This is a genomic window from Streptomyces sp. NPDC056169 (assembly GCF_042268445.1).
Taxonomy (GTDB): Bacteria; Actinomycetota; Actinomycetes; order Streptomycetales; family Streptomycetaceae; genus Streptomyces.
The window spans coordinates 1-57353 of sequence record NZ_JBHJUO010000005.1 but is presented as its reverse complement, the minus strand read 5'-3'; the positions used below and the strand labels follow the sequence as shown (position 1 = coordinate 57353).

Here is a 57353-nt window from a genome sequence, read left to right as displayed (position 1 = left end):
GTGTCCCAGGCGATCCCCTGCACATTGCGGTGCCCGTACGAATAGACCACCGAGCCGGCGAAGGGATTGCCCGGCGCCGGTCTGCCCTCCGGCGTCATCCGCAGGATCTTCCCGCCGAGCGAGCCCCGGTCCTGCGCCAGGCCCGTCCGGCCCGTCTCGCCGGTCCCCGCGTACAGCATCCCGTCCGGGCCGAACGCGATCCGCCCGCCGTTGTGCACGACGCCCTTCGGGATGCCGGTCAGCACCGGCTCCGGCGCCCCGAGCCGGTCGCCGTCCCCGCCGCCGTACCGCATGCGCACGATGCGGTTGTCCGAGGCGGCCGTCAGATACGCGTACACCCAGCCGTCGTGGACGGCGAGCCCCATGAGCCCGCCCTCGCCCTCCGGGACCACCCCCGGCACCTCGCCGAGCGGGGTCTTCGCGCCGCTCTTCCCGTCGACCCGGGTGATCGTCCGCTCGTCCCGCGAGGAGACCAGCAGGTCGCCCCCCGGCAGCTCGGCGAGGCCCCAGGGAGACTTCAGCCCCTCGGTGAGCGTGCCCGCCACCGACACCCGCCCGCCGCCCGGAGACGCGGTCCCGGACGCGGACCCCGAGGCCGGCACCGACGCGGAGGCCGTCGCCGACGTCGGCGGAGCCGTACCCGGACGGTCCTCCGTACCGCCCGAGGAGCAGCCCGCCACGAGCGCCAGCACGGCGGCGCCCCACAGGGCCTTCAGCACAACTGGACGGCTCATGGTCCGGTCCCCTTCGACGAGTCGAGCGGCATCCTCACACCCTTGATACACCGCTCGCCCCGATCGGGTTCCCGCCCACCGACGCCGGTTTCCGCGCGGCGCTCAGTCCCACGACCCCCGGGGCGCCGGCAGCGCCGCGATCTCCGCGAGGTCCCCGGCCGTCAGCCGCAGCCCGGCCGCCCGCGCGTTCTCCACCACCCACCGCTCCCGCTTCGCGCCCGGCACCGGCACGACGTGCTGCCCGCGGCCGAGCACCCACGCCAGCGCCACCTGCGCCGGGGTGACCTCGGTCCCGTGGCGCGCGGCGACCCGCCGCAACCCCGCCACCAGCGGCTGGTTCGCCGCCATCATCTCGGCCGTGAACCGGGGGTGCCGGGCCCGCGGGTCGTCCGGCTCGAAGCCGCCGCCCGGGGTCAGCGTGCCCGTGAGGAAACCGTTCCCCAGCGGCATCGCCGCCAGGAAGCCGACCCCGCGGGCCGCGCACCACGGCAGCAGCCGGACCAGCGCCTCCTGCGACCACACCGACAGCTCGGCCTCGACGGCCGCCACCGGGAACACCTGCTGGATCCGCTCCAGTTGGCGAATCGTTCCCTCGTATCCGTCGCGGCTGACGCCCGTCGCGCCCCTGCGGGCCGACCGCGTGCCGACCGCACAGAGCCCGAGCGCCCGCACCTTGCCCGCCGACACCAGCTCGGCCATCGCGCCCCAGGTCTCCTCGACGGGCACCTCGGGGTCCGCGCGATGGAGCTGGTAGAGGTCGATCACATCGGTCTGGAGGCGCCGCAGCGAGGCGTCGCAGGCCCGACGCACGTACCCCGGCCTGCCGTTGGCGACCACGTGCCGCCGCCCGCCGCCGTCGCCGACGAGCAGTCCGCACTTCGTCGAGACGAAGGCCTCCGCCCGCCGCTCCTTCAACACCCGCCCCAGCAGCAGCTCGTTGGTGAACGGCCCGTACATGTCGGCGGTGTCGAGCAGGGTCACCCCGGCGTCCAGTGCCGTGTGCACGGTCCGCAGCGAGCGGTCCCCCCGTTGTTGCGAACGGCTGTACGCCCAGTTCATCGGCATGCACCCCAGGCCGATCGCACCCACGCCGAGCGCCGTCGCCCCGATAGTCCTGCGCTCCACCTGCCGGTACCCCTCCCTGTGCCGTCCCCCAAAGTAACCAATGGCCCACGGGATTCTTCGCATAGCCTCCCGGTCATGACATTCGAAGACAGCACCGCCGACGTGTGGCTTCCGGTTCCCGCGGACGAGATCGAAGGACTCCCCGCACCGGGCGAGTCGGGCCTGAACTACCGCTTCTGGGACGGCGGACCGACCTTCCCGGCCGATCCCGCGCGCTGCGCCTTCTACGTGGTCCCGTACATGAAGGGCTCGGAGATCGCCGTACGGCCGCTGGCGGCGATGACCTCGGTCCGGGCCGTGCAGACCCTGTCCGCGGGCATCGACCACGTCACGCCCGGCATCGGCTCGCTGCGGCCCGGGGTCGCCGTCTGCAACGCGAAGGGCGTGCACGAGGCCAGCACCGCCGAGCTCACGCTCGCGCTGATCCTGGCCTCGCTGCGCGGCATCCCCGGGTTCGTGCGGGGCCAGGACGCCGAGGAGTGGCGGGCCGGCTTCTACCCCGCGCTCGCCGACAAGTCCGTGCTGATCGTGGGGTACGGGTCGATCGGCGCCGCCATCGAGGACCGGCTCGCGCCGTTCGAGTGCGCGCGGGTGGCGCGCGTCGCGCGCTCCGCGCGCGCCACCGAGCGCGGCCCGGTCCACGCGCTCGCGGAGCTGCCCGCCCTGCTCCCGGAGGCCGACGTGGTCGTGCTGTCCACTCCGCTCACGCCCGCGACCCACCATCTCGCCGACGCCGGCTTCCTCGCCAGGATGAAGGACGGCGCGCTGCTCGTGAACGTCGCCCGCGGCCCGGTCGTGGACACGGCCGCGCTGCTCAAGGAGGTCGAGAGCGGACGGATCACGGCGACGCTCGACGTCACCGACCCGGAACCGCTGCCGGCCGGGCATCCTTTGTGGCACGCTCCCGGTGTCCTGATCAGTCCCCATGTGGGCGGTTCCACTTCGGCGTTCATGCCGCGCGCGAAGCGGCTGATCGCGGGGCAGCTGCGGCGGTTCGCGGCGGGGGAGGAGCTGGCGAACGTCCTCCTCACCACCGGCTGAGCCCCAGGGGCCCGGCCGGTCCGGGGCGGGCGGAGTGCGCCCCCGACGCGCGCCGCTCACAAGCCCCCAGGTAGTCACGGAGAGTACTCCACCCCTGTCCCTGAGTGACGGTCCTGGTGTATCGTCCCGGAGTGGGGGGCTGCGTCGATGACGGGCTGACGCTGGGGAGCGAAGTGACGGGTCATCAGATTTCGAGGGGGGCGACGGGTGAAGCACGGCCGGAGGACCGACGATCCGGCCCGGCGGCGACGCCGCCGGCCGGCCTCCCGCACCCCGCAGCCGATCTCGCGCGCTCGGTGCCGGGCCAGGCCACGCCGCTCCGCGCACCCCGCTCCGCCGGACCGCACGACTGCGACGGGCACGCCCCCGGGGGTGCCGAGGAGCCGCCCGCGCGTCCGCACGAGCCGTCCGGGTGCGGTGGCGCGACGCCGGAGGGACCGGTGAGCGCGCCCGGGGCCGTCATCGTGCGCGGCCCCGTCGGCGGCGACTCCAAGAACCCCGGCCGCGACCGCTCCGGAATCGGCTCGATCGTCTCCCAGGTCGCCCTGGTGCTCATCTGCGCGGGCTACACGACCGGCGCGTCGCTCGGCTGGGGATCGCCGGAACTCGCCCTCTTCATGGGTGACTTCGGGCTCAGCATCGCCGCGCTCACCGCCGCGGTCTCCTGCTTCCTCTACGCCCGCGCCCACCGCGGCAGCGACCGCCCCGCGTGGCTGCTCTTCGCCTTCTCCTCCTTCATGGCCGCCGCGGGGAACGCGGTGTGGGGGTGGTACGAGGTCGTCCTGCGGACGCAGGTGCCCGACTCCTCCGTCGCCGACCTCTTCTTCTTACTCTTCGCGCCGCCCGCCATCGTCGGACTCCTCGTCCTGGCCAAGAAGCCCGTCACCCGGGCCGGCTGGGTCTGCCTCGGGCTCGACGCCTGGCTCATCGGCGGCTCCCTGCTCACGCTCTCCTGGAGCCTCGCCCTCGCGCGTACCGCGCACTTCGACGGCGAGTCCGTCGCCCAGGCCGCCCTGTCGCTCGCGTACCCGCTGCTCGACATCGTCCTGGTCAGCATGGTCCTGGCCCTGCACTTCCGGCGCTCCCAGGCGAACCGCTCGGCGACCAACACCGCGATCGCCGCGCTCGCCCTGACCGTCCTGTGCGACGCCCTGTTCACCTCGCCGCTGCTCCGCGAGAACTACGCCTCGGGCCAGCTCCTCGACGCCGGCTGGTTCGCCGGCTCCCTGCTCCTGGCGTACGCGCCCTGGGGCGTGCGGCGCCTGCCCGACAGCGCCGCCCCCGCCCGCGGTCCGTGGCTGCACAGCCGCCCGGTCGCGGGCTCGCTCGCCGCCCTCACCCCGTACCTCGCCGCCGCGGTCTGCACCCTCGGCATCCTGTACAACGTCGTCGAGGGCCGCAGGGTCGACCGGGTCGTCGTCCTCACCGGCTGCACGGTCGTGCTCGCCCTCGTCGTACGGCAGGGCATCATGCTCCTCGACAACATCGCACTGACCCACGAACTGGCCCAGAAGGAGAACCACTTCCGGTCCCTCGTGCAGGGTTCGAGCGACGTCATCATGATCGCCGCGCCGACCGGGATACTGCGCTACGTCAGCCCGGCCGCCACCGGCGTGTACGGACGCGAGGCCGAGGAGCTCATCGGCTCCGAGCTCGCCTCCCTCATCCATCCCGAGGACCTCGGCGCCGTCGTCCACGAGGTGCGCCGGTTCCTCGCGGCCTCGCCCGCCGAGGAGCCCACCACCCGCATCGAGTGCCGCTTCCGCTCGGGCCGCGGCGACTGGCTCAACGTCGAGTCGACGGTCAACCGCCACCAGGGCGGCCTCATCTTCAACAGCCGGGACGTGACCGAACGGGTCCGCCTCCAGGCCCAGTTGCAGCACAACGCCGAGCATGACCCGCTCACCGACCTGCCCAACAGGGCGCTCTTCACCCGGCGGGTCCGGCAGGCGCTCAGCGGCCGCAGGGCCTCCGACCCCGGCACCGCCGTGCTCTTCATCGACCTCGACGGCTTCAAGGGGGTCAACGACCGCCTCGGCCACCAGGCCGGCGACGACCTCCTCGTCCAGGCCGCCCGCCGCCTCCAGGAGTCCGTCCGGGCCGGCGACACCGCCGCCCGGCTCGGCGGGGACGAGTTCGCCGCCCTCATCCTCGGCGACGGCGGCCGCGAACAGGACGCCCGGGAGACCCAGGTCCAGGAGATCGCCGACCGGCTCCGGCTCACGCTCTCCCGGCCGTACCGCGTCGACGGCGGCAACGAGGTGCGGGTCGCCGCCTCCATCGGCGTCGCCTTCGCCGAGCCCGGCATGGAGGCGGGCGACCTCCTGCGCAACGCCGACCTCGCGATGTACCGCGCCAAGGCCGCGGGCAAGGACCGGGTCGAGCTGTACGCGCCGCAGATGCAGGCCGAGGTCGTCCGGCGGACCGAGCTGGCCGCCCGGCTGCGCACCGCCCTCCACGACGGCGAGTTCGCCCTGCTCCACCAGCCCGTCGTCGACCTCGGCACCGGCCGGATCTCCGCCGTCAGCGCCCAGGCGCGCTGGCGCTCGACCCAGGGCATCCTCTTCACTCCCGCCGAGTACCTCCGCGTCACCGACGACGGCGAGCGCACCGCCGAACTCGGCCGCTGGCTGCTCGAAGAGGCGGTGGAGCAGGCCGCCGAGCGGGCGGGAATCGGCCACCGCGCGCCCGTGTCCATCCGGCTCTCCGCCCGCCGCCTCCTCGACCGCTCGCTCCCGCTCGGCTCGATCGAGTCGCTGCTCACCCGGCACGGGCTGCCGTCCGGCTCGCTGATCATCGAGCTCGCCGACAGCGACCCCCGGACCTCGCTCGACGAACTCGAACAGCGCCTCGTGACCCTGCGCCGTCTGGGCGTGCGGATCGCCCTCGACGGATTCGGCAGCGGACATGTCGCGATCGACGCCCTCCGGCGGCTCCCCGTCGACATACTGAAGCTGGACCGAGGGCTCGTCGAGGGCGTGGTCGAGTCCGCCAGGCTCCGCAAGATCACCAGAGGGGTGCTCCGCATCGCCGGCGAACTGGGGATGCAGACCGTCGCCGAGGGCGTCGACGTACCGGAGCAGGTGCTCGCGCTGCGCGCGATGGGCTGCAGTCACGCCCAGGGCATGGCCTTCTCGGGCCCGCTCGACGAGTACCGCCTGCGCAGGGCCCTCGTACGGGACGAGTACCCGCTCCCCGGAGGGGTCCCCGTACGGGCCGGAAACCGTCCCCCGTTCCGCTCAAATACTGAGACGCCCGTCCCACCCACTTGACAGTCGTGAGGTGGGAGAGGGAGGGTCAGTGCCATGCGCACCCGAATTCTCGTACTTGGAAAGCGCGTCGGCTGAAGCGGGGCCACCACAGGCCCAGCTGAGAAAGCACCCGACGCGCTCCCCTCGCTTGCCTCACGGCACGAGGGGTTTTTTGTTGCACTGGATCACCCCCAGAGCAACGCAAACCCTCGCAAAACGCCTCGCAAACACCCTCTGCTTCGAGAAGAGATGCTGATGACCGACCAGGCCACCGGGCACCATCCGCAGCCGCGGCCCCGTAACGGCGCGCAGCCCGCCTCCGCCGTCGAGCACGTCACGGGCGCGCAGGCCCTCATCCGCTCTCTCGAGGAAGTCGGGGCCGACACCGTCTTCGGCATCCCGGGCGGCTGCATCCTCCCCGCCTACGACCCGATGATGGACTCGAAGAAGGTGCGCCACATCCTGGTCCGTCACGAGCAGGGCGCGGGCCACGCCGCCACCGGCTACGCGCAGGCCACCGGCAAGGTCGGCGTCTGTATGGCGACCTCCGGCCCCGGCGCGACCAACCTCGTCACCCCGATCGCCGACGCGCACATGGACTCCGTCCCGCTCGTCGCGATCACCGGCCAGGTCGCCTCCAAGGCCATCGGCACGGACGCCTTCCAGGAGGCGGACATCTGCGGCATCACGATGCCGATCACCAAGCACAACTTCCTGGTCACCAAGGCCGAGGACATCCCGCGGACGATCGCCGAGGCCTTCCACATCGCCTCCACCGGCCGCCCCGGCCCGGTCCTGGTCGACATCGCGAAGGACGCCCTCCAGGCGAAGACCACCTTCAGCTGGCCGCCGCAGACCGACCTGCCCGGCTACCGCCCGGTGACCAAGCCGCACGCCAAGCAGATCCGCGAGGCCGCGAAGCTGATCTCCGCCGCCAAGCGGCCCGTGCTGTACGTCGGCGGCGGCGTCATCAAGGCCGGCGCCACCGCCGAGCTGAAGATCCTCGCCGAGCTGACCGGCGCCCCGGTCACCACCACCCTGATGGCCCTCGGCGCCTTCCCCGACAGCCACCCGCAGCACGTCGGCATGCCGGGCATGCACGGCTCGGTCACCGCCGTCACCGCGCTCCAGAAGGCCGACCTGATCGTCGCCCTCGGCGCCCGCTTCGACGACCGCGTCACCGGCAAGCTCGACAGCTTCGCCCCGTACGCCAAGATCGTCCACGCGGACATCGACCCGGCCGAGATCGGCAAGAACCGCGCCGCCGACGTCCCGATCGTCGGTGACGCCCGCGAGGTCATCGCCGACCTGGTCCAGGCCGTCCAGGCCGAGCACAGCGAGGGCAACAAGGGCGACTACACCGCCTGGTGGAGCGACCTGGGCCGCTGGCGCGAGACCTACCCGCTCGGCTACGACATGCCGGAGGACGGCAGCCTCTCGCCGCAGCAGGTCATCCAGCGCATCGGCGCGCTCGCCCCCGAGGGCACGATCTTCACCGCGGGCGTCGGCCAGCACCAGATGTGGGCCGCCCACTTCATCGACTACGAGCAGCCGGCCACCTGGCTGAACTCCGGCGGCCTCGGGACGATGGGGTACGCGGTCCCCGCCGCGATGGGCGCCAAGGCCGGCATGCCGGACCGCACGGTCTGGGCGGTCGACGGCGACGGCTGCTTCCAGATGACCAATCAGGAGCTCACCACCTGCGCGCTGAACAACATCCCGATCAAGGTCGCCATCATCAACAACGGCGCCCTCGGCATGGTCCGCCAGTGGCAGACGCTGTTCTACAACCAGCGCTACTCCAACACCGTCCTGCACTCCGGCCCGGACGACGTCCAGGCGAACAAGGGCACCCGCGTCCCCGACTTCGTCAAGCTCTCCGAGGCCATGGGCTGTGTCGCCCTGCGCTGTGAGGACCCGGCCGACCTGGACAAGGTCATCGCCGAGGCGAACGCCATCAACGACCGTCCGGTCGTCATCGACTTCATCGTCCACGAGGACGCCCAGGTCTGGCCGATGGTCGCCGCGGGCACCTCGAACGACGAGGTCATGGCCGCGCGGGGCGTGCGCCCCGACTTCGGCGACGGCGAAGACGACTGACAGCGAAGAGCGACAAGGAAGAGACCCAGACATGTCCACCAAGCACACGCTCTCCGTTCTCGTCGAGAACACGCCCGGCATCCTCGCCCGGATCGCCGCGCTCTTCTCCCGCCGCGGCTTCAACATCGACTCCCTCGCGGTCGGTGTCACCGAACACCCCGACATCTCCCGCATCACCATCGTGGTCAATGTCGAGGACCTGCCCCTGGAGCAGGTGACCAAGCAGCTCAACAAGCTGGTCAACGTCCTGAAGATCGTCGAACTCGAGCCCAGCGCCGCGATCCAGCGCGAGCTCGTCCTGGTGAAGGTCCGCGCCGACAACGAGACCCGCTCCCAGATCGTCGAGATCGTGCAGCTGTTCCGCGCCAAGACCGTGGACGTCTCGCCCGAGGCGGTCACCATCGAGGCCACCGGTTCGAGTGACAAGCTCGACGCGATGCTCAAGATGCTGGAGCAGTTCGGCGTCAAGGAGCTCGTCCAGTCCGGCACGATCGCCATAGGGCGCGGCTCCCGGTCCATCACGGACCGGTCGCTGCGCGCCCTCGACCGCAGCGCCTGAGAGTCATCGGAGGTCAACCGCCGGTCCATCCGGCGGTCCGACTGCCGAGACCCCAAAGCTTCCCTCAAGCGCTCCCCCGTACGGTGGGACGCAACACCAGCACCTCAAGGAGATTTCCAGTGGCCGAGCTCTTCTACGACGCCGACGCCGACCTGTCCATCATCCAGGGCCGCAAGGTCGCGGTGATCGGCTACGGCAGCCAGGGCCACGCCCACGCGCTGTCGCTCCGTGACTCCGGTGTCGACGTCCGCGTCGGTCTCCAGGAGGGCTCGAAGTCCAAGGCCAAGGCCGAGGAGCAGGGCCTGCGCGTCGTCTCCGTCGCCGAGGCCGCGGCCGAGGCCGACCTCATCATGATCCTGACCCCGGACCCGATCCAGGCCAAGGTCTACGAGGAGTCCATCAAGGACAACCTGAAGGCGGGCGACGCCCTCTTCTTCGGCCACGGCCTGAACGTCCGCTACGGCTTCATCGAGGTCCCCGAGGGCATCGACGTCGCCCTGGTCGCCCCGAAGGGCCCGGGCCACCTGGTCCGTCGTCAGTACGAGGAAGGCCGCGGCGTTCCGTGCATCGCCGCCGTCGAGCAGGACGCGACCGGCAACGCCTTCGCGCTGGCGCTCTCGTACGCCAAGGGCATCGGCGGCACCCGCGCGGGCGTCATCAAGACGACCTTCAAGGAAGAGACCGAGACCGACCTGTTCGGTGAGCAGGCCGTCCTCTGCGGTGGTACCGCGGCGCTGGTCAAGGCGGGCTTCGAGACGCTGACCGAGGCCGGCTACCAGCCGGAGATCGCGTACTTCGAGTGCCTCCACGAGCTGAAGCTCATCGTCGACCTCATGTACGAGGGCGGCCTGGAGAAGATGCGCTGGTCGGTCTCCGAGACCGCCGAGTGGGGCGACTACGTCACCGGCCCGCGGATCATCACCGACGCCACCAAGGCCGAGATGAAGAAGGTCCTCGCGGAGATCCAGGACGGCACCTTCGCCAAGGAGTGGATGGCCGAGTACCACGGCGGCCTGAAGAAGTACAACGAGTACAAGACCCAGGACGCCAACCACCTCCTGGAGACCACCGGCAAGGAGCTGCGGAAGCTCATGAGCTGGGTGAACGACGAGGAGGCGTAAGCCTTCGGGAGAGGGGCCGGACAGTGTGTCCGGCCCCTCCCCCCATCGTTGGACACCTCGTCCAACCACGGACGGGTGATCCTTCCAACGAGGCGTATGAGCTGCGCCGACGCACCACTACACTTCTCAACAACATACGCGTCAGGCCCACAGCGTCGTGCGCTTTCACGCGGCAAGCCCCCTCCACCGCCTGCGGCCGTCGGGACGGCCGTCCGCACTGGATCTGTGAGGACTCACGTGAGCTCGAAACCTGTCGTACTCATCGCTGAAGAGCTGTCGCCCGCCACCGTCGACGCGCTGGGCCCGGACTTCGAGATCCGGCACTGCAACGGCGCGGACCGTGCCGAGCTGATCCCCGCCATCGCGGACGTGGACGCGATCCTGGTCCGTTCCGCGACCAAGGTCGACGCCGAGGCGCTCGCCGCCGCGAAGAAGCTCCGCGTCGTCGCCCGTGCCGGTGTCGGTCTGGACAACGTCGACGTCTCCGCCGCCACCAAGGCCGGCGTGATGGTCGTCAACGCACCGACCTCGAACATCGTCACGGCCGCGGAGCTCGCGTGCGGTCTGCTCGTCGCCACCGCGCGCAACATCCCGCAGGCCAACACCGCGCTGAAGAACGGCGAGTGGAAGCGCAACAAGTACACGGGCGTCGAGCTGAGCGAGAAGACCCTCGGCGTCGTCGGCCTCGGCCGCATCGGCGTCCTGGTCGCCCAGCGCATGTCCGCCTTCGGCATGAAGATCGTCGCGTACGACCCCTACGTGCAGCCGGCCCGCGCCGCCCAGATGGGGGTGAAGCTGCTGGCCCTGGACGAGCTCCTGGAGGTCGCGGACTTCATCACCGTCCACCTGCCGAAGACCCCGGAGACCCTCGGTCTCATCGGTGACGAGGCGCTGCACAAGGTCAAGCCCTCCGTCCGCATCGTCAACGCCGCGCGCGGCGGGATCGTGGACGAGGCGGCGCTCTTCTCCGCCCTCAAGGAGGGCCGGGTCGCCGGCGCGGGCCTCGACGTGTACGCGAAGGAGCCCTGCACGGACTCCCCGCTCTTCGAGCTCGACCAGGTCGTCTGCACCCCGCACCTCGGCGCCTCCACGGACGAGGCCCAGGAGAAGGCCGGCATCGCCGTCGCCCGCTCGGTGCGCCTGGCGCTCGCCGGCGAGCTGGTCCCGGACGCGGTCAACGTCCAGGGCGGCGTCATCGCCGAGGACGTGAAGCCGGGTCTGCCGCTCGCCGAGAAGCTCGGCCGGATCTTCACCGCCCTCGCGGGCGAGGTCGCGGCCCGTCTCGACGTCGAGGTCTACGGCGAGATCACCCAGCACGACGTGAAGGTGCTCGAACTCTCCGCGCTCAAGGGCGTGTTCGAGGACGTGGTCGACGAGACCGTGTCGTACGTCAACGCCCCGCTGTTCGCGCAGGAGCGCGGTGTCGAGGTCCGGCTGACGACGAGCTCCGAGTCGCCCGACCACCGCAACGTCGTCACCGTGCGCGGCACGCTGTCGAACGGCGAGGAGGTCGCGGTCTCCGGCACGCTGGCCGGCCCCAAGCACCTCCAGAAGCTCGTCGCGGTCGGCGACTACGACGTGGACCTGGCGCTCGCCGACCACATGGTCGTCCTGCGCTACGAGGACCGCCCCGGCGTCGTCGGCACGGTCGGCCGGATCCTCGGCGAGGCCGGTCTGAACATCGCGGGCATGCAGGTCTCCCGCGCGGAGGAGGGCGGCGAGGCGCTCGTCGTGCTCACCGTGGACGACACGCTGCCGGCGGCCGTCCTGGCGGAGATCTCCGAGGAGATCGGCGCCACCTCGGCCCGCTCGGTCAACCTGATCTGACGCACCACCCCGTACGCACGCGTGTACGTGTACCCGGCTTCTAGACGTTCGTCTTACACGATTGTCTATCGGCCGGGTACAGTGCTGTCATGGGACACAAGGAAGACCTGCTCGAAGGCGCCAAGCGCTGCCTCCTGGAGAAGGGGTACGGGCGCACCACGGCGCGCGACATCGTCGCCGCCTCGGGCACCAACCTCGCCTCCATCGGCTACCACTACGGATCCAAGGACGCCCTGCTCCAGCAGGCCTTCCTGACCCTCACCGAGGAGTGGGGGGACCAGGCCGGGGCGGCCGGCGCGGAGGGCGCCGAGGCACTGCCGGCCGACCCGTACGAGCGTTTCCACGCCGTCTGGGAGCAGGTGATCGCCGCGGCCGGGGCGAGCCGCCCGGTCTGGAAGCTCCAGACCGAGGTCGTCACCCGCATCGATGACGACGAGAAGCTCCGCGAGGCCATCAAGGAACCCCAGCGCGAGGGCCGCCTCGGCATGGCCCAGGGCTTCCTCGGCATCGACCCGGAGCGGGACCCCGAGAAGGCCCGCGTCGCCGGACTGCTCTGCCAGGCCCTCGCGACCGGCGTGATGATCCAGTGGATGGTCGACCCGGAGACGGCTCCCAGCGCGGACGACCTCACCGCCGGTCTCAAGGTGCTGATGGAAGAGGGCTGACGGGCCGGAGCCGATGGCGGGTCATGAGCGCGGGGAACGACGGGAGATCACCGATTCCCCGGACGCCCCGCCGTTCGGGTGCCACGATGGGACACCAGGGCATCCGGTGCGACGGATGCCGATCCCGGGAAACCGAGAGGGTCGCCGATGACGGACGTCTCCCCCGTGGCCGGACTCGCCGAGTGGATCGGGGCGCTGCGCAGCGAGCTCCGCAGGGCCCAGGACGCGGCGAGCGGACAGGACCTCCACTTCAGCGTGGGGCCGGTGGAACTGGAGCTGGAGATCGCCACCACCCGGGAGGCCGGCGCCACCGGAGAGCTCAAGTTCTGGGTGGTCGGCGTCGGCGGCTCGGGGAAGCAGACCGCCGAGTCCCGGCAGCGCATCACCCTCTCCCTCACCCCCGAGAGCGTGAACGGCCCGGTCAAGGTCGGCGACCGGCTGCCCGGGCAGCCTCGCTGACGGGTCATGACCGTCTCCGTCGGGTCCATCGGACAGCCCGCCCTGGAGCGCGTGGCCGAGATACTCGTCGGCCCGGACGGCGGCGGGTGCGTCTTCGGCTCCGGCTACCTCCTCGGCGAGCGGCTGGTGCTGACCGCCCGCCACCTGCTCGACGACGCCCCCGCGGACAGCAGGGTGTCCGTACGTCTCGGAGGGCGCCCCGCACTCCATCCCGCCGAGCCCGTCTGGCGGTCGGCCGCGCCCGAGACCGACCTGGCCCTCGTCCGGCTGACCGGACCGTCCGCCCCGGGCGGCGCCTCCCCGCCGCCGGCGCTCGGCCGGCTGGACGCCGACCCCGCCCGTATCGTCCCCGTCACGGCGACCGGCTTTCCCGCGCTCGCCGGTCTCGTCGACGCCGACCGGGTCGCGGTCCGCGACAGCTACCAGGTGACCGCCGAGGTCGCGACCCACTCGTACGTCAAGACCGGCCGCCTCGAACTCCGGGGCCACGCACGGTCCGACGCGGTCGGAGCGCGCTGGCGCGGCTTGTCCGGTGGGGCCGTCTTCGCCGAGGACACCCTGATCGGCGTGGTCGTCTCCGCGGCCGGTGACGCCCCTGTCCTGCACGCCACCCCGCTCTCCGCCGTCGCCGCCGACCCGGACCTGCGGTCCCTCCTCCTCGCCGACGGCGTCGAGCCCGACCTGCGTCCCGTGCGCCGCACGGCCGCCTACACCCGGCGGGTCCGGCGGCTCGCCCGCCAGGCGGGGGAGCTGCAGGACAGGGAGACGGAGCTGGCGGAGATCGAGAGGTTCGCGCGCTCCCACCCCTGGTGGTACACGCGCGGCGGGCCGGACCCCGGTCCCCTCCTGTGGCAGCCCGACCGCGACCGCTCCGACCGCGACCCGTCGTACGCACCTCCCCATGCCTCGTACCGGTGGATCACCGGTCCGCCCTGGGCGGGGAAGACCGCCCTGGCCGCACGCTTCGCGGCCTTCCCGCCGCCCGACATCGACGTCGTGTCGTTCTTCGTCTCCCGCAGCTTCGGCGAACAGACCCGGCAGTTCCAGCAGGAGGTCTGCGACCAACTGGCCGCACTGCTCGGCGACCCGCCGCAGACGTTCTCCGGGCAGGGCGCCCTGGACAGCCTCTGGCAGCGGGCGAACGACCGGGCCGCGTTCCACGGCCGGAACCTGCTGCTGCTCGTCGACGGCCTCGACGAGAACGACGAGTCGCCGCCGATCGCCGCCCTGCTGCCCACCGAGACCGGCGCCACCGGCCACGTCCTCGTCCTCAGCCGCGCGATGCCGCCCATCCCGGCGGCCGTGCCACGTGACCATCCCCTGCGCGACGAGGAGCGGTGCCCCAGGGTGCCGCTGTCCCCGACCCGCCGGGCGGACCAACTCCGCGAACGGGCCACGGACGAACTCACCACCCTGCTGCCCGACCGCGACGTACGCACGGTCCTCGGCACCCTCGCCGTCGGCGGCCCGATGACCCTGGACGACCTGGGTGCCGTGCTGGAGACGGCGGGCGGCGCCCCCGACCCGTACGACCTCAGGACCCTCGTCCGCTCGGTCCCGGCGCGGGTGCTGTCCTCGGTCGCCGACCTGTCCTCGGTCGCCGACGCGGCCGGCGGGGCCGAGGGGACCGCCGAACGCTTCGGTTTCGCCCACGACGAGCTGCGCCGCGCCACCCTCGCCGAGATCGGCGCCGCCGCGGCACGGCACCGCGAGGCCCTGCACACCTGGGCGGACGGCTACGCGCGCCGCGCCTGGCCCGACGACACCCCCGACTATCTCGTCGCCCACTACCCCGCCGTGCTCCTGGCCTCCTCCGACACGGCCCGCCTCACGGTCCTGCCGTCCCCCGAGCGGGTGGCGCTGTGGCAACGCCGCACCGGCCACGACACCGACGCCGCGCGGGAGATCACCGGCGCGCTCCAGGCGCTGGCCGAGTGGGAGGGAGACGGCCTGGGCGCCGCGGCCGTCCTGGCGATGCGCCGCTACCGGCTCTTCGAGGTCCCGGCCGACCCCAGCTTCGGGTTCCCCGCCGAGATCCCGATCGGCTGGGCCGAGCAGGGCCAGTGGGCCAGGGCGGACTATCTGGCCTCCGTGATCTGGTCCTCCGCGCGGGCGTACGCGGGCATCGCCCTCGTCGCCGCGCACCTGGGCGAGCGTGAACGCTTCCACGGCCTCGCCCAGCAGGCCTGGGAAGCCGCCCGGCACAGCCCCGCGGGCGCGGTCTGGGACGCTCCCGGGCTGGCCGCCGTCGGCCGGGCCGCCTTCGGCCTGGACGCACCGAAGCTGGGGCGGCAGCTGCTGTACGCGGCCGCGGAGTCCCTGAGGACGCAAGAGGACGACAGCGCGAACCTGACGGCGAAGGCCCTCGCCCAGACGGCCGGGGAGCACGCGGCGGTCGGTGAGCGGGACGCCGCCCTCGCGCTCATCGGCACGGCGGAGCGACTTGTCCGCACCGAGCGCTCCGTCGCCTCCGCTCAGCAAGGCGAGGTCGCCTACCGGTCGGCGCTCGTCAGGGGGCTCGACGGGGCCCTCGCCGCCTTTCCCGTACCTCGCGAGGGGGCGGAGCGGGCGAGGGTGCTGGCGTGCTTCGCACGCGCGGCCGGACAGCGCGGCGACGTGGCCGACTGCCTGCGCGCGCTGGCGGCGGCGGAGGCGGCGCTGCGGGGGCTCGATTCCGACGCGTATCTGCTCGTGGTGCCGGACGTCGTCGAGGCCGCCGCGCGTACGGGTCACGAGGGCACCGCCCGGCGGCTGGCCGAAGAGGCGGTCACGCGCATGCCTTCGGCGACCGGCCCAGGACACCGGGACCGGGCGCGGGCGCGGCTCGCCCCCTTGTACGAGCTTCTCCGGGATCAGGAGCGGGCCGACGCCCTGACCGACGAGGTCGGCGAGGTGCGGCAGCGGCCGGCCGCTCTCTCCGCGTGCGCCGAGGCGGCGTACGAGCGAGGGGACGCGGAGCGGGCCGGACGGCTCCTCGACCGTGCCGAGCGGCTGCCCGCATCGGGCTCGGCGGCAGGCAGTCAGCAAGACCCGCGCCGGGATCTCGCCGCCGTCAACGCGAAATGCGGGCGGCCGGACCGGTCCGAGCGGATCCTGCGGGCACTGACCGTTCCGGGACGCCACTTCTGGGAACGACTGGCCCTGGCCGAGGCGGTCGGCCGCACCGGGCGGCTCGACCAGTCGGAGCGGGTGCTCGCCCTCGCCGACGGCGACGACGACTGGGCGCAACGCGCGGCGGCCGCGCTGGCCGTCGGTGCGGCGCGGGCGGGTGACCTGGACCGGGTGCGGACGCTCGCCGCGTTCAGCGACAGCGCGCACCGCGGTCTCCTGCTGCGGCTCGCCGCCGTCGGTGCCGCCGAGGGCGGGTACTTCGACCTGACCGCACGTCTGATCGACCTGGCACGGGAGGCGCACCCGGCCTCGGGCCAGGTCGTCCACCGCGGCAGGGAGGACGACCCCGTCGCGACGGCCGCCTTCCTGGCCGTACGGGCCGGGGAACCGAGCTGGGCCCAGCACTTCGCCGAGCTCGTCCGCCCGCTGGGTGCCCCGTGGCCGCCGTCGGGCCCCGCGATCACCCTCGCGGTCCGCTGGGACTTCGACGGGGCGCGGCGGAGAGCGCTCGGGATCTCCATGCCCCCGGACCGGGCGGAGGCACTGGCCGTCGTGGCGGAGATCGCCGCCATCCGCGGGCACGAACCCCTCGCCGACGAACTGTTCGACCTGGCGCGGCAGGCCGTCGACCTGTGGGACGCGGCCGCGTACGCGCGCTCCCGCGCCTCGTCGCGCCTGGCGGTCGCGGCCGCCCGGACGGGGCGCCTCGGGCAGGTCCGCGGACTCCTGCGACGGATGCACGCGGCCCACCCGGACCACCGGGTGCCGGCGCTCGCGGCCCTGGCGGAGGCCCTGGCCCGGCGGGGCGAGCACGCGGGGGCGGTCGCTTCCCTGGACGAGGCCTTCGCCTGCTTCGTCTCACGCCAGGGCGGAGCGGACGAGGAGAAGGCGCTCGCAGCGCTGGTGACGGCCGGGACGGCCGTCGATCCGGCGCGCTCCCGACGCCAGGTGGTCCGCCTCCTCGCCGACCGGCAGCGCACCCCGGCCCTGCTGCCGGCGGTGCTCCTCGCGGACCCGGAACTGGCGCCGCTGACGATCGATCTGCTCGGCGGCTCCCCGGACCCCGACGCGGCTCCCGGAGGCTTCTCCTAGAGCCGGGCCGACTTCAGGGACATGTGGAGCAGGAGGCGGTCCTCGCCGTCGTCCAGGTCCAGGCCCGTGAGCTGTTCGACCCGGGACAGCCGGTAGTAGAGGGTCTGCCGGTGGATGCCCAGGGCCGCCGCCGTACGGCCCGCCTGGCCCGCGTTGTCGAGGAACACCTCGGCCGTGCGGGCCAGTTCGGCGTGGGCGGGGGCGAGCAGCGGCGCGACGGCCGGGTCGATCTCGGGGTGGTAGAGCGCCGCGAGCAGCCGGTACGGGCCGATCCCGGCCCACTCCGCGACCGGGCCGAGCTTCGGCTGCGCCGTGGCGGCCCGGGCCGCCGTGCTCGCTTCGCGCCAGGCCGCCGGGAGCTCCCCGAGACCCCGGCGGGGCGTCGCGATACCGGCCGGCGCGGCGGCGCGCAGCCGGTCCGCGGCCGTGTGGGCGGGGGAGAGGTCGTCGGCCGTGCGCAGCCGTACGAGGACGGCGAGGGACTGGGCCTCCGGGAGCGTGGCCACGGCCGCCGCGCCGGGGACCGCCCGGATCGCGGGGGCCTCGCCCTGCCAGGGGGTGACGCAGACGACGGTGTGCAGTCCTTCCGCGCTGGGCCCCAGGGCCGCCCGGAGCGCCGCGACGGCCATGTCGTTCTGCCAGCCGCGCCCGGCGGTCAGCACCGCGGCGAACTCGCGGGAGAGGTCGGCGCCCGCGCGCTCCTCGTCGGCGAGGAGCCCGCCGATCCGGGTGGCGACCTCCATCGCGGCCGCGAGCTGGGCGGGCGTGGGGCCGGGCTCGGCGTCCAGTAGCCAGACGTATCCGAGGACGACGCCCCGATGGCGTACGGGAAGACAGATCCGGTCCCGGAAGACCCCGGCGTCCGGGGCGGCCGGGATACGGACCGGGCCCGTCGCCCGGGTGATGCCGAAGCCCTCGAACCAGGCGCGGACCGCCGGCGTCGACTTCCGGGTCAGGATCGACCGGGTCCGGACGGGGTCCATCGCGGCGTCGTCGTCACTGTCGTGCGCCCCGAAGGCGATCAGCCCGAAATCGCGGTTCTCCAGCGTCGCCGGGGCGCCCAGGAGCGCGGAGATCTCGTCGACCAGTTCTTGGTAATCGCCCTTCACGACGCCATTCTCGCACCCCTTCAGACATGTGTATGAGATGCCGCGCACGGATGCGTGACAGCTGTCGATGGCAGAGGATCGGAGCGATCCATAGGTTTCACGGTGGTTCTCCGTGCTGTTCCCGTTTTCTTACGAAAGATCGGGTAGGCACTCTTCGTCACCCTGTCCTTCTGGAGGTGCCCCGTGCTGGGTCCCGTGATCCTTGCTGCGTCGCGTAGCGACAAGATGCGCCGTCTCGTGTCGGCCGCCCCCGGGACCAAGCAGGTCGTCGCCCGCTTCATCGCCGGCGAGACGGTCGGCGACGTCGTCCCGATCGTCCAGGAGCTGAGCGACCGCGGCCTGGAGGTCACCCTCGACGTCGTCGGTGAGGACATCACCACCGTCGAGCAGTCGTACGCGGCCCGGGACGCCTACCTGGAGCTCATCGGCCGCCTCAAGGAGCTGGGCCTCGGCGCCCGCGCCGAGATGTCCGTGAAGCTGTCGATGTTCGGCCAGTCGCTGGATGTCGAGGGGGGCGAGCCCGCAGGGCTCTCGGCCGAGGGTGGTGGCGGGCGACGGGAGGGCGGCCACGAGCTCGCTCTCGCGAACGTGCGCCCGGTCGTCGAGGCCGCCGCCGAGATCGGCACCACCGTCACCCTCGACGCCGAGGACCACACCACCCTCGACTCGATGTTCGCCATCCACGAGGAGCTGCGGAAGTCCTTCCCGCAGACCGGCTGCGTCATCCAGGCGTACCTCTTCCGCACCGAGGACGACGCCCGCCGCCTCGCCGCGAACGGCTCCCGCGTCCGCATCGTGAAGGGCGCCTACAAGGAGCCCGCCTCCGTCGCCATCCAGGACAAGCCCGAGATCGACAAGGCGTACGTCCGGATCATGAAGATCCTGATGGACGGCGAGGGCTACCCGATGATCGGCTCCCACGACCCGCGCCTGATCTCCATCGGCCAGGAGCTGGCCCGCCGCGCCGGGCGCAAGCTGGACGAGTACGAGTTCCAGATGCTGTACGGCATCCGCAGCGAGGAGCAGAACCGTCTCGCCGCCGAGGGCCACCGCATGCGCGTGTACACCGCCTACGGCACCGACTGGTACGGCTACTTCATGCGCCGTCTCGCGGAGAAGCCGGCCAACCTGCTCTTCTTCGTCCGCTCCATCCTCACCAAGGGCTGAGCCCCCCACCTCTCACAAGGAGTAACGCGACTCATGGACGCTGTCACCCAGGTCCCCGCTCCGGTCAACGAGCCGGTGCACAGCTACGCCCCCGGCTCGCCCGAGCGCGCCCGTCTCGAGGTCAAGCTCAAGGAGCTGGCCGAGAACCCGCGCGAGCTGCCGATGACCATCGGCGGCGTGAAGCGCCTCGGCGGCGGCGAGGAGTTCAAGGTCGTCCAGCCGCACAACCACAAGGCCGTCATCGGCACCTTCCGCGGCGCCACCACGCAGGACGCCCAGGACGCGGTCGACGCCGCCCTGGCCGCCGCTCCGGCCTGGCGCGCGATGGCCTTCGACGACCGCGCCGCGATCATCCTGCGCGCCGCCGAGCTGCTCGCCGGCCCGTGGCGCGAGACGCTGGCCGCGTCCACGATGCTCGGCCAGTCGAAGACCGCCCAGCAGGCCGAGATCGACACCCCGTGCGAGCTCGTCGACTTCTGGCGCTTCAACGTGGCGTACGCCCGCCAGATCCTGGCCGAGCAGCCGCCGGCCAACTCCCCGGGTGTGTGGAACCGTCTGGACCACCGCCCGCTGGAGGGCTTCGTCTACGCGATCACGCCGTTCAACTTCACGGCCATCGCGGGCAACCTGCCCACCGCCCCCGCCCTCATGGGCAACGTCGTGGTCTGGAAGCCGTCCCCGACGCAGACGCACTCCGCCGTGCTCCTCATGGAGCTCCTGGAGGAGGCCGGTCTGCCGAAGGGCGTCATCAACCTGGTGACCGGCGACGGCATCGCCGTCTCCGAGGTGGCCCTGAACCACCCCGACCTGGCCGGCATCCACTTCACCGGCTCGACCAAGACCTTCCAGCACCTGTGGAAGACGGTCGGCACCAACATCGAGAAGTACCGCTCGTACCCGCGGATCGTCGGCGAGACCGGCGGCAAGGACTTCGTCGTCGCGCACCCCAGCGCCGACCGCGCCATCCTGAAGACCGCGCTGACCCGTGGCTCCTTCGAGTTCCAGGGCCAGAAGTGCTCCGCGTCCTCGCGTGCGTACGTCCCGGCCTCCATCTGGAACGACGGCTTCAAGGAGGAGTTCGCGGCCGAGGTCGACGGCATCACCATGGGTGACGTCACCGACCTGTCGAACTTCATCGGCGCCGTCATCGACGAGCGTTCGTTCGCCAAGAACAAGGCCGCGATCGACCGTGCCGCGGCCGACCCGACCTGCACGATCGTCGCCGGTGGCACCTACGACGACTCGGTGGGCTACTTCGTCCGTCCGACCGTCATCGCGTGCACCGACCCGGAGAACGAGGTCTTCAAGGCCGAGTACTTCGGCCCGATCCTCGCGATCCACGTGTACGAGGACGAGAAGTACGAAGAGATGCTGACCCAGATGGAGTCGGTCTCGGACTACGCCCTCACCGGCGCGGTCATCTCCGGCGACCGCGCCGCGGCCGCGTACACGATGGAGAAGCTCCGCTTCGCCGCGGGCAACTTCTACATCAACGACAAGTCGACCGGCGCCGTCGTCGGCCAGCAGCCCTTCGGTGGCGGCCGTGCCTCGGGCACGAACGACAAGGCCGGCGCCCCGCAGAACCTGATGCGCTGGACGCTGACCCGCGCCATCAAGGAGACGCTGGTCCCGCCGACCGAGTACGGCTACCCCCACATGGGCTGACGCCCTCCGGGCCTCCGTGAGGCCCGCCCCTGACACCGCCCCCCTCCTCGGTCCCCCAACTGAGGACGGGGGCGGTTCTCATGCCCGCCTTCTCATGCCGCCTCCTCATGCCGCCTCCTCATGCCGCCTTCACCACGCGCCGCTTCAGGAAGTCGCCGATCAGCGCCGCGATCTGCGGGGCGTGGGTCTCCAGGGCGAAGTGGCCCGTCGGGAGCAGGTGGATCTCGGCGTCCGGGAGGTCGCGGCGGAAGGCCTCGGCGCCCGCCGGGACGAAGACCTGGTCGCCCTCGCCCCAGACCGCGAGGAGCGGGACCCGGGAGGTGCGGAAGTACTCCTGGAAGGCGGGGTAGAGGGCGAAGTTGGAGCCGTAGTCGGCGATGAGGCCGAGCTGGATCTCGTCCTGGCCCTCGCGGGCCATGTGGGCGGCGTCCTGGTGCCAGGCGTCCGGGTCGAGGAGGTCGAGGTACTCGGCGGGGACGCCGGTCTCGTACTGCCAGCGGATGCCGTCGAGGGAGCGGATGCCGCGGACCGGCTCCTCGGTCTCGGGCGTGCGGTTCTCGATCAGGGCGAGGACCGGGGCCCAGGCCTCGGCGCCGAGGCCCTCGTCGTAGGCGTTGCCGTTCTGGCTGATGATCGCGGTGATCCGCTCGGGGTGGGCGAGGGCGAGGCGCAGGCCGATGGGGGAGCCGTAGTCCTGGATGTAGAGGGCGAACCGCTCCAGGCCGAGGGCCTCGGTGAACTCGGCGGTGAGCGCAGCCAGCTCGGCGAAGGTGTAGGCGAACGCGGCGGCGGAGGGGGCGTCACTGCGTCCGAAGCCCAGGTGGTCGGGGGCGATCAGGCGGTAGTCGCCGGCGAGCCGGGGGATCAGGTCGCGGAACATGCGCGAGCTGGTGGGGAAGCCGTGCAGCAGGAGCAGGACGGGGGCGTCGGCCGGGCCCGCCTCGCGGTAGGCGATCTCGTGGCCGCGGACGGTGACGGTGCGGTGGTGGGTCGGCAGCACGTTCATCGTTCTAACCCCTTAGGTGTTCCTGACTGGTTATGGGTTGACTCAATCAGGCCCGTAGTAACCTGTCAATGGCGTGTGAGAGGTTAGAAACGCGCTCGGCGGTGTCCACGCCTGGATCGAGGGCGGGCGGGGCGTCGCCGCCCATGGCGCGGTCGTCATGCGCCGCGTGCTCCACCGGGGGCGTTCGTACCGCGTCGGGTACGTCGAAGGGGTCGCCGTCCGGGGCGACCTCAGGCGGCGGGGGCTCGGCGGGGCGGTGATGGACGGGCTTGGGCTGGTGATCGACGGCGCGTACGCCTTCGGGGCGCTCAGTGCCTCGGGCGACGGGGCCGCGCTCTACCGGGCGCGCGGCTGGCGCGTCTGGGAGGGGCGGATCGAGGTCCTCGCGCCCGAGGGGATCGCTCGGCTCGCGGAGGAGGAAGGGTCCGTCTTCCTGCGTCCGGCGGCGGGTGGGCCGGGCCTGCCGGACCCCGCCCACCCGCTCGTCTTCGACTGGCGCGACGGGGACGTGATGTGAGGGCGGGCCGGGGTGGTCAGGGCGGTCGGGACGGTCGGGGCGGTCAGGGTGTGGTGCGGCCCTGATCCACCCGCCCCTTGGTCGTCTCCAGCTGGGAGGTGAACAGGGCGGAGAACATGGAGGCGAGGGCGATGGTGATCGCGAGCCCGCCGGTGCCGAGCGTCCCCATGAAGCACCCCGCCATCGCGCCGCCGACCAGTACGGCCCACACCGCGAGCGCCACCTTGCCGCGGCGGCTCAGGAACAGCCACCGGAGCGGGGCGGCGGGCCGGGCCTCCAGGGCGCCCGCAGGGCCCGTCGTCGCCGCGCGCGGCCGCTTGAAGTAGCCGTACGCCAGCCACTCGCCGCACAGCTCCCAGCCCTCGGGCTCCAGCTCGGCCAGGACCTTGGCGCGGCGCCGGGCGCCGATGATCTCGCGGCGGTACTCCCAGCGCAGCGTCGCCGTCGCGGAGCGGCGGCAGACGAACCGGCCGAGGGAGTCCAGGGACTCCACCTCCCAGCCCTGGTCGCCGTGGACGGCGAGCATCCGGCGGTCGTTGAAGATGTCGGCCGTCCAGGTCCAGCTCTCCGCCTGCTCGTCCGGCTCGGCGGGCCGCGGGGCGAGCCCTCCGAGCTGCGCCGCGAAGGCGGCGGCCGGGCCGAACTCCTCCTCCGGGTGCGCCCCGGTCTCGGTGAGGTGGCCGCGGAGGTCCTCGACGGTGGCGGCGATCTGCTCGTCCGGCACGCCCGCGGTGCGCAGCGCGTCGGTGAGCTCGGTGAAGTAGCGGTCGGATTCGCTGGTCATGCGGTGCTTCCCCCTGGATGCAGCGTGGTCTCGACGGCGCGGTGGAAACGCAGCCAGTCACGGCTCTCGGCGGCGAGGTGCTCGCGCCCCCGCTCGGTGAGCCGGTAGTAGCGGCGGCCCGGTCCGCGCTCGGCGGCGCGGAACTCGGCCTCCACCAGACCGGCTTCCTCCAGGCGGTTCAGTACGGGATAGAGCGTCCCGCCCTTGATCTCACCGAGTCCCGCCTCGGCGAGCGCCTTGGCGATCTCGTACCCGTAGCTCTCGCCGTCGGTCAGGCGGGAGAGGACGAGCAGGTCGAGGACTCCCTTGAGCCAGCTGGATCTGCGGTCTGCGGCCATGGGTGTATTGCAGCACCAGCTAGGTAGGAATGCAAGCTAGATAGGAGTGGTGGGGTCACGCGGCGACCAGCATCTTTCCGAGGTTCTCGCCGCGCAGCATGCCCAGGAGCGCCTCGACGATGTGCTCGAACCCCTCCACCACCGTCACGTCCAGGGGCAGCGCCCCGCTGCGCAGGTGCGGGACGGCGACGTCGTACAGCTCCTCCAGGGCGTCCATGTGGTCGCGTACGAGGAAGCCTTCGAGCCGGATGCTCTTGCCGACCACGTCGAAGAGGTTGCGCGGGGCCGGCGGGGGAGTCGCGAGCGAGTGGTACTGGCCCACGGCACCGACCCAGGCGATCCGGCCGAACGGGCGCAGCGCGGCGATCGAGGCCTCCAGATGGTCGCCGCCCACCCCGTCCAGGACCGCGTCGAGCCCCGCCGGGGCCGCCTTCGCGAGCAGCTCCGCGACCGGCCCGTCGTGGTAGTCGAAGGCCGCGTCGAAGCCCACCCGCTCCGTCAGGTACGCCACCTTGCGCGCTGAGCCCGCGCTGCCGACGAGCCGTCCCGCGCCGAGTAGCCGGGCGAGCCGTCCCGCCGCCGTGCCCACCCCGCCCGCCGCCGCGGACACGAAGAGGTCCTCGCCCGGCTGGAGCCGCGCGATCCGGGTCAGGCCCACGTAGGCCGACAGGCCCGTACCGCCGAGCAGGCTCAGGTGTGCGGCGAGCGGGACGCCGGGGCCGAAGTCCGGGACCGGCCGCGTCTCGTCCCGCGTGACCAGGGCGTGGGTGCGCCAGCCCTTGCGGTGCAGGACGAGGTCGCCGGGGCGCAGGGCCGGGTCGCGGGAGTCGAGGACGCGGCCCAGGGCGCGGCCCTCCATGGGGGAGTTCAGGGTCCACAGCTCGTCCGAGTCCATCGCCTCGCGGTGGTACGGGTCGACGGACCACTGGAGGTTCTCGACGAGGGCGGTGCCGGGCTCCGGCGCCGGGACGGGGGACTCGACGAAGGAGAACAGGTCGGGGGTGGGGAATCCGGCGGGGCGGGCGGTCTGCTGGACGGTGATCATGGTGTCGTTCGGCAGGGTGTCGTTCGTCATGGGGGTGACGGTAGGAGGGGATCCGCGGCCCGGGCAGGGGGTAGCGTCGATGGCCGCGGCCGATCCATGAATGCCGCTCATACAGCAAGGTGGGAGCCGCCGTGATCGATGACCTCGCCCCGCGTGAGCTGCGCGTCCTGGTGGCCGTCGGCCGCGAGCGCGGCTTCTCCGCCGCGGCCGTCGCGCTCGGCATGACGCAGTCCGCCGTCTCGCACTCGGTGCGGGGGAGCGAACGCAAGCTGGGTGCCGTCCTCTTCGACCGGGGGCGCACCGGTGCCACGCCGACGGCGGCGGGCGAGCGGGCCCTCGCGCACGCCCGGCGGGTGCTGCGGCTGCTTGAGGTGATGGCCGCCGAGGTGCGCGGGGCGGGGCGGGACGGCGGGTCGGGCGGCGGGCCGGGCGGCGGTTCGGTGACCCTCGCCGGGCCGCTGCGGATCGCGGCCTTCCGCAGTGCGGCGCTGCATCTGCTGCCGCGCGCCCTGGGGCGGCTGACGGCGCGGCACCCGGGGATCGTGCCCGAGGTGCGGATCGTGCGGGAGGTCGGGCGCGGCACGGCAGGCGAAGTCCTCGACGGGCGGGCGGACCTGGGGATCGCGACCATCGGGACCACCTCGCCCGTACCGCCGGAGCTGGTCGGGGGTGTGCTGGTGGAGGAGGGGTACGCGCTGGTGCACCCGGCGGGGCACCCGGCGCCGCGCTCGCTGCCGCTGGTCGACTGGACGGAGAACTGTACCTCGTACACCCGGGAGTGGTGGGCCGGGCAGGAATGGCTGCCGCCGGCGACGGTGCAGGCCGAGGACGACGGAGCGGTGCTCTCGATGGTGAGCACCGGTTACGGGATGGCCGTGATGCCGGAACTCTCCCTGATCGGAGCACCGCCCTCCGTCGAGATCACCGATCTCGGTCCGGAGCGCCCGACGCGCTCGGTGGGCTACGTCACCACCCCCGAACTGGCCTCCTCCCTGGCCGTACGGGCGCTCATCAGGGAGTTGCGGGCCGTCGCGGGGTGACCCTCGGGCGACCCCGGGAGGACCCTGAGTCCCACGCCGTCTCAGATAGTAGGAAGTCCGAGTAATTGTGGAGACAGACGCGGCACCCTGCCCTAGCTTTGTAGAAGCCGAACGTCTCGCTACATCAGCGAATGGCGGTCGAGAGCGCGACGCCCCTGTGCAGGCAATCCCTGCGGCGGCGCTCCCCGCCCCTGCCGGCACCTTCGATCACCACTGATCTCCGCACTTTCGGATCATCACTGATCTCAAGGAGTCGATCCCTCATGGCCACTCAGACCACCCGCCGCGTCCGCCACTCCGCCGGCCGTTCCAACGACGAGGCCCGCCAGAACGCCGCCGCCGCCCTCCAGCGCGCCCTCGACCGCCGTGACAACGGCGGCTCCACCGGCCACTGATCCGCAGGGGTTCCCCGCCGCGCCCGCGCCGGGGACCCGCGTCCGTTCGGGCTGTCCGTTCGTCCACATGATGGACGGAACGTGTCAGACGATGGGACGAAGAGTAGGGTGCCGACATGTCTCACAGCATCAATCTCGCAGTCATTCCCGGCGACGGCATCGGCCAGGAGGTCGTGGCCGAGGGCCTCAAGATCCTCTCGGCCGTCCTTCCCCAGGACGTGAAGCTGGAGACCGAGGAGTACGACTTCGGCGCCAAGCGCTACCACGCCACCGGTGAGACCCTCACCGACGCCGATCTCGACTCCCTCAAGAAGCACGACGCCATCCTGCTCGGCGCCATCGGCGACCCGTCGGTGCCGTCCGGCGTCCTGGAGCGCGGCTTCCTGCTGAAGCTCCGCTTCGCCTTCGACCACCACGTGAACCTGCGTCCCTCGAAGCTGCTCCCCGGCGTCGCCACCCCGCTCGCCGGGCAGCCCGAGATCGACTTCGTCGTGGTCCGCGAGGGCACCGAGGGCCCGTACACGGGCAACGGCGGCACCATCCGCAAGGGCACCCCGCACGAGGTCGCCACCGAGGTCTCGGTCAACACCGCCTTCGGTGTCGAGCGGGTCGTCCGGGACGCCTTCGCCCGCGCCCAGGCCCGTCCGCGCAAGAAGCTGACGCTGGTCCACAAGAACAACGTGCTGACCTTCGCCGGCCACCTCTGGACGAACATCTTCACCAAGGTCGCCGCGGAGTTCCCCGAGGTCACCACCGACTACCTGCACGTCGACGCCGCGACGATCTTCCTCGTCACCGACCCGGCCCGCTTCGACGTCATCGTCACCGACAACCTCTTCGGCGACATCATCACCGACCTCGCCGCGGCCGTCTCCGGCGGCATCGGCGTCGCCGCCTCGGGCAACATCAACCCGAGCGGCGAGTTCCCGTCCATGTTCGAGCCGGTCCACGGCTCCGCGCCGGACATCGCGGGTCAGGGCAAGGCCGACCCCACGGCCACCGTCCTCTCCGTCGCCCTCCTGCTGCGCCACCTCGGCTACGAGTCCGAGGCCGTCCGGGTCGAGGAGGCCGTCGCGGCCGACCTCACCGAGCGGGGCACCGCCGTCCGTACGACGGCCGAGATCGGCGACGCGCTCGCCGCGCGAGTAGCGAGCTGACCCGCGCAGCCGACTGACATCTGACAGCAGCCGCCGGGTCGCACCTGCACCCGGCGGCTGTACCTGTGCGGCCGAAGGGTGCCACCATCGAACCCTGGACCGCGTTCACCCGTTTCGTGCACCGGTCCCCGCGAGCGATAATCGAACGTGGGGCCGCGGCATGCGGGCATGCTCGGACGTCCACACAGTCATGGACATCAGCCGATGACTGAGGCGTGAGCGCGGTCCGACACACACAACCGGTGAAGGACACGCACTCATGACGACGCCCACGATCGAGCTCAAGCCCTCCTCCAGCCCGCTGTCCGACGCGGAGCGCGAGGCGATCCTGGACAACCCGGGATTCGGCCGCCACTTCACCGACCACATGGTCACCATCCGGTGGACCGAGGGCCGCGGCTGGCACGACGGCCAGCTCGTGCCGTACGGCCCGCTGCACCTGGACCCGGCGACGAACGTCCTGCACTACGCGCAGGAGATCTTCGAGGGCCTGAAGGCCTACCGCCGCCCCGACGGCTCGGTCGCCAGCTTCCGCCCCGACGCCAACGCGCGCCGCTTCCAGGCCTCGGCCCGTCGTCTGGCCATGCCGGAGCTGCCCGTCGAGACCTTCGTCGAGGCCTGTGACCTGCTCGTCCAGCAGGACAAGGCGTGGGTCCCGGCGCACGGCGGCGAGGCCTCGCTCTACCTGCGCCCGTTCATGATCGCGACCGAGGTCGGCCTGGGCGTCCGCCCGGCCAACGAGTACCTCTTCGTCGTCATCGCCTCCCCGGCCGGCCCGTACTTCCCCGGTGGCGTGAAGCCCGTCTCCATCTGGCTCTCCGAGAACCGCGTCCGCGCCGTCCCCGGCGGCGTCGGCGACGCCAAGACCGGCGGCAACTACGCGGCCTCCCTGCTCGCGCAGGCCGAGGCGGCGGCCAAGGGCTGCGACCAGGTCGCGTACCTCGACGCCGTGGAGCACAAGTGGGTCGAGGAGCTCGGCGGCATGAACCTGTACTTCGTGTACGGGGCTGAGTCCAATGAAAAGCCCAAGCTGGTCACGCCCACCCTCACCGGCTCGCTCCTCGCCGGCATCACCCGTGACTCGCTGCTCAAGCTGGCGGCGGACCTCGGTCTGGAGCCGGAGGAGGGCCGCGTCTCCATCGACCAGTGGCAGGCCGACACCGCGAACGGCACCCTGACCGAGGTCTTCGCCTGCGGCACCGCCGCCGTGATCACCCCGGTCGGCACGGTCAAGTCCGAGCGGGGCGAGTGGCAGCAGTCGGGCGGCGAGCCCGGCGAGGTCACGATGAAGCTGCGCGACGCGCTGCTCGCCGTCCAGACGGGCAAGGCCGAGGACGTCCACGGCTGGATGCACGAGCTCGGCAAGTAGGTCCTAACTGCTCGGTCGAGCAGGACCTACTCGGTCGCCGCCAGGGCTTCCGGGGCCGTCACGGTTCCGGGAGCCCTGCGCGGCGTCAGTACGGCGTACAGGGCGCCGCCCACCAGCCCCGACAGCACGAAGCTGCAGTCGATCCCGCCCGTCAGGGCGAGCAGCGGCCCCTCGTAGAGCGGCGTCGACACCCCGGCCAGGCCGACCGCCGCGCCGATCGCCCAGGAGGCGGTGGCGCGCGGGTGCCAGCCCGCCGAGAACCAGTAGATCCCGCCGCGCGAGCGGCGGTTGTAGACCTGGAGCGCCTCCGGGTCGTACGTCCCCCCGCAGCGCGCGTGCCCGATCAGGGTGATCACGGCCCACGGGGTGCCGATCGCGGTGAGCAGCAGGACGAACGAGGTCATCGCCGTCTGGGCGTCCGAGGCGAAGTGGCCCAGGAAGACGAAGGCCGTCGCCACCGCCGCGACCACGAGCGTGGCGCGCGCCCGGGTGGCCCGGGGCAGGATCGCGTCGAGGTCGAGCCCCATCGAGTACAGCATCAGTCCCGCGTTGCCGACGGACCCGGCCGTGGCCGCGAGCAGCAGCGGCACCAGGTACCAGACGGGGGAGGCGGCGACGAGCGGCCCGGCGTAGTCGAGGGCACCGCGGGCCGCGAGAGCGGTGAACGTGCCGAAGAGCTGGGGGACCAGCAGGCCGACGAGCAGGCCGAGGCAGGTGGCGCGCCAGACCTTCTTCGCGCTGTGCCGTTCGGGTGAGATGTAGCGGGTGTAGTCGCCGAGCAGGGTGATGAAGGCGACCGGCCCGCTGAGCCCGGCGGCGACCGCGGCGAGCAGCCAGGTCGGCCAGAACGAGCCGAGGAGGTACGGGGTCTCCGGTACGGCGGCCGTCGTGAAGTCCCCGGCGTACGCGACCAGGCCGACCGCGAGGAGCACGGTCATGCCGACCGCGAGCGCCTTGCTCAGCTTGAGCAGCAGCCGGTAGCCGTAGACCGCGGCGACCACCGTGCCCGCGGCGAGCAGCGCGTAGACGACGGCGTGCGAGGCGCCGCCGGTGGGCAGTCCGACCAGCCGGGCCAGCGTCCCCACCATGACGTCTCCGCCGATCCACAGCGTCAGCGCGGTGTAGCCGAGCGACAGCAGCAGTCCCACCACCGAGCCGACGAGCCGGCCGCGGACGCCGAAGAAGGCGCCGGAGGAGGTGGAGAGGTTGGTGGCGGTACGGAGCGAGACGAGCGCAAGCGGGGCGGTGACGGCGACGCCGACGACGGTCCCGGTGACGACCGAGGTGACCGAGGCCCAGAAGCCGAGGCCGAAGGAGACCGGGAGCCAGCCGAAGACGATCACCCCCAGACAGAGGTTGGAGCCGAGCAGGATCGACACCAGATCACGGGGGCCGCTGGTGCGTTCGGCCTCGGGGATGGTGTCGACTCCGCGCTGTTCGATCGGCATGGGGCCTCCTGGGAGGGGAGCGGGGCGAGAGCGGCTCGCACATTTAGAGTGGCGCTCAATGTGACCTAGACCTGTCGGCCACGTCAATGCTTGGCTCATGGCGTCTCAACATTTAGAGTGTCGCTCAAACAGGAGGTGTTTCGGACGTGCGACTGACCCCCACGGAACGCGACCGGCTGCTGCTCTTCGGCGCCGCCGAGCTCGCCCGCGCCCGCCGGGCCCGGGGCCTGCGGCTCAATGTCCCCGAGGCGACCGCGCTCATCGCGGACACGGTCTGCGAGGCGGCCCGTGACGGCAAGCGACTCGCCGAGGCGATCGCCGAGGCCCGCTCCGTCCTCGGCCCCGACGACGTCCTCCCCGGCGTCGCCGACGTGGTCACCGAGGTCCACGTCGAGGCCGTCTTCGACGACGGATCCCGCCTCGCGGTCGTCTCCGACCCGATCGGCTGGGGGTCCCCCCACGAAGCAGGGGGAGGACGGCTGGGCGCGGCGGCGCCGGGCGCCCTGCTGCCCGGCCCCGCGCACCCGGAGCCCGCGCCCGCGGTCACCCTCCCCGTACGGAACACGGCGACCGTGCCCGTGAGCGTCACCTCCCACTTCCACTTCTTCGAGGCCAACCCGCGCCTCGACTTCGACCGCGCCGCCGCGTACGGCATGCGGCTCGCCATCCCGGCCGGCGCGTCCTTCCGCTTCGACCCGGGCGGCGAGGCCGAGGTCGGCCTCGTGCCGATCGGCGGCGCGCGCGTCGCCATCGGTTTCGCCGGCCTGGTCGACGGCCCGCTGGACGCGCCCGGCGCGAAGGAAGAGGCCCTGCGGCGCGCGGCGGCCTGCGGCTACCTCGGAGTCGAGAGCGGAGACGAGAACTGATGGACCCGTACGAGTACGCCTCCGTGCACGGCCCCCGCGCCGGCGACCGCGTCGTCCTGGGCGACTCCGGGCTCGTCGTCCGCGTCGAGTCCGACTCCCAGAAGCAGGGCGACGAGTTCCTCGCGGGCTTCGGCAAGACCGCCCGCGACGGCCTCCACCTGAAGGCCGCGGCCGTCCGCGAGACCTGTGACGTCGTCATCAGCAACGTCCTCGTCATCGACGCCGTCCAGGGCGTGCGGAAGGTGTCCATCGGCATCCGCGAGGGGCGGATCCACGCGATCGGCCGGGCCGGCAACCCCGACACCCTCGACGGCGTCGACGTCGTCGTCGGCACCGGCACCTCGATCGTCTCCGGCGAGGGCCTCATCGCCACGGCCGGTGCGATCGACACCCACGTCCACCTGCTCTCCCCGCGGATCATGGAGGCCTCACTGGCCTCCGGCGTCACCACGATCATCGGCCAGGAGTTCGGCCCGGTCTGGGGCGTGGGCGTCAACTCGCCCTGGGCGCTGCGCCACGCCTTCAACGCCTTCGACGCCTGGCCCGTCAACATCGGCTTCCTCGCCCGGGGTTCGTCCTCCGACCCGGCGCCGCTCGTCGAGGCCCTGGCCGAGGGCGGGGCGTCCGGCTTCAAGGTGCACGAGGACATGGGCGCCCACACCCGGGCCCTGGACACCGCGCTGCGGGTCGCGGAGGAGCACGACGTACAGGTCGCGCTGCACAGTGACGGCCTGAACGAGTGCCTGTCGGTGGAGGACACCCTGCGGGTCCTGGACGGGCGCACCATCCACGCCTTCCACATCGAGGGCTGCGGCGGCGGGCACGTACCCAACGTCCTGAAGATGGCGGGCGTGCCGAACGTCATCGGCTCCTCCACCAACCCCACCCTGCCCTTCGGCCGCGACGCGGTCGCCGAGCACTACGGGATGATCGTCTCCGTCCACGACCTGAAGACCGACCTCCCGGGCGACGCCGCCATGGCGCGCGACCGGATCCGGGCCGGGACGATGGGCGCGGAGGACGTCCTGCACGACCTCGGCGCGATCGGGATCACCTCGTCCGACGCGCAGGGGATGGGAAGGGCCGGCGAGACCGTACGCCGGACCTTCGCCATGGCCGGGAAGATGAAGGCCGAGCTGGGCCCCCTGGAGGGCGACGGCGCACACGACGACAACGCGCGCGTCCTCCGCTACATCGCCAAGCTCACCATCAACCCGGCGATCGCCCACGGCCTCGCCCACGAGATCGGCTCGATCGAGGTCGGCAAGCTGGCCGACATCGTGCTGTGGCGGCCGGAGTTCTTCGGCGCCAAGCCGCAGCTGGTGCTGAAGTCCGGCTTCCCCGCGTGGGGGGTCGTGGGCGATCCGAACGCCGCCACGGACACCTGTGAACCGCTCGTCCTCGGACCGCTGTTCGGCGCCCACGGCGCCACGGCCGCCGACCTCTCCGTCGCGTTCGTGGCGCAGGCCGCCGTCGACCTCGGCTCCGACGCGATGCCGACCCGCCGCCGCCGCGTCCCCGTGCGCGGCACGCGCGGCATCGGCCCCGCCGACCTGGTGTTCAACTCCCGCACCGGAGACGTGCAGGTCGACGGCCACACGGGCCTCGTCTCGCTCGACGGCTCGCCGATCCGCTCCGAGGCGGCCGAGTCGGTCTCCCTCAACCGCCTCTACTTCCTCTGACCTCCCCTGACCTCCTCTGCCCCCCTGCCCCCCCCCTGCCCTTCCTTAGGACCCTCTGATGACCTTCCGCATGCCCGCCGAGTGGATGCCGCACGAGCGCACCTGGATGGCCTGGCCCAGCACCAACCCCACCTTCACCAACGAGGAGGAGCTCGCCGAGGCGCGCGCCGCCTGGGCGTCCGTCGCCCGGGCCGTACGCCGCTACGAGCCGGTGACGATGGTCGTCGCCCCCGGCGACACGGAGTCCGCGCGTGCCCTCCTCGGCGAGGACGTCGAGCTCGTCGAGCGCGACCTCGACGACGCCTGGATGCGGGACATCGGCCCGACCTTCGTCACGAACGGCACCGAACTGGCCGCCGTGGACTGGGTCTTCAACGGCTGGGGCGGCCAGGACTGGGCCCGCTGGGAGCACGACTCCAAGATCGCCCGCCATGTCGCGGACGCCGCGGGCGTCCCCGTACTCTCCTCCCCCCTCGTCAACGAGGGCGGCGCGATCCACGTCGACGGCGAGGGCACGGTCCTGCTGACCGACACCGTCCAGCTCGGCCCGGGCCGCAACCCGGAGTGGACCCGCGCGCAGGTCGAGGCCGAGATCCACGCCAAGCTCGGCACCACCAAGGCCATCTGGCTCCCGCACGGCCTGAGCGGCGACTACGGCCTCTACGGCACCCAGGGCCACGTCGACATCGTCGCCGCCTTCGCCCGCCCCGGCACGGTCCTCGTCCACAGCCAGCAGGACCCGGCCCACCCGGACTACGAGCGCTCGCGGATGTACGTGAGCATCCTCCGCGGCCAGACGGACGCCCAGGGCCGCCCCCTGGAGGTCGTCGAGATCCCCGCACCCACCGTCCTCAAGGACGAGGAGGGCGACTGGGTCGACTACTCCTACATCAACCACTACCTGTGCAACGACGGCGTGGTCCTGTGCGCCTTCGACGACCCGCACGACGAACTCGCCGCCGAGATCTTCCGCCGCCTCTTCCCGGAGCGCACGGTGACCCTGGTCGACGCGCGCGCCATCTTCGCGGGCGGCGGCGGCATCCACTGCATCACGCAGCAGCAGCCGCGCGTGTAGGCAATGCCGCCCTCGTCCGGGCCTTTCATCTGGCGAGTAGTGCTGAAGCCAGACCTGGTCGGGCGTGGTTCTGCATGATCATCTCCCATGGGAGAACCCCCGGCCGGGAGGATCCGGCCGGGGCCGACCTCGCGCGGCTAGCCCGCGATGACGAAACCCCTGGTGGGCTGCTGAAGGTCGGCAGCGGCCACGCGGGCGCGGACGGCGTCAGTGATGTCCCGCTGGTCGACGGGGTCGACTACCCGCCAGGCCCCTGCGCGGTTCCGCGGGTCCACCGGTACGAAGACCCCCGGGATCCCGTACTTGCGCATCGAGTCGTGCAGTGACGAGACGTCGATCGCGTCCATGGGCTCTCCTTACGTCGGAAGGCTGTCGAGCCTATTCACCGCCGCCGCTGGTGGCGCAGTTGGCGGGGTTGATCGGGCCGCACCCACCGGGCTTCTGGGTGTGCGAGCAGTTGGCGGCAACCGTGACGAGCGGCTTCTCCGGCCCGTCCAGAGTTCGGCGTCGGGGGTGTAGCCCGCCTGTTCGATGAGGGCCATGGTGCGCGTGATGACGTTCGGGTCGTGGCGGGACGCGTCGGGACGCTCGGGGTAGTGGTGGACGGTGCGACCGAGGCGGCTGCACAGGCTCGCGTACATGTACGTGTGGAGGATGAGGGCGTGCCACCCCTCGTCGACCTCGCGGGTGGGCGCGATGCGCACCGTCGGGAACAGGCTGGCGGCGTGCACGAACTTGAGGGCCTCGACGACGATCCGGTCAGCCATCGAGGCATCCACGCCGGGGTTGTTGTCGAGGACCGTGTGCATCACGCCGTTGAACGCCGCAACACTCAACAGGGCCCGGGCTCCGGGCGGGTTGCCGGGCTCGGGGCTGGACGAGCAGGGCGTCGGGTTGCCGTCCTGCGGCTGGTTCTTGCAGGCCATGGGGTCTCCTTCTGGTGGATTGCCGATGGTGCGTGGACCCGCCTCATGGGGGCGGGAGTCAGTAGGTGACCTTCTTCATCGCGGCACCCCGGGTGTCGGCTCGTCGATGAACAGGTACAGAGGGAGCACCCCGCGCGCGGCGGCGCACTCCTGGTGGGCGTAGATGTGGACACCGCCGTGCTGCTCGCTGCGCTGCGTACGGACGCACGCGTCGGCGTACGGCTTGGGACAGTACGTGCAGGGCCGTGGCCTGCGTGTTCGCGTCGCCATGACCAGGACGGTAGGCCGACCATTCGCTTGGCTGCCGACCGATTGAGCCGGATTGCGCGAGTCTCCCGGGGGCTTTCGCCGGATTGCTCAGATCGCCCTGAGAGACGCCCGGACACGGCCGATGAGCCGCTGTGCCCGGAGACCGGAGACCGCGGCCGCCGCGAGCTGGTCCCAGACGCGGGTGTAGAGGGCGAGGTCGTCGGATGTGTCGTACTGGAGCTCGGTGTTGATGGTCTCGACGATGACCCGCTGCTCGTCGAAGATCCAGAATCCGTGTTTCGGCGTGAGCGGCATGACGGCCCGCAGGGGCACGATGCCGAGCTCGACGGTCGACATGCCGATGAGGCCGACGAGCCGGTCCAGTTGCCCGGTCATCGTGTCGGCGGTGCCCACGTGGGCGTACAGCGCGGCTTCCCAGATCAGGACGCGGAACAGCTTGCCCGGTTCGTACAGGACTTCCTGCCGGCGCATGCGGGATTGGACAGCGGCCTCGGTGTCCCGGGGCGAGCGCATCAGGGCCGCGTTCTGCACGAGGAGGTGCCGGGCGTAGTCCGCCGTCTGGAACAGGCCCGGGATCACGCTCGTCTCGTAGCCGCGGGCCGTGGCGGTGCGTCGGTACTCGGCGACGTACCGGTCCTGCACGGGCGCGTGGCCGGCGGAGAGCTGGCGGCGCCAGCTCCGGTCCTGTGACTCCAGGCCCCGGAGGCGCGTGAGGAGCCCGGCGAGGGCGTCGGGTCGCGTGGCGTTCGCCCAGGTCTCCAGGTCCTCGGAAGTGGGCTTCTGCTTGCCGTTCTGGAGGCGGGAGACCTTCGACTCCTGCCAGCCGAGGCGGAGGGCGAAGTCCTTCTGGTTCAGGCCGGTCTCGGCGCGGAGCTCGCGGAGCCGCGCGCCGAGGGCCTCGCGGCTGCTCTGGAGATCCGACGTCACGCGGTGGACCGTACCGCCGCCCAGACCTCGGCAGTAGGCGCAGAGGCCGCCTGCGCGGCGTCGCGCGCCTTGCACGCGGCGAGGACGGTGGTCGGGTCGGTGATGGCCTCGACGCCGACCGTGGTGTCCGTGTCGTCGATGTGCATCCGGACGAGGGTGCGCGAGTCGAAGAGCCAGAAGTCCCAGTCCGGCACCCCGAGGCGCTCGGCCTCGGCGCGGGCCAGGACGCGGATGTCCTCGCCTGCCGCAACGTTGCCGGCGGCGGCCGCCATGAGGAACCGTTGCCCGTCCGTGGGCGGATCGTCGATCAGGCGGACGCGCGCGAACCGCGCGCCCTCCTCGGCCTTGGCCCGCACGTTCACGTTCCACGGGTGATCCGGCTCCGGCGCCGGGTCGATGCCGCGCATGAAAGCCTGGAAGCGGGCGCCGGTCCGGTCAGTGGCGTAGCCGCGGCGGGTCTCCAACCGGAACGCGCTGTGCTGGAACTCGGCGAACAGGTGGGTGATCTCCTCGAAGGGGATCAGCGGGGGCACAGTCACTCCTTGGGGGCGAAGCGGCTCAGCAGCTCGCGGGGGATGACGACGGCGGTCTCGGCGACGCCGAGGTCGCGGAGCTGCGCGCGGTGCTCGGCGTCGATCTCGTCGCCTTGGACGACGAGGTCTCCGGTCTCGACCACTTCGTACAAGGTGGGGCAGTTGCCGTGCTCGCTGGTGGTACCGATGAACCTGAGCGTCATGGTGGGCTCCGTCCTCGTCGGGTGGCGTCCCAGCATGCTCGGAACCTGCGCCACGCGCCGGCGAGTTGCGCGAGATTGCGCGGAGACCGCGTGCCCTTCCATCACGCAGCAGCAGCCCCGCGTGTAGTCCGCAGCGTGGCGGCCAGGGCCAGGACGCTCAGGGCGAACATCGTGATGCCCAGGGGGACGTGGAAGGCCGGCAGGTGGGCGACGCCGAGGACCACCTGTACCGAGGCGAGCACGAGGAAGCCGGTGGCGTAGAGGATCGGGCGGGGGGAAGCTCCGCCCGGCTTCCACGCCAGGATCGCGGCGAGCACGTACAGCATCGACGCGCCGTACATCACCCTCGATCCGACCTCGTGCAGCTGGTAGCCGAGGGACCCGGACAGCAGCATCCCGGCGGTGACCGACTGGAAGAAGAGGGACAGGGTCTGCAGCGCGACCGCGACCTGCGAGAACGTGAACCTGCCCGGTGCCGGAGTCGTCTGGACGGCCATGATGTGGTCCCTTCTTCTGCCTCGCGGCGGTGGATCGGTACTCTCTCGGCAGTCCGACGACGCAGCCCCGCGAAATGTGAGGTGAGGTGTCGGGCTCACGGGGAAACGGGGAGCGGTCGCGCGTATGAGTACACAGTCCGAGGTGGAAACGGGCCCGGTCTTCGGTGAGCGGCGCCATCTGATCAATCTCTGCTACCGGCTGCTCGGTTCGCTCGCCGAGGCCGAGGACGCCGTACAGGAGACGTACACCCGCTGGTACGCGATGACGCCGCGGGAACAGGCGGCCATCACGACGCCCGGCGCCTGGCTGACGACGGTGGCCGGCCGCGTCTGCCTCGACGTGCTCGGCTCGGCGCGGGCCCGGCGCGAGCGGTACGTCGGCGCCTGGATACCCGAGCCGCTTCCCGACCGCGCCGAGTGGGCCGGCGGGGGCGACCCCGCCGACCGGATCACCCTGGACGAGTCGGTGAGCATGGCCTTCCTCGTCGTCCTGGAGTCGATGACACCGGCCGAACGCGTGGCGTTCGTCCTCCACGACGTCTTCCGCTACCCCTTCGCGGAGATCGCCGAGATCATCGGGCGGACGCCCGCCGCCTGCCGCCAGCTGGCGACCTCGGCCCGTCGGCGCGTCGGCGCCGCGCGGACCCCGGCGGCGCCCTCGGCCGGGCAGGCCGGCCTGGTGCGGCACTTCAAGGAGGCGTGGGAGGCCCGGGACATCGAGGCCCTCGTCGGCCTCCTCGACCCCGACGCCGCGATGGTCGCCGACGGCGGCGGTCTGGTCGGCACCGTCCTGGAGCCGGTCGTGGGCGGCGAGAACATCGCCGCGTACCTGATCCACATCGCCGACAAGGCGCCGGGGCTGAAGCTCCTGGAGCGGACGGTCAACGGCGTGCCGGGGCTCGTCGCGCAGCACACCGGCATGACCGTGACCGTGGCCGCCTTCGAGCTCGACGGCGACCGCGTCACCCGCATCTGGGCGGTCCGCAACCCGGAGAAGCTCCGCGCGTGGACGGGGACCGGGCCGGTCTGACCTCCGCGGGGCCATCCTGTAGAACATACGGGTGAGTCAGAGCAGCAACCCGGCCCCACCCCCGCCCCGCCGCCGCAACCAGGCCGCCCCGCCCCGCGAGGACGTGCTCGCCGCGGCCATGGACACCATCGCCGAGCGCGGGCTCGACGGGCTCACCATGGCCGGGCTCGGGCGGCAGGTCGGGATGAGCAGCGGGCACCTGCTCTACTACTTCCGCACCAAGGACGAGCTGCTGCTCCAGACCCTGGAGTGGAGCGAGGGGCGGCTCGGCGCCGCGCGGAGCGCGCTGCTCGCCCGGCCGGGGACCGCGCGCGAGCGGCTCGACGGGTACGTCGACGTGTACGTGCCCGACGGGCCGCGTGACCCGCACTGGACCCTGTGGCTGGAGGTCTGGAACCGCTCGCAGAACGCCGACGACGACGCCCGCGCCCGGCAGGCCGCCATCGAGGGGGCCTGGCACCGGGACCTCGTCGCGATCCTCGCCGAGGGGGTCTCGCGCGGGGAGTTCCGGGCGGTCGACCCGGACCGGTTCGCCACCCGTACGAGGGCTTTGCTCGACGGCTTCAGTGTGCATGTGGCCGTCGGGATCCCGGGCACCGGGCGGGACCAAGTCCTCGCCCACGTAAGGGAGTTCATCGAGCAGGACCTGCTCCCGCGACCGTAACGCACGTAAGTACACAGGATCGTTGTCCGCTACAGCCTTGTTGCCCGTGCGGGAACTCCGGCACGGTTCCGGTCCATGGGACGAGAGCACTGGAAGAAGATCTGGGTCGGCTCGGCCGGCAACATGGTCGAGTGGTTCGACTGGTTCGTGTACGCGAGCTTCGCCACCTACTTCGCGGGATCCTTCTTCCCCGAGGGGAACGACACCGCCAAACTCATGAACACCGCCGGCATCTTCGCCGTCGGCTTCTTCATGCGGCCCGTCGGCGGCTGGCTCCTCGGCCGGGTCGGCGACCGCAAGGGCCGCAAGGCGGCGCTCACCCTCACCGTCACCCTGATGTCCGCCTCGGCGCTCCTCATCGCCGTCGCCCCCACCTACGCCGTCGCCGGCTACGGCGGCGCCGCCGTCCTCCTGATCGCCCGCCTCCTCCAGGGCCTCTCCGTCGGCGGCGAGTACGCCGCCAGCGCCACCTACCTCACGGAGGCCTCGGCGCCCGAGCACCGCGGCTTCGCCTCCAGCTTCCAGTACGTGTCGATGACCGCCGGCCAGATCCTCGGCCTCGGCCTGCTGATCGTCCTCCAGCACACGATGTCCAGCGAGGCCCTGCACAGCTGGGGCTGGCGCATCCCCTTCATCGTCGGCGCCCTCGGCGCGGCCGTCGTCTTCTACCTGCGGCGCACGATGCTGGAGACCGAGGTGTACGAGGAGAGCGCGGGCGACGGCGTCGCCGCGGGCGAGCAGGGCACCCTCAAGGCGCTCTGGGCGCACCGGCGCGAGGCCTTCCTCGTCGTCGCCCTCACCATGGGCGGGACCGTGGCCTACTACACGTACACGACCTACCTCACCAAGTACCTCTCCAACTCCGCCGGCCTCCCCAAGCAGACCGCGACCCTGGTCTCCTTCTGCGCCCTGATCGTCTTCGCCTGCCTCCAGCCGCTGGCCGGCCGGCTCTCCGACCGGGTCGGCCGCCGCCCGCTCCTCATCACCTTCGCGGTCGGCTCCACGCTCCTCAGCGTGCCGATCCTGGCGATGCTGAAGCACGCGGGCTCCTTCTGGCCGGCCCTCGGCCTCTCCCTGCTCGCCCTGCTCGTCGTCACCGGCTACACCTCCATCAACGCCTGCGTGAAGGCCGAGCTCTTCCCGACCGGCATCCGCGCCCTCGGCGTCGCCCTCCCGTACGCCATCGCCAACGCGCTCTTCGGCGGGACCGCCGAGTACGTCGCGCTGTGGTTCAAGGACGCGGGCATCGAATCCGGCTTCTCCTGGTACGTGGCGGGCTGCGCGGCCGTCTCCCTGGTCGTCTATCTCGCGATGCGGGAGACCCGGGACATCGACCTGGGCCGGGTCGGCGCCTCCGGATCCGGCGGCCCCGACACCCTGCCCGGCCAGAAACGAGATCAGCTGCCCGTATCGTGAGATCGCCGTCCCGGCGGCTCCCCACCTGTGTCAGACTTCCGGCGTGCTTGCTACCACGATGATTATCGGCAGCGGCGCGCCGGTCCGCAGTGGCCACTGATCCGCGGCACAACCACCCGCGGCAGTGGACACCGTGCCTCAGACCCGCGCGCAGACCTCTCGCACCCGCGAGGGGTTTTTTCGTTTTCCGGCCCCACCCATGCCGGAAACGGACAGCGCGTGAGAATGGGGGCAAGTGGATCCAGACCTTCCGGAGCCACATCCGACAGGAGCCATCACAGTCATGACCACGGAGAACGGCGAGAGCCCGCGCCTCGACGACCGCCATGTCGACGACAGCTTCCACGTCTTCGACACCACGCTGCGCGACGGAGCGCAGCGTGAGGGCATCAACCTCACCGTCGCCGACAAGCTGACCATCGCGCGCCACCTCGACGACTTCGGCGTGGGCTTCATCGAGGGCGGCTGGCCCGGCGCCAACCCGCGCGACACGGAGTTCTTCGCCCGCGCCCGCCAGGAGATCGCGTTCAAGAACGCGCAGCTCGTGGCCTTCGGCGCCACCCGCAGGGCCGGCGGCAACGCGGCCGAGGACCCCCAGGTCAAGGCGCTGCTCGACTCCGGCGCCCCGGTGATCACCCTCGTCGCCAAGTCGCACGACCGGCACGTCGAGCTCGCCCTGCGCACCACGCTCGACGAGAACCTGGAGATGGTCCGCGACACCGTCTCCCACCTGACCTCCCAGGGCCGCCGCGTCTTCGTCGACTGCGAGCACTTCTTCGACGGCTACAAGGCCGACCCCGACTACGCCAAGGCCGTCGTCCGCGCCGCGCACGAGTCCGGCGCCGACGTCGTCATCCTCTGCGACACCAACGGCGGCATGCTCCCCGCCCAGATCCAGGCCGTCGTCGCCACCGTCCTCGCCGACACCGGCGCCCGCCTCGGCATCCACGCCCAGGACGACACCGGCTGCGCCGTCGCCAACACCCTCGCCGCCGTCGACGCGGGCGCCACCCACGTGCAGTGCACCGCCAACGGCTACGGCGAGCGGGTCGGCAACGCCAACCTCTTCCCCGTCGTCGCGGCCCTGGAGCTCAAGTACGGCAAGACGGTCCTCCCCGAGGGCGCGCTCGCCGAGATGACCCGGATCTCGCACGCCATCGCCGAGGTCGTCAACCTCACGCCCTCCACCCACCAGCCGTACGTCGGCGTCTCCGCCTTCGCGCACAAGGCCGGGCTGCACGCCTCCGCCATCAAGGTCGACCCCGACCTCTACCAGCACATCGACCCCGAGCTCGTCGGCAACACCATGCGGATGCTCGTCTCCGACATGGCCGGCCGCGCCTCGATCGAGCTCAAGGGCAAGGAGCTCGGCGTCGACCTGGGCGGCGACCGCGCGCTCGTCGCCCGCGTCGTCGAGCGGGTCAAGGAGCGCGAACTCCAGGGCTACACGTACGAGGCCGCCGACGCCTCCTTCGAGCTGCTGCTCCGCGAGGAGGCCGAGGGCCGCGCCCGCCGCTACTTCCGTACGGAGTCCTGGCGCGCGATCGTCGAGGACCGCCCCGACGGCACCCACGCCAACGAGGCCACCGTGAAGCTCTGGGCCAAGGGCGAGCGGATCGTCGCCACCGCCGAGGGCAACGGCCCGGTCAACGCCCTCGACCTGGCGATGCGGGTGGCCCTGGAACGGATCTACCCGCAGCTCGCCAAGTTCGAGCTCGTCGACTACAAGGTCCGGATCCTGGAGGGCCGCCACGGCACCGAATCCACGACCCGCGTCCTGATCACGACCAGCGACGGCAACGGCGAGTGGGCCACGGTCGGCGTCGGCGAGAACGTCATCGCGGCCTCCTGGCAGGCCCTGGAGGACGCCTTCACGTACGGGCTCCTCCGGGCCGGGATCGACCCCGCCGAGTAAACCGGATCGGCCACCTATGTCTTGTTTGTTGCCATTCGGGTAGCTTCGATACATGAGGACCAGGCCGCTCACCGCACTCTCGGCCCTCGCCGGGCTGATGCTCCTGCTGCTCCTGGCCCTGGCCCCCTCCGTGGGTGCCAGGGCCACCGGGGTCTCCGACGCGGCCGCCGCCCTGAAACAGGGCCCGGTGTACGTCGACCCGGGCGCCGCCGGCCAGCTGTCGAAGGCCGACGCGGACGCCCTCGCCCAGAAGATCAAGGACGCGGACAAGCCGCTCTTCATGGCCGTCCTGCCGGCGAACGCCGAGTTCCCGCCGAAGGGCCTCATCGACAACCTGCGGGCCCAGACCGGCGCCGCAGGCCTGTACGCGGTGCGCCTCGGCGACCGGTTCGACGCGGGTGTCGACCCCTCCGTGATGTCCCCCGCCGCCGTGCAGAACCTCGTCACCTCCGTCGACCGGCCCGGCGCCGACGCGGCCACCGAGCTCAACAACTTCGCCGACCAGGCCCTCCCCGCCATGCGTGGCTCCGCACCTTCCACCTGGGGCGCCGTCGGCAAGGACTCCGGGGTCCCCGTCGCCGGACTCGTCACCCTCGGCGCGGTCGTCGCCCTGAGCGGCGGAGCCGCCTACACCGTCGTCCGCCGCAAGAGGCTCCGCAAGGAGGCCGAGGAGCGCGAGGCCCTCGACAAGCTGCGGGTCGTCGTCGACGAGGACATCACCGCCTTCGGCGAGGAGCTCGAACGCCTCGACTTCCACCCCGCCGAGCCCGGCGCCGACGACGCCCGGCGCGGAGACTACGAACGCGCCCTCGACTCGTACGACGAAGCCAAGTCCCTCATGGGCTCCGCGGCCCACCCGCACGACGTCCGCGCGGTCACCAAGGCCCTGGACGACGGCCGCTTCTCCCTCGCCCTCCTCGCCGCCCGCCGCGAGTCCCGCCCGCTGCCCGAGCGGCGCGCCCCCTGCTTCTTCGACCCGCGCCACGGCCCCTCCACCGAGGACCGCGACTGGACGCCGGCCGGCAGCGCCACCCGCCAGGTCCCGGTCTGCGCCGTCGACGCCGCCCGCCTCGACGACGGCCTCGACCCCCTCACCCGCACCGTCGACACGGACACGGGCCGCCGCCCCTACTGGGAGGCGGGCCCCGCCTACGGTCCCTGGGCCGGCGGCTACTTCGGCGGCGGCCTCCTCCCCGGCCTCCTCGTCGGCACCATGCTCGGCTCCGCGCTCTCCACCCCGGCGTACGCCGCCGAGTACGGGGGCGGCGACTTCTCCGGAGGCGACTTCTCGGGCGGCGACTTCTCCGGTGGGGACTTCTCCGGCGGCGACTTCGGCTCGGGCGGCGGCTTCGGCGGCGGCGACTTCGGCGGAGGCGGCGGATTCGACGGCGGCGGCGGTTTCTGACCGCGGCATCTCCGGGCCGGACGACTCCCGCGCGTTGAACGCGTTGAGTAAACGTGCCCGCACGAACGGTGATCGGTGACAGTGCTCGCGGCGGTGCGGCCCGCGCCGCCGCGAGCACACGAAAGGTCCGCCCCGGGCCCGTGCGGGCCGCACCGCTGCCCGCATCCCGACCGGATCCGCGCCCGCGGACGCTGCGCGAGGCCGTCGCCCTGCGCCCGCCGGAATTCGGCTCAGACCAGCGGCTTCACCGACATCAGCAGGTGTCGGTGGGTCGGGTGCTCGCCGTCGGTGAGCAGGGCCCGCTGGCCGGGGCCGAGGAGGTGGAAGCGGACCTCCGGGGCGTCCAGGGAGGTCAGCGCGTCCAGGAGGTAGCCCGGGTTGAAGGCGACCGTCATGGAGTCCGTCCCGGCGAGGGTGCCCGGGAGCTGCTGGGAGGCCACGTCGTCCTCGTACCCCGCCTGGAGGTGGACGCCCGAGGCGCTGAAGGTCAGTTGGACCGGGCTGTCGCCCTCGGCGACCACCGCCACCCGCTTCACGGCCTCGGTCAGCGGCGCCCGCTCCGTGACCGCCAGGGCGTGGTCCCCGAGGGCGAACAGCTTGTCGTGGCGGGGGAGCCGGCCGTCCAGCAGCCGCGTGGTGGTGCGCAGGCCCGCGCTCTCGAAGCCGATCGAGCCGGCGTCGAGCGCGAGGCGGGCCGGGCCGCCGCCCGCGAGGGAGCGGGCGATCTCGGTCAGGCGCCGGGCCGGGACGACCACGTCGGCGGGCTCCGGGTGGGCGTCGCCCTCGGGCTTCCACTCCAGCGTGCGCACCGCGTACCGGTAGCGGTCGGTGGCGGCCAGGGTCATGGCCGGGCCGTCCAGGGCGAGCCGTATCCCGGTCAGGACCGGGAGGGAGTCGTCCCGGCCGGCCGCCACGGCCACCTGCGCGACCGCCGAGGCGAAGGCGTCGCCGTCGACCAGGCCGCGCACCTCGGGCAGCGCGGGCGCGGCCGGGTAGTCGTCGAGCGGCAGCAGCGAGAGGCCGAAGCGGGCGTCCCCGGAGGTCACCGTGAGGCGGGCGCCCTCCACGGCGAGCTCCGCGTGCCCCCGGGGGAGCACCTTGCAGATGTCGAGGAGCCGGCGGCCGAGCACCAGGGCCCGGCCCTCGGCGAGGGTGTCGGCCTCGACCTCGACGCGGGCGGAGGCCTCGTGGTCGAGGCCGGAGACCCGCAGCCGGCCCTCCGACGCCTCCAGGAGCAGACCGCCGAGGACGGGCATCGGCGAACGGGCGGGGAGGACGCGCGCGGCCCAGGCCACGGCGTCGGTCAAGGCGCTGCTGTCGATACGGAATTCCATGCCGCCGACGCTAGCGACCGCCACTGACAACGGTGTTGACCAGCAGTTTCAGCCGCCCTTCGGCGAGGTCGGGCAGGAGCCGGTCGCTGCCTTCGAGGGTGGCGAGGCCGTGCAGGGTGCTCCAGACGAGTTCGGCGAGGGTGCCGGGGGCGCGCCCGCCCGCCAGCGGTCCGACGACGTGCAGGAACTCGGCGAAGGCGGCCTTGAGGATCGCGGGTGAGTCCTCGGTGGCGAACTCCAGGGCGGTGCGCCGGACGAACATCGCCTCGTACAGGGCGGGGTGGGCGCGGGCGAAGGCGAGGTAGGCGGCGGCGAGGGCGGCGAGTCCCTCCGCCGGGCCGGCGGCGCCGGTGCGGGCGGTCCGCAGGGCGGTCGTCAGTTCCTCGATGCCCTGGGCCGCGACGGCCGTGACGATGGCCTCCATGCCCGTGAAGTGGCTGTAGAGGACGGGCTGGCTGTAGGCGACCCGCTCGGAGAGGCGGCGGGTGGTCACGGCGGCCCATCCCTCCGCTTCGGCGAGTGCGCGGGCGGCGTCGACGATCAGACGGTGGCGTTCGGCTCGTTCGCGCCCTCGGCGCTGCTGGTGCAGGGGCATACCGGAACGCTAGCACTGCTAGACAAGAGAGCGGTGGTAGGTCTAGCGTTGCCACCAGTCCTAGCGCCGCTAGATCGGCGCCAGATCGATGTTCTGGGGGATCCATGAACCTGCACCGCGTCACCACCGTCCTGTCCGTGCTCCTCGGCCTCGCCTGCCTCTGGTTCGGCATCAACTTCCTGTTCGCCCCGGAGACGGCCGCCGCCGGCTTCGGCATCCCCTCCTGGCCCGAGGGCGACGCCGCCGGATACTTCGCGGTCAAGGCGGTCCGCGACCTCGCCAACGGCGCGATCGTGCTCACCCTGCTCGCCCTCGGCAAGCGCCGCCCGCTGGCCTGGGTGATGCTGCTCCTCGCGATCGTCCCCTTCGGGGACTCCCTCGCCGTCCTCGCCCACGGAGGCGGATACGCCGCCGCGCTCGGCATCCACGCGGCGACCGGCGTCGTGGTCCTCCTCACCGCCGGCCTGCTCTTCCGGACGTCCCGGGACGGAGTCGGGACGAACTCGGCCGCGCGGGAAGGGAATCACGCCCTCCGCGGTTCTACGGTCTGACTGATCACGCCACGGCACCCAGGGGGAGAGAGCACGATGAGCGACGTCCGCGTCCACGGCACGGTGGAGCCCGGATTCGAGTCCGTACGAGAGGTGTTCGCGGAGATCGCCGCGCACGAGGCGCGGGACGGCGGTGCACAGCTCGCCGTCCACCACCGCGGCCGTCTCGTCGTCGACCTCTGGGGCGGTGACGGCGTCGACGGGGACTCCCTGCTCGGGCTCTACTCCTCCTCCAAGGGCGCCATGGCCCTGGTCACCGCCCTCCTCGTCCAGGAGGGCGCCCTCGACCTGGACCGCGAGGTCGCCTCCTGGTGGCCCGAGTTCGCCGCCGAGGGCAAGGCGGGGATCACGCTCCGCCAGCTGCTCGCCCACCGCTCCGGTGTGATCGGCGCCGACGGCGGCCTCTCCGTCGAGGAGCTCGCCGACGACCGGCTGATCGCCGCCCGCCTCGCGGGCCAGCGCCCGTTCTGGGAGCCGGACACCGGGCACGGCTACCACGCCACGGTCATCGGCGCCCTGGTCGGCGAGGTGGTCCTGCGGGCCACCGGCCGGACGGTCCAGGACCTGTACGAGGAGCGGGTCAGGGCCCCGTACGGCATCGACTACCACCTCGGCCTGCCCGAGGAGCTGGAACCCCGCTTCCGTACGGCCCTGCCGATGCTGCCCACCCCTGCCGAGCAGGCGCTCCTCGCGGAGAACCCGATCGCCCCGGACAGCCTCATGGCCATCGCGTTCAACTTCCACGCCGACCCGCCCTTCGACATCGTCGGCTACGCCAACTCCCGGGCGGTACGGGAGCGGGCGCCGCTCTCCGGCGGCGGCATCGGCACCGCGCGCGGCCTCTCCCGGATGTACGCGACGATCGCGGGCGAGCTCGACGGCCGGCCCCCGCTCCTCGCCCCCGGCACCCTCGCCGAGGTCGCCCGGATCCACTCGGCGGGCAAGGACCTCGTCACGGGGGAGGAGAACGCCTTCGGGCTCGGCTTCGTCCCGCTCGCCACCCGCTACCCGTCCCTGAGCCCGGCCGCCGTCGGCCACAGCGGCGCCCCCGGCTCGCAGGCCTTCGCCGACCCGGCGACCGGCCTCGCCTACAGCTACGCGCGCCGCCGCTTCGCCTTCGCCGGAGGCCCGGGCGCCGCCGAGAACGACCGGCTGGTCCCGGCCGTCGTCGAGGCGGCGGCGAAGGCGGTCTGACCGGCCCCGTACCCGCACGAACGCCGAGCGCCCGCCTTCCGCTGCTGCGGAGGGCGGGCGCGCTCGTGTGTCCGGTCGATCAGACGGCGTGAACCGGTCGGCCGTGTGTCCGGTCGATCAGGCGGCGGCCTTGATCGCGGAGATGTCGAAGTTCAGCTTGACCTTGTCGCTGACCATCACGCCACCGGTCTCCAGGGCGGCGTTCCAGGTCAGGCCCCACGCGGAGCGCAGGATCTCGGCCGAGCCCTCGAAGCCGACGCGCTCGTTGCCGTAGACGTCCGTGGCCGTGCCGTTGAACTCCAGGTCGATGGCGAGCGGCTTCGTGACGTCCTTGATCGTCAGGTCGCCGGTGACCCGGTACTTGTCGCCGCCGAGCTGCTCGGCCTGCGTCGAGCGGAAGGTCATCAGCGGGAACTGCTCGGCGTCGAAGAAGTCGCCGCTGCGCAGGTGGCCGTCGCGGTCGCCGATGCCCGTGTCGATGGAGGCGATCTTGACCTCGATCGAGGCGGAGGAGGCGCCCGGGTTCGCGCCGTCCAGCTTCAGTGCGCCCTCGTGCTCGGCGAACGTGCCGCGGACGTTCGTGACCATGGCGTGGCGGACGGTGAAGCCGATGCTGCTGTGGGCCGGGTCGATGGTGTAGTCGCCGGTCAGGGCGGCCAGGGCCGGGTCGACGGGGAGGGTGGCGGTGGCGACGGCGGACTCGTTGCTCTTGCGGTTGAAGAGACCCATGACTGACAGCTCCTTGATCGGTGTTTGTTGAACCTTCAACGAGAATGACTGTAGACCTATTCCGTTCAAGTTTCAACATCTGCGCGAGATGTTCACCCGTACGGCGCCGAAAGACGTCCGACGCCCTCTTTCGGACGCGCGTAGAACTGCGGCACCATCTCCCTGCGCCACCGGATCCACCGGCTCCCTCGCGCCACCGGCACCACCTGCACCGCCGTCCCCAACCGTCACGGTCACCAGCAGGAGGCACTCCCGATGAAGCTCCGCTCCGTCCTCACCGCCCTCGCGCTCGTCCTGGGGGCGCTCTTCGCCCCCGGCGTCGGCGTCCTCACCGCCGCAGGCGAGGCCCACGCGGTCACCAAGATCAGCCACGCCACCGCGACCTCGATGTTCCGGTCCTCCGGCATCACCTGGTCGTCGTCCGGCAACTGTTCCGACCGGAACGTCTCCACCTGCACGTCGTTCGACCAGCTCAACCTGGCCACCGCCCAGGGCGCCCAGACCCTCAGGAGCGCCAGCGGCTGCGCCCTCAACATCACCGGCGGCACCGAGACGGGCCACGCGAGCGGCACGTACTCCCACTGGAACGGCTACAAGCTCGACTTCGGCAAGGCCACCTGCGTCACCAACTACGTGAAGAACACCTTCACGTACATCGGGTTGCGCGGTGACGGAGCCCCGCAGTGGAAGTCCGGCGCGGGCAACGTCTACGCCGACGAGGGCAACCACTGGGACGTGACCTTCTACAACTGCGGCGGCTGCTGACCCGTCCTCGGTACCCGAGAAGCCCCCTTCGGCGGTCACTTGGACTAACCGGAGGGGGTTCTTGGACTTGAGGGGTCCGCGGGGCGCGATCTCGTTGACGGTGCCGCGGGGGCGGGGCCAACTAGTGCGCATGTCCCTCCCCCCTTCGCGAAGAATCCGTGCGGCCTGCGCGCTCGCCGCCGCTTCATCCGCCGTGTTCGCCCTCGCAGGGCCCGCCGTGGCCGAGCCCCGGGCGCGACTCGCCGAGGACGCCGCCACGGCCACGGCCGACACCGCCTCGGCCGTCATCTCCTCCGCCCAGCTCTCCGTCGCCGTCGCCGAGGACTTCCCCCGTGTCCTCTCGTACACCGACCGGGCCGGCGGCGCCCGCCTCCTCGGCAGTACGGCCCCGGTCACGCAGGTCGTCCTCAACGGCACCCCCTACGCCGTCCAGGCCAAGGGCGCCCCCGTCCTGACGGCCGCCTCCGCCGCGTACACCCTCGCCTTCCCGGCCCTGCCCGGTGTCGAGATCGACGCGCGCCTGAGCGTCGAGGGCCGGACCACGACCTTCCGGGTCACCGCCGTCCGCGACACCGACACCTTCCGCGTCGGCACCCTCGACATCCCCGGCCACGACCTCGTCTCCGTGGGCTCGTCGGACGGCGGCGCCGCCACCGCCTTCACCCGCCTCGACCCGGACTCCACCCGCACCGCCGACGTCTTCTCCCAGGTCACCGCGGCCACCCCGGCGGAGAGCGCGGCGGTCGGCGCGAGCTACGCGATCGTCAACACCGGACAGCTGGCCGCCGCCGTCGAGTCCAACTCCAGCTACGACAAGCCCACCGGCGCCTCCGCCCGCGACGGCGCCCGCTTCTGGCACCAGGCCAGGACGACCGCGACCGAGACCCGCGTCGGCGTCTGGTCCGGCCAGTGGACCTACCGGGGCGCCGGCGCCCCGCGGCCCGAGAGCGGCGACGACCTGCCCTGGGCCAAGGTCGTCGTCACCCCCGACGCCAACGCCGACGGCGCCACCGACTGGCAGGACGGCGCCCTCGCCTTCCGTACGATCGGGATCAAGGCCCCCGGCAGCGAGCAGACCCCCGACCGGGTCGTCGCCCACATCCCGTTCAACTTCGCCTCACAGGCCACCCACCCCTTCCTGCGCACCCTCGACGACGTCAAGCGGATCTCGCTCGCCACCGACGGACTCGGCCAGTTCGCCCTGCTCAAGGGCTACGGCTCCGAGGGCCACGACTCCGCCCACCCCGACTACGGCGGCAACTACAACAAGCGCGCCGGCGGCCTCGCCGACCTCAACACCCTCCTCAAGGAGGGCGGGAAGTGGGGCGCGGACTTCGGCGTCCACGTCAACGCCACCGAGTCGTACCCCGAGGCGAAGAACTTCAGCGAGACCCTCGTCGACAAGACCAAGCCCGGCTGGAACTGGCTCAACCAGAGCTACTACATCGACCAGCGCAGGGACATCAACAGCGGCGACCTCGCCCGCCGCTTCCAGCAGCTCCGCGACGAGACCGACCCCCGCCTCTCCACCCTCTACATCGACGTCTACTACACGCACGGCTGGATCGCCGACAAGACGATGCAGGCCGTCCAGGCGCAGGGCTGGAACGTCGCCACCGAGTGGTCCGAGAAGTTCGAGCGCTCCTCGCTCTGGTCCCACTGGGCCAACGACCTCGACTACGGCGGCGCCACCAACAAGGGCCTCAACTCGCAGATCATCCGGTTCATCCGCAACGGCGAGAAGGACGTCTGGAACAACCACCCCGTCCTCGGCCAGACCGCGCTCGTCGACTTCGAGGGCTGGACCGGCGAGACCGACTGGAACGACTTCACCGCCAACATCTGGCAGCGGAACCTCCCCGCCAAGTACCTCCAGCAGCAGACGATCACCCGCTGGAACGGCAACGACATCACCTTCACCGGCGGCGTCCGCGGCACCGTCGAGAACGGCCGGCGCACCTTCTACCAGGACGGCCGCAAGGTCCTCGACGGCGAGACCTACCTCCTCCCCTGGGACACCGACGGCGGAGCCGGGAAGCTCTACCACTACAACAAGGCCGGGGGCACCACGAGTTGGGCCGTCCCCGCCGGGACCCGCTCGTACACCGTGTACCGGCTCACCGACAACGGCCGCGTGAAGACCGCGACCGTGCGGCCCGTCGACGGGAAGATCACCCTCGACGCCGTCGCCGGGCAGCCGTACGTCCTCCACCCCGACCGCGCACCCGCGCAACCCGCCCCGCAGTGGGGCCAGGGCACCCCGGTGAAGGACCCCGGCTTCAACGACACCAAGCTCCGCGGCTGGTCCAAGGCGGGCACCGTCGCCCGTGACACCGACGCCCAGGGCCGCAACAGCGCGAAGCTCAGCGGCTCGGCCACCGCGTCCGTACAGCAGCGGATCACCGGCCTCACCCCCGGCGCGCGGTACACCGCCTCCGCCCTCGTCGAGGTCGAACCCGGCGCGACGCGCCCCACCACCCTCTCCATCGGCGGGCGGACCGTCACCGTCGAGCGCTCGACCCTCGACGACCGGGTCGCCGCCTCCGACTGGAACGGCACCCGCTTCCAGCGCGCCAAGGTCACCTTCACCGCACCGGCGCGCGGCGCCACCACACTGAGGATCCAGGCCGCCGGCGGCAGCCCGGCAGCCGTCCGCATCGACGACGTCCGGATCGTGGCCAACGACCCCGCCGTCAAGGCCGGATCGGCAGCGTACGAGGACTTCGAGGCCGTCGACCAGGGCTGGGGCCCCTTCCTCAAGGGCGACTCCGGCGGGACGACCGACCCGCGCACCCACATCGCCCAGCTGCACGCCCCGTACACCCAGGCCGGCTGGAACGGAAAACTGATCGACGACGTCATCGGCGGCGCCGAGTCCCTCAAGTCGCACGACGAGAACAGCGGCCTGGTCTACCGGACCGCGCCCTGGACCGTCCCGATGAAGGACGGCCACACGTACCGCGTGGAGTACGACTACCAGTCCAGTCACGCGGGCGCCTACGAGTGGGTCACCGGCTACGACCGCACGACCGGCACCGGACCGGCCGTCGAGACCCGCCGCACCCCGATCGGGCAGCAGCGGACCACCGGGCACTTCTCCGAGACCGTGACGGCCGGCTGCGGCGACACCTGGACCGGGCTCCGCAAGCGCGGCGACGCCCCCGACGGCGCCGACTTCGTCCTCGACTCCTTCACCGCCACCGACCTCGGCCCGGCCGCCGAGCGGGCCGCCTGCGGCACCCTCGCCGTCACCGCCCCGGAGACCCTGGAGCCCGGCCACGCCAACGAGGTCACGGCGACCCTCACCAACGACGAGGCCGCCGCGATCACCGGCGCCCGGGCCGCGCTCACCCTCCCCGAGGGCTGGACCGCCGAACCGGCCGCGCCCGTCGCCCTCGACCCGGTCGCGGCGGGCGGCAGCGCCACCGTCACCTGGCGGGTCACCCCGCCCGTGGACGCCCCCTACCGGCCGTACACGCTCGGCGCCGAGGTCGCGTACACCCTCGGGGACGGCGCGCGGAAGCTCACCGCCGCCACCACCGTCCGCACCCTGCCGCCGCCGCCCACCGCCGACAGCTGGGCGAGCGACCTCGACTGGACCTCGTCCGCCAACGGCTGGGGACCCGTCGAGCGCGACCTCTCCAACGGCGAGACCGGCACCGGCGACGGCTCCCCGCTGCGGATCGGGGGAGTGACGTACGCCAAGGGGCTCGGCAGCCACGCCCCCGCCACGGTCCGCTACTACCTGGGCGGTCGCTGCACCTCCCTCACCGCCGACGTCGGCGTCGACGACGTCCAGACCAGCCGCGGCACCGTCCGGTTCAGCGTGCTCGCGGACGGCACGGAGAAGGTGACGTCCCCGGTCCTCAAGGCCACGGACGCCGCCTGGTCGCTGACCGCCGACGTCACCGGCGCCTCCTATGTCGACCTGGTGGTCGGCGACGGCGGCGACGGCAACGGCAACGACCACGCGGACTGGGGGAACGCCCGCTTCCACTGCGGAGGCTGAGCAGCCGTCACAAGGCGGTAAGCGCTTTCGGCGAACCGGTGCCCACCCGTGCCGTGCTCATTGATTGCGTCGGAAAACCGGTGTTACACCAGGCGCCGAACGGTCTCCACCACTTCCCCCGGGAGGCTCCTGTGCCCGTCCCCGCCTGGTCCCGCCGCACGTTCCTGATCACCGCCTCCGCCGCGGCCGCGGCCCTCGGACTCCCGTCGTCCCCCGCCCACGCGGCGGACGGCGAGTTCGAGGCGCTGCGGCTCCGCTGGCTCGACCTCGCGCTCGGCTCCGGCTTCGACGCCGGGGCCGAGCCGTACGCCTCCAAGCTCGCCGAGACGGGCACGCTCGCCCGGGCGTTCCGCGCCTCCATGGCCCCGGCGCCCGCCTCCCTCTGGCCCGGGGTCGCCTTCGACCCGCCGGCCGGCATCACCCAGAGCTACAGCCGCCTGTGGACCATGACGCAGGCGTACGCGCAGCCCGGCACCGGCCTCACCGGCGACCCGACGCTGCTCGCCGACGTCCTGACCGGCCTCGACCACCTCTCCGCCACGGTCTACCGCGCGGGCGCCCCGCGCTACGGCAACTGGTGGGAGTGGCAGATCGGCAGCCCCCGCCTCCTCATGGACATCGTCGCCGCGCTCCACCCGCACCTCGGCGCCGAGCGGATCGCCGCCGCCTGCGCCGCCGTCGACCACTTCGTCCCCGACGCGGTGCTCGCGGACTACAGCGGCACCTCCACCGGCGCCAACCGCGTCGACCTGTGCCGCTCGGTCGCGCTGCGCGGGGTCCTCGGCGCGAACCCCGCCAAGATCGCCCTCGCCCGCGACGCCCTCTCGCCCGTCTTCCCGTACGTGACCCAGGGCGACGGCCTCTACGCCGACGGCTCCTTCGTCCAGCACACCTGGGTGGCCTACTCCGGCACCTACGGCCAGGTCATGCTCGACGGCCTCGGCCGTCTCTTCTCTCTCCTCGCCGGATCCACCTGGGCCGTCACCGACCCGAACCGCCAGATCGTCCTCGACAGCGTCGAGAAGGCCTACGCGCCCCTCATCCTCGACGGCCTGATGATGGACAGCGTCAACGGCCGCGCGATCAGCCGCGGGTACCTCAAGAACGACGACCGGCAGATCATGCGCTCCGACCACTTCCACGGCCAGGGCGTCATCGCGGCCATCGCCCTCCTCGCCGGCGGGGCCTCCGCCGCCGAGCGCGACCGCTGGCACGCGCGCGTGAAGGGATGGATCCAGCGCGACACCGTCTCCCCGATCCTCGCCGCCCGCCAGTTCGGCGTCGCCGACCTCGCCCGGCTGCACGCCGTGGCCGCCGCCCCCGTCCCCGCCGCCCCCGAACCCACCGGACACCGGCTCTTCGCCGCCATGGACCGGGCCGTGCACCGCCGCCCCGGCTGGGCCGCCAACATCGCCATGGCCTCGCAGCGGATCTCGTACTACGAGTGCGGCAACGGCGAGAACCCGCGCGGCTGGCACACCGGCGCCGGCATGCTGTCCTGGTGGACCCCGGACCTCGGCGACCAGTACACCGACTGGTTCTGGCCCACCGTCGACCCGTACCGCCTCCCCGGCACCACCGTCTCCACCAAGCGCCTCGCCGACCGCGCCGGCGGCGAGTGGGGCGCGCCCAAGCCGGCCGTACGGTGGGTCGGCGGGGCCACCGACGGCGCGTACGCGGCCGTCGGCCAGCACCTGAAGGGCCTCGGCTCCACCCTGGAGGCCCGCAAGTCCTGGTTCTGCGCGGCGGACGCCGTCATCTGCCTCGGCGCGGGGATCACCGCGACCGACGGAGTGCCCGTCGAGACGGTCGTCGACAACCGCCTCCTCGGCGAGGCCGGCACCCAGGCCTTCACCACCGGCGACCGCTGGGCGCACCTGGAGGGGCACGGCGGCTGGGTCTTCCCCGAGGGGGCAGCACCGCAGGGCACGGGGAACCTCCACACCCTCCTCGACGACCGCACCGGGGCCTGGAGCGACATCAACACCACCAGTTCGACCGAGCGCCGCACCCGCCGGTACCGGACGCTCTGGCTCGACCACGGCACCGACCCGGTCGCCGCCTCGTACGCGTACGTCCTGATGCCCGGCGCCTCGCGGGGCCGGATCGCCGCCCGCGCCGCCGACCCGGACTGGCTGCACGTTCTCGACAACGGCGCCGAGCGGCAGGCGGTCGCCGTCCCGTCCCTCGGACTGACCGCGGCGAACTTCTGGCAGGCCGGTACGGTGGGCCCGCTCACGGTCACCGCCCCGGCGAGCGTCCTCGTCCGCAGGCGCCGCTCGGTGCTCGATCTCCGGGTCGCCGAACCGCCCCGCACGGGGCAGCCGCTGGAGCTGGTCTGGGACCACCCGGTGCGCCGGGTCCTCGCCCACGACCCCTCCGTGGAGGTGCTCGGCACCGGCCGCTCGCTCCGGCTGCGGATCACCCCCGGTACGGCGGGCGCCACCCACCGTTGCGAGGTCCTCGTCTGAGCCCCGCCCATGGCTATGTGAGAACCCCACAAACACGAGGGGTGTCTGGCTGTTGACTCGGGCTGGACAGGCCACGGTTCTGTCCAGCCCCACCAGGAATCGACACGGGAGACTGTACGGAGTCGACGGCAGGGTTTTCTTGTCCGACTTCGTAGGGTCGGTACATGACCGTTGTGGACCAGATCCCGAGCGAGCCCGCTGACGCCCGTGGCCGAGTGGCCGAGCTGCACGTCCTGCGCGAGCAGGCGCTCCGCGGCCCGAGTGACCGCGCCACCGAGGCCCAGCACGCGAAGGGCAAGCTGACCGCTCGCGAGCGCATCGAGCTGCTCCTCGACGCCGGTTCCTTCAGCGAGGTCGAGCAGCTCCGCCGCCACCGGGCGACGGGCTTCGGCCTGGAGGCGAAGAAGCCGTACACCGACGGTGTGATCACCGGCTGGGGCACGGTCGAGGGCCGCACGGTCTTCGTCTACGCGCACGACTTCCGGATCTTCGGCGGCGCGCTGGGCGAGGCCCACGCGACGAAGATCCACAAGATCATGGACATGGCCATCGCGGCCGGTGCTCCGCTGGTCTCCCTGAACGACGGCGCCGGCGCCCGTATCCAGGAGGGCGTCTCGGCGCTCGCCGGCTACGGCGGCATCTTCCAGCGCAACACCAAGGCCTCGGGCGTCATCCCGCAGATCTCGGTGATGCTCGGCCCGTGCGCCGGCGGCGCGGCCTACAGCCCCGCCCTGACCGACTTCGTGTTCATGGTCCGCGAGACCTCGCAGATGTTCATCACCGGCCCGGACGTCGTCAAGGCGGTCACCGGCGAGGAGATCACCCAGAACGGCCTCGGCGGCGCCGACGTGCACGCCGAGACCTCGGGCGTCGCGCACTTCGCGTACGACGACGAGGAGACCTGCATCGCGGAGGTCCGCTACCTCCTGTCGATGCTCCCGCAGAACAACCGCGAGAACCCGCCCACCGTCGCCTCCGAGGACCCGGCCGACCGCCGCTCCGACGTGCTGCTCGACCTGGTGCCCGCCGACGGCAACCGTCCGTACGACATGCACAAGGTCATCGAGGAGCTCGTCGACGAGGGCGACTACCTGGAGATCCACGAGCGCTGGGCGCGCAACATCATCTGCGCCCTGGCCCGGCTCGACGGCCAGGTCGTCGGCATCGTCGCCAACCAGCCCCAGTCGCTGGCCGGTGTCCTCGACATCGAGGCCTCCGAGAAGGCCGCCCGCTTCGTGCAGATGTGCGACGCCTTCAACATCCCGATCATCACCCTTCTGGACGTACCCGGCTTCCTGCCGGGCGTCGATCAGGAGCACGGTGGAATCATCCGCCACGGCGCGAAGCTGCTCTACGCGTACTGCAACGCGACCGTGCCCCGGATCAGCCTGATCCTGCGCAAGGCGTACGGCGGCGCATACATCGTCATGGACTCGCAGTCCATCGGCGCCGACCTGACGTACGCCTGGCCCACCAACGAAATCGCGGTCATGGGCGCCGAAGGCGCCGCCAACGTGATCTTCCGCAAGCAGATCGCCGAGGCCGAGGACTCCGACGCCATGCGCGCCCGCATGGTCAAGGAGTACAAGGCCGAGCTGATGCACCCGTACTACGCGGCGGAGCGCGGCCTGGTCGACGACGTCATCGACCCCGCCGAGACCCGCCAGGTGCTCGCCCGGTCCCTCGCGATGCTCCGCACCAAGCACGCCGACCTGCCGTCCCGCAAGCACGGCAACCCGCCTCAGTAAGAGGAGCCACACCAGTGACCACCCCTGCCAATCTTCTCCGTGTAGAGAAGGGCCACGCCGACCCCGAGGAGCTCGCCGCCATCACGGCGGTCCTGCTCGCCCGCGCGTCCGCCCAGCCCACCCAGACGCACGACGGCCGCTCCACGGCCGGCTGGCGCCGCCTGGAGCGCCAGTCGGGCTTCCGCCCCTCCCACTCCTGGCAGGGCTGACCCCCGCCGCACCCGAAGGCCCCCGCTCCCACCCGGAGCGGGGGCCTTCGGCGTACCCCTCGCGCCCCGACCCGGAAACGACGGAGGCCCCGCGCCCCCGGCAGGGGGGGGGGGGGGCCCCCGGGGGATACCGACGGGGGGGCCTCCGGGCCAACCCCCGGGGGGCCCGTGGGGGGGGTGGCCCGGGGGGGTTAGGGGGCGCGAGTGGGGCGCG

48 protein-coding genes and 1 pseudogene (1 of these 49 running past the window's edge) are annotated in these 57353 nt (G+C 72.2%); 31 read left to right on the top strand and 18 right to left on the bottom strand.

From position 1 onward, the window contains the following. Both ACFC0G_RS09265 and ACFC0G_RS09260 read right to left on the bottom strand, forming a co-directional pair. Window positions 1–734, bottom strand: partial view of a PQQ-dependent sugar dehydrogenase gene (locus tag ACFC0G_RS09265; RefSeq protein ID WP_376399672.1) — the 5' portion only. It extends 412 nt beyond the left edge of the window; only the first 734 of its 1146 coding nucleotides appear in the window; it begins with the start codon at window positions 732–734; its stop codon lies beyond the left edge, outside the window. Between the two features lie 102 nt (window positions 735–836). Next, window positions 837–1859, bottom strand: coding sequence for an aldo/keto reductase (locus ACFC0G_RS09260; RefSeq protein WP_376399669.1), 1023 nt, complete (start codon window positions 1857–1859; stop codon window positions 837–839). 102 nt (window positions 1860–1961) lie between these two features. On the opposite strand from ACFC0G_RS09260, the gene ACFC0G_RS09255 reads away from it, so the two are divergent. The 9 genes from ACFC0G_RS09255 to ACFC0G_RS09215 all read left to right on the top strand — a co-directional run bounded on the left by ACFC0G_RS09255 (window position 1962) and on the right by ACFC0G_RS09215 (window position 17085). Next, window positions 1962–2900 carry a 2-hydroxyacid dehydrogenase gene (locus tag ACFC0G_RS09255; RefSeq protein ID WP_376400479.1) on the top strand — a complete coding sequence of 313 codons (939 nt, stop codon included), beginning with the start codon at window positions 1962–1964 and terminating at the stop codon, window positions 2898–2900. Window positions 2901–3340: 440 nt separating this feature from the next. Continuing rightward, the gene (locus ACFC0G_RS09250; RefSeq protein ID WP_376399666.1) at window positions 3341–6172 is read left to right on the top strand and encodes a putative bifunctional diguanylate cyclase/phosphodiesterase; all 2832 of its coding nucleotides are present in this window, start codon (window positions 3341–3343) and stop codon (window positions 6170–6172) included. Between the two features lie 228 nt (window positions 6173–6400). Next, on the top strand, window positions 6401–8251 hold the full coding sequence (locus ACFC0G_RS09245; RefSeq protein WP_376399664.1) for an acetolactate synthase large subunit: 1851 nt from the start codon (window positions 6401–6403) through the stop codon (window positions 8249–8251). Between the two features lie 31 nt (window positions 8252–8282). Next, complete coding sequence (ilvN, locus tag ACFC0G_RS09240; protein WP_024756291.1) at window positions 8283–8810, top strand: acetolactate synthase small subunit; 528 nt, start codon at window positions 8283–8285, stop codon at window positions 8808–8810. Between the two features lie 119 nt (window positions 8811–8929). After that, complete coding sequence (gene ilvC / locus ACFC0G_RS09235; protein WP_024756290.1) at window positions 8930–9931, top strand: ketol-acid reductoisomerase; 1002 nt, start codon at window positions 8930–8932, stop codon at window positions 9929–9931. Window positions 9932–10168: 237 nt separating this feature from the next. Next, window positions 10169–11758 carry a phosphoglycerate dehydrogenase gene (gene serA / locus ACFC0G_RS09230; RefSeq protein WP_376399660.1) on the top strand — a complete coding sequence of 530 codons (1590 nt, stop codon included), beginning with the start codon at window positions 10169–10171 and terminating at the stop codon, window positions 11756–11758. 89 nt (window positions 11759–11847) lie between these two features. Further along, complete coding sequence (locus ACFC0G_RS09225) at window positions 11848–12423, top strand: TetR/AcrR family transcriptional regulator (RefSeq protein WP_376399657.1); 576 nt, start codon at window positions 11848–11850, stop codon at window positions 12421–12423. Between the two features lie 147 nt (window positions 12424–12570). Then, complete coding sequence (locus ACFC0G_RS09220) at window positions 12571–12882, top strand: trypco2 family protein (RefSeq protein WP_376399654.1); 312 nt, start codon at window positions 12571–12573, stop codon at window positions 12880–12882. Between the two features lie 6 nt (window positions 12883–12888). After that, a complete protein-coding gene (locus ACFC0G_RS09215) occupies window positions 12889–17085 on the top strand; it encodes a trypsin-like peptidase domain-containing protein (protein ID WP_376399651.1) in 4197 nt (1398 codons plus the stop codon). On the opposite strand, the gene ACFC0G_RS09210 is transcribed toward ACFC0G_RS09215, so the two are convergent. Further along, the gene (locus ACFC0G_RS09210) at window positions 17082–18194 is read right to left on the bottom strand and encodes a PucR family transcriptional regulator (RefSeq protein WP_376399648.1); all 1113 of its coding nucleotides are present in this window, start codon (window positions 18192–18194) and stop codon (window positions 17082–17084) included. The genes ACFC0G_RS09215 and ACFC0G_RS09210 overlap by 4 nt on opposite strands. Window positions 18195–18377: 183 nt before the next feature. On the opposite strand from ACFC0G_RS09210, the gene ACFC0G_RS09205 reads away from it, so the two are divergent. Continuing rightward, window positions 18378–19361, top strand: coding sequence for a proline dehydrogenase family protein (locus ACFC0G_RS09205; protein ID WP_376399645.1), 984 nt, complete (start codon window positions 18378–18380; stop codon window positions 19359–19361). Window positions 19362–19394: 33 nt separating this feature from the next. After that, window positions 19395–21026 (top strand): L-glutamate gamma-semialdehyde dehydrogenase, encoded by a 1632-nt coding sequence (gene pruA / locus ACFC0G_RS09200; RefSeq protein ID WP_376399642.1) that lies wholly within the window; start codon window positions 19395–19397, stop codon window positions 21024–21026. Window positions 21027–21144: 118 nt separating this feature from the next. On the opposite strand, the gene ACFC0G_RS09195 is transcribed toward pruA, so the two are convergent. Further along, window positions 21145–22032 (bottom strand): alpha/beta fold hydrolase, encoded by an 888-nt coding sequence (locus ACFC0G_RS09195; RefSeq protein WP_376399639.1) that lies wholly within the window; start codon window positions 22030–22032, stop codon window positions 21145–21147. Window positions 22033–22120: 88 nt separating this feature from the next. Between ACFC0G_RS09195 and ACFC0G_RS09190 the strand changes: the two are divergent. After that, a pseudogene (locus ACFC0G_RS09190) lies at window positions 22121–22549 on the top strand (aminoglycoside 2'-N-acetyltransferase); the annotation flags it as partial. Between the two features lie 43 nt (window positions 22550–22592). On the opposite strand, the gene ACFC0G_RS09185 reads toward ACFC0G_RS09190, so the two are convergent. The 3 genes from ACFC0G_RS09185 to ACFC0G_RS09175 are packed head-to-tail and all read right to left on the bottom strand — an operon-like array spanning window position 22593 to window position 24746. Next, a complete protein-coding gene (locus ACFC0G_RS09185) occupies window positions 22593–23333 on the bottom strand; it encodes a hypothetical protein (RefSeq protein WP_376399636.1) in 741 nt (246 codons plus the stop codon). Continuing rightward, entirely contained in the window at window positions 23330–23671 is a 342-nt protein-coding gene (locus tag ACFC0G_RS09180) for a PadR family transcriptional regulator (RefSeq protein WP_376399633.1), read from the bottom strand. The genes ACFC0G_RS09185 and ACFC0G_RS09180 overlap by 4 nt, the downstream gene beginning before the upstream one ends. 55 nt (window positions 23672–23726) lie before the next feature. Then, window positions 23727–24746 carry a zinc-binding dehydrogenase gene (locus ACFC0G_RS09175; protein ID WP_376399630.1) on the bottom strand — a complete coding sequence of 340 codons (1020 nt, stop codon included), beginning with the start codon at window positions 24744–24746 and terminating at the stop codon, window positions 23727–23729. A 104-nt stretch (window positions 24747–24850) separates the two neighbouring features. On the opposite strand from ACFC0G_RS09175, the gene ACFC0G_RS09170 reads away from it, so the two are divergent. From ACFC0G_RS09170 to ACFC0G_RS09155, 4 genes are all read left to right on the top strand, one after another. Beyond that, window positions 24851–25756: a LysR family transcriptional regulator gene (locus ACFC0G_RS09170; RefSeq protein ID WP_376400476.1), complete on the top strand. Its 906-nt coding sequence runs from the start codon at window positions 24851–24853 to the stop codon at window positions 25754–25756. A gap of 263 nt (window positions 25757–26019) precedes the next feature. Then, the gene (locus tag ACFC0G_RS09165) at window positions 26020–26151 is read left to right on the top strand and encodes a hypothetical protein (protein WP_260605541.1); all 132 of its coding nucleotides are present in this window, start codon (window positions 26020–26022) and stop codon (window positions 26149–26151) included. A gap of 116 nt (window positions 26152–26267) precedes the next feature. Then, on the top strand, window positions 26268–27308 hold the full coding sequence (locus ACFC0G_RS09160) for a 3-isopropylmalate dehydrogenase (RefSeq protein WP_376399626.1): 1041 nt from the start codon (window positions 26268–26270) through the stop codon (window positions 27306–27308). A 259-nt stretch (window positions 27309–27567) separates the two neighbouring features. Continuing rightward, complete coding sequence (locus ACFC0G_RS09155; RefSeq protein WP_376399623.1) at window positions 27568–28677, top strand: branched-chain amino acid aminotransferase; 1110 nt, start codon at window positions 27568–27570, stop codon at window positions 28675–28677. Between the two features lie 26 nt (window positions 28678–28703). Here the strand turns inward: ACFC0G_RS09155 and ACFC0G_RS09150 are convergent, their stop codons facing one another. Then, the gene (locus tag ACFC0G_RS09150) at window positions 28704–30125 is read right to left on the bottom strand and encodes a cytosine permease (RefSeq protein WP_376399620.1); all 1422 of its coding nucleotides are present in this window, start codon (window positions 30123–30125) and stop codon (window positions 28704–28706) included. Between the two features lie 146 nt (window positions 30126–30271). On the opposite strand from ACFC0G_RS09150, the gene ureA reads away from it, so the two are divergent. The 3 genes from ureA to ACFC0G_RS09135 are packed head-to-tail and all read left to right on the top strand — an operon-like array spanning window position 30272 to window position 33748. Beyond that, entirely contained in the window at window positions 30272–30991 is a 720-nt protein-coding gene (ureA, locus tag ACFC0G_RS09145) for an urease subunit gamma (RefSeq protein ID WP_376399617.1), read from the top strand. Beyond that, window positions 30991–32673, top strand: coding sequence for an urease subunit alpha (locus tag ACFC0G_RS09140; protein WP_376399614.1), 1683 nt, complete (start codon window positions 30991–30993; stop codon window positions 32671–32673). The genes ureA and ACFC0G_RS09140 overlap by 1 nt, the downstream gene beginning before the upstream one ends. A gap of 58 nt (window positions 32674–32731) precedes the next feature. Continuing rightward, window positions 32732–33748, top strand: a complete 1017-nt coding sequence (locus ACFC0G_RS09135; RefSeq protein WP_376399611.1) for an agmatine/peptidylarginine deiminase — start codon at window positions 32732–32734, stop codon at window positions 33746–33748. A 137-nt stretch (window positions 33749–33885) separates the two neighbouring features. Here ACFC0G_RS09135 and ACFC0G_RS09130 read toward each other — a convergent pair whose 3' ends face one another. The 7 genes from ACFC0G_RS09130 to ACFC0G_RS09100 all read right to left on the bottom strand — a co-directional run bounded on the left by ACFC0G_RS09130 (window position 33886) and on the right by ACFC0G_RS09100 (window position 37104). After that, window positions 33886–34095, bottom strand: coding sequence for a hypothetical protein (locus ACFC0G_RS09130; protein WP_376399608.1), 210 nt, complete (start codon window positions 34093–34095; stop codon window positions 33886–33888). Between the two features lie 9 nt (window positions 34096–34104). Then, window positions 34105–34674, bottom strand: coding sequence for a glycine-rich domain-containing protein (locus ACFC0G_RS09125; protein WP_376399606.1), 570 nt, complete (start codon window positions 34672–34674; stop codon window positions 34105–34107). Window positions 34675–34749: 75 nt separating this feature from the next. After that, a complete protein-coding gene (locus tag ACFC0G_RS09120) occupies window positions 34750–34944 on the bottom strand; it encodes a hypothetical protein (RefSeq protein ID WP_376399603.1) in 195 nt (64 codons plus the stop codon). An 87-nt stretch (window positions 34945–35031) separates the two neighbouring features. Beyond that, the gene (locus ACFC0G_RS09115; RefSeq protein ID WP_376399601.1) at window positions 35032–35871 is read right to left on the bottom strand and encodes a helix-turn-helix domain-containing protein; all 840 of its coding nucleotides are present in this window, start codon (window positions 35869–35871) and stop codon (window positions 35032–35034) included. Next, window positions 35868–36404 carry a DUF6879 family protein gene (locus ACFC0G_RS09110; RefSeq protein ID WP_376399598.1) on the bottom strand — a complete coding sequence of 179 codons (537 nt, stop codon included), beginning with the start codon at window positions 36402–36404 and terminating at the stop codon, window positions 35868–35870. The genes ACFC0G_RS09115 and ACFC0G_RS09110 overlap by 4 nt, the downstream gene beginning before the upstream one ends. Before the next feature lie 2 nt (window positions 36405–36406). Further along, on the bottom strand, window positions 36407–36607 hold the full coding sequence (locus tag ACFC0G_RS09105) for a hypothetical protein (protein WP_376399596.1): 201 nt from the start codon (window positions 36605–36607) through the stop codon (window positions 36407–36409). 101 nt (window positions 36608–36708) lie between these two features. Next, a complete protein-coding gene (locus ACFC0G_RS09100; RefSeq protein ID WP_376399593.1) occupies window positions 36709–37104 on the bottom strand; it encodes a hypothetical protein in 396 nt (131 codons plus the stop codon). A 124-nt stretch (window positions 37105–37228) separates the two neighbouring features. On the opposite strand from ACFC0G_RS09100, the gene sigJ reads away from it, so the two are divergent. The 5 genes from sigJ to ACFC0G_RS09075 all read left to right on the top strand — a co-directional run bounded on the left by sigJ (window position 37229) and on the right by ACFC0G_RS09075 (window position 43534). Then, the gene (gene sigJ / locus ACFC0G_RS09095; protein WP_376399590.1) at window positions 37229–38134 is read left to right on the top strand and encodes an RNA polymerase sigma factor SigJ; all 906 of its coding nucleotides are present in this window, start codon (window positions 37229–37231) and stop codon (window positions 38132–38134) included. A gap of 118 nt (window positions 38135–38252) precedes the next feature. Continuing rightward, window positions 38253–38798 (top strand): TetR/AcrR family transcriptional regulator, encoded by a 546-nt coding sequence (locus ACFC0G_RS09090; RefSeq protein ID WP_376400473.1) that lies wholly within the window; start codon window positions 38253–38255, stop codon window positions 38796–38798. Window positions 38799–38873: 75 nt separating this feature from the next. Next, window positions 38874–40214, top strand: a complete 1341-nt coding sequence (locus tag ACFC0G_RS09085; protein ID WP_376399587.1) for an MFS transporter — start codon at window positions 38874–38876, stop codon at window positions 40212–40214. Window positions 40215–40497: 283 nt separating this feature from the next. After that, window positions 40498–42129, top strand: a complete 1632-nt coding sequence (gene cimA, locus ACFC0G_RS09080) for a citramalate synthase (protein WP_376399585.1) — start codon at window positions 40498–40500, stop codon at window positions 42127–42129. A gap of 52 nt (window positions 42130–42181) precedes the next feature. Further along, complete coding sequence (locus tag ACFC0G_RS09075) at window positions 42182–43534, top strand: hypothetical protein (RefSeq protein ID WP_376399582.1); 1353 nt, start codon at window positions 42182–42184, stop codon at window positions 43532–43534. 230 nt (window positions 43535–43764) lie between these two features. Here ACFC0G_RS09075 and dnaN read toward each other — a convergent pair whose 3' ends face one another. Both dnaN and ACFC0G_RS09065 read right to left on the bottom strand, forming a co-directional pair. Continuing rightward, window positions 43765–44868: a DNA polymerase III subunit beta gene (dnaN, locus tag ACFC0G_RS09070; RefSeq protein WP_376399579.1), complete on the bottom strand. Its 1104-nt coding sequence runs from the start codon at window positions 44866–44868 to the stop codon at window positions 43765–43767. Between the two features lie 10 nt (window positions 44869–44878). Further along, window positions 44879–45463 (bottom strand): TetR/AcrR family transcriptional regulator, encoded by a 585-nt coding sequence (locus ACFC0G_RS09065; protein ID WP_376399576.1) that lies wholly within the window; start codon window positions 45461–45463, stop codon window positions 44879–44881. Window positions 45464–45567: 104 nt separating this feature from the next. Between ACFC0G_RS09065 and ACFC0G_RS09060 the strand changes: the two genes are divergently transcribed. Further along, window positions 45568–46014 carry a DUF4267 domain-containing protein gene (locus ACFC0G_RS09060; RefSeq protein WP_376399573.1) on the top strand — a complete coding sequence of 149 codons (447 nt, stop codon included), beginning with the start codon at window positions 45568–45570 and terminating at the stop codon, window positions 46012–46014. Between the two features lie 36 nt (window positions 46015–46050). Beyond that, the gene (locus ACFC0G_RS09055; RefSeq protein WP_376399570.1) at window positions 46051–47208 is read left to right on the top strand and encodes a serine hydrolase domain-containing protein; all 1158 of its coding nucleotides are present in this window, start codon (window positions 46051–46053) and stop codon (window positions 47206–47208) included. Window positions 47209–47325: 117 nt separating this feature from the next. Here ACFC0G_RS09055 and ACFC0G_RS09050 read toward each other — a convergent pair whose 3' ends face one another. Beyond that, window positions 47326–47937: a YceI family protein gene (locus tag ACFC0G_RS09050; RefSeq protein ID WP_376399567.1), complete on the bottom strand. Its 612-nt coding sequence runs from the start codon at window positions 47935–47937 to the stop codon at window positions 47326–47328. A 255-nt stretch (window positions 47938–48192) separates the two neighbouring features. Here ACFC0G_RS09050 and ACFC0G_RS09045 point away from each other — a divergent pair, with 255 nt between their 5' ends. The 5 genes from ACFC0G_RS09045 to ACFC0G_RS09025 all read left to right on the top strand — a co-directional run bounded on the left by ACFC0G_RS09045 (window position 48193) and on the right by ACFC0G_RS09025 (window position 57139). Beyond that, window positions 48193–48702, top strand: a complete 510-nt coding sequence (locus ACFC0G_RS09045; protein ID WP_376399565.1) for a hypothetical protein — start codon at window positions 48193–48195, stop codon at window positions 48700–48702. 130 nt (window positions 48703–48832) lie between these two features. Next, entirely contained in the window at window positions 48833–52711 is a 3879-nt protein-coding gene (locus ACFC0G_RS09040) for an endo-alpha-N-acetylgalactosaminidase family protein (RefSeq protein WP_376399562.1), read from the top strand. Between the two features lie 131 nt (window positions 52712–52842). Further along, window positions 52843–55182, top strand: coding sequence for a polysaccharide lyase 8 family protein (locus ACFC0G_RS09035; RefSeq protein ID WP_376399560.1), 2340 nt, complete (start codon window positions 52843–52845; stop codon window positions 55180–55182). Between the two features lie 164 nt (window positions 55183–55346). Next, on the top strand, window positions 55347–56930 hold the full coding sequence (locus ACFC0G_RS09030) for an acyl-CoA carboxylase subunit beta (protein WP_376399557.1): 1584 nt from the start codon (window positions 55347–55349) through the stop codon (window positions 56928–56930). A gap of 14 nt (window positions 56931–56944) precedes the next feature. Continuing rightward, complete coding sequence (locus ACFC0G_RS09025) at window positions 56945–57139, top strand: acyl-CoA carboxylase subunit epsilon (protein ID WP_376399554.1); 195 nt, start codon at window positions 56945–56947, stop codon at window positions 57137–57139. Window positions 57140–57353 lie beyond the last annotated feature (214 nt).

What these genes read in the sequence shown, in the direction of transcription:
- ACFC0G_RS09245 (WP_376399664.1), top strand. Translation starts at nt 6,401, where the DNA reads ATGCTGATGACCGACCAGGCCACCGGGCACCATCCGCAGCCGCGGCCC.
- ilvN (WP_024756291.1), top strand. Translation starts at nt 8,283, where the DNA reads ATGTCCACCAAGCACACGCTCTCCGTTCTCGTCGAGAACACGCCCGGC.
- ACFC0G_RS09225 (WP_376399657.1), top strand. Translation starts at nt 11,848, where the DNA reads ATGGGACACAAGGAAGACCTGCTCGAAGGCGCCAAGCGCTGCCTCCTG.
- ACFC0G_RS09220 (WP_376399654.1), top strand. Translation starts at nt 12,571, where the DNA reads ATGACGGACGTCTCCCCCGTGGCCGGACTCGCCGAGTGGATCGGGGCG.
- ACFC0G_RS09215 (WP_376399651.1), top strand. Translation starts at nt 12,889, where the DNA reads ATGACCGTCTCCGTCGGGTCCATCGGACAGCCCGCCCTGGAGCGCGTG.
- pruA (WP_376399642.1), top strand. Translation starts at nt 19,395, where the DNA reads ATGGACGCTGTCACCCAGGTCCCCGCTCCGGTCAACGAGCCGGTGCAC.
- ACFC0G_RS09195 (WP_376399639.1), bottom strand. Translation starts at nt 22,032, where the DNA reads ATGAACGTGCTGCCGACCCACCACCGCACCGTCACCGTCCGCGGCCAC.
- ACFC0G_RS09185 (WP_376399636.1), bottom strand. Translation starts at nt 23,333, where the DNA reads ATGACCAGCGAATCCGACCGCTACTTCACCGAGCTCACCGACGCGCTG.
- ACFC0G_RS09180 (WP_376399633.1), bottom strand. Translation starts at nt 23,671, where the DNA reads ATGGCCGCAGACCGCAGATCCAGCTGGCTCAAGGGAGTCCTCGACCTG.
- ACFC0G_RS09175 (WP_376399630.1), bottom strand. Translation starts at nt 24,746, where the DNA reads ATGACGAACGACACCCTGCCGAACGACACCATGATCACCGTCCAGCAG.
- ACFC0G_RS09165 (WP_260605541.1), top strand. Translation starts at nt 26,020, where the DNA reads ATGGCCACTCAGACCACCCGCCGCGTCCGCCACTCCGCCGGCCGTTCC.
- ACFC0G_RS09160 (WP_376399626.1), top strand. Translation starts at nt 26,268, where the DNA reads ATGTCTCACAGCATCAATCTCGCAGTCATTCCCGGCGACGGCATCGGC.
- ACFC0G_RS09155 (WP_376399623.1), top strand. Translation starts at nt 27,568, where the DNA reads ATGACGACGCCCACGATCGAGCTCAAGCCCTCCTCCAGCCCGCTGTCC.
- ACFC0G_RS09150 (WP_376399620.1), bottom strand. Translation starts at nt 30,125, where the DNA reads ATGCCGATCGAACAGCGCGGAGTCGACACCATCCCCGAGGCCGAACGC.
- ACFC0G_RS09140 (WP_376399614.1), top strand. Translation starts at nt 30,991, where the DNA reads ATGGACCCGTACGAGTACGCCTCCGTGCACGGCCCCCGCGCCGGCGAC.
- ACFC0G_RS09135 (WP_376399611.1), top strand. Translation starts at nt 32,732, where the DNA reads ATGACCTTCCGCATGCCCGCCGAGTGGATGCCGCACGAGCGCACCTGG.
- ACFC0G_RS09130 (WP_376399608.1), bottom strand. Translation starts at nt 34,095, where the DNA reads ATGGACGCGATCGACGTCTCGTCACTGCACGACTCGATGCGCAAGTAC.
- ACFC0G_RS09125 (WP_376399606.1), bottom strand. Translation starts at nt 34,674, where the DNA reads ATGGCCTGCAAGAACCAGCCGCAGGACGGCAACCCGACGCCCTGCTCG.
- ACFC0G_RS09120 (WP_376399603.1), bottom strand. Translation starts at nt 34,944, where the DNA reads ATGGCGACGCGAACACGCAGGCCACGGCCCTGCACGTACTGTCCCAAG.
- ACFC0G_RS09105 (WP_376399596.1), bottom strand. Translation starts at nt 36,607, where the DNA reads ATGACGCTCAGGTTCATCGGTACCACCAGCGAGCACGGCAACTGCCCC.
- ACFC0G_RS09100 (WP_376399593.1), bottom strand. Translation starts at nt 37,104, where the DNA reads ATGGCCGTCCAGACGACTCCGGCACCGGGCAGGTTCACGTTCTCGCAG.
- sigJ (WP_376399590.1), top strand. Translation starts at nt 37,229, where the DNA reads ATGAGTACACAGTCCGAGGTGGAAACGGGCCCGGTCTTCGGTGAGCGG.
- ACFC0G_RS09090 (WP_376400473.1), top strand. Translation starts at nt 38,253, where the DNA reads ATGGACACCATCGCCGAGCGCGGGCTCGACGGGCTCACCATGGCCGGG.
- ACFC0G_RS09085 (WP_376399587.1), top strand. Translation starts at nt 38,874, where the DNA reads ATGGGACGAGAGCACTGGAAGAAGATCTGGGTCGGCTCGGCCGGCAAC.
- cimA (WP_376399585.1), top strand. Translation starts at nt 40,498, where the DNA reads ATGACCACGGAGAACGGCGAGAGCCCGCGCCTCGACGACCGCCATGTC.
- ACFC0G_RS09075 (WP_376399582.1), top strand. Translation starts at nt 42,182, where the DNA reads ATGAGGACCAGGCCGCTCACCGCACTCTCGGCCCTCGCCGGGCTGATG.
- dnaN (WP_376399579.1), bottom strand. Translation starts at nt 44,868, where the DNA reads ATGGAATTCCGTATCGACAGCAGCGCCTTGACCGACGCCGTGGCCTGG.
- ACFC0G_RS09065 (WP_376399576.1), bottom strand. Translation starts at nt 45,463, where the DNA reads ATGCCCCTGCACCAGCAGCGCCGAGGGCGCGAACGAGCCGAACGCCAC.
- ACFC0G_RS09060 (WP_376399573.1), top strand. Translation starts at nt 45,568, where the DNA reads ATGAACCTGCACCGCGTCACCACCGTCCTGTCCGTGCTCCTCGGCCTC.
- ACFC0G_RS09055 (WP_376399570.1), top strand. Translation starts at nt 46,051, where the DNA reads ATGAGCGACGTCCGCGTCCACGGCACGGTGGAGCCCGGATTCGAGTCC.
- ACFC0G_RS09050 (WP_376399567.1), bottom strand. Translation starts at nt 47,937, where the DNA reads ATGGGTCTCTTCAACCGCAAGAGCAACGAGTCCGCCGTCGCCACCGCC.
- ACFC0G_RS09045 (WP_376399565.1), top strand. Translation starts at nt 48,193, where the DNA reads ATGAAGCTCCGCTCCGTCCTCACCGCCCTCGCGCTCGTCCTGGGGGCG.
- ACFC0G_RS09040 (WP_376399562.1), top strand. Translation starts at nt 48,833, where the DNA reads ATGTCCCTCCCCCCTTCGCGAAGAATCCGTGCGGCCTGCGCGCTCGCC.
- ACFC0G_RS09030 (WP_376399557.1), top strand. Translation starts at nt 55,347, where the DNA reads ATGACCGTTGTGGACCAGATCCCGAGCGAGCCCGCTGACGCCCGTGGC.